At 64.1% G+C, this 55595-nt stretch carries 51 protein-coding genes and 1 pseudogene; 29 read left to right on the top strand and 23 right to left on the bottom strand.

All coding sequences use genetic code 11. From position 1 onward, the window contains the following. Positions 1-39 precede the first annotated feature (39 nt). From BMI01S_RS26395 to hutG, 4 genes are read left to right on the top strand one after another with little or no spacing between them, the layout of a single operon-like run. Positions 40-717, top strand: coding sequence for a HutD/Ves family protein (locus BMI01S_RS26395; RefSeq protein WP_081901411.1), 678 nt, complete (start codon positions 40-42; stop codon positions 715-717). Then, a complete protein-coding gene (hutI, locus tag BMI01S_RS26390) occupies positions 714-1946 on the top strand; it encodes an imidazolonepropionase (RefSeq protein WP_028231954.1) in 1233 nt (410 codons plus the stop codon). Before BMI01S_RS26395 ends, hutI begins: the two co-directional genes overlap by 4 nt. Positions 1947-1961: 15 nt before the next feature. Beyond that, positions 1962-3380: a formimidoylglutamate deiminase gene (locus BMI01S_RS26385; RefSeq protein WP_036045948.1), complete on the top strand. Its 1419-nt coding sequence runs from the start codon at positions 1962-1964 to the stop codon at positions 3378-3380. A gap of 44 nt (positions 3381-3424) precedes the next feature. Further along, positions 3425-4234: an N-formylglutamate deformylase gene (gene hutG / locus BMI01S_RS26380; RefSeq protein WP_028231952.1), complete on the top strand. Its 810-nt coding sequence runs from the start codon at positions 3425-3427 to the stop codon at positions 4232-4234. A 188-nt stretch (positions 4235-4422) separates the two neighbouring features. Here the strand turns inward: hutG and BMI01S_RS26375 are convergent, their stop codons facing one another. Then, positions 4423-5535: an AraC family transcriptional regulator gene (locus BMI01S_RS26375; protein ID WP_028231951.1), complete on the bottom strand. Its 1113-nt coding sequence runs from the start codon at positions 5533-5535 to the stop codon at positions 4423-4425. 255 nt (positions 5536-5790) lie between these two features. On the opposite strand from BMI01S_RS26375, the gene BMI01S_RS26370 reads away from it, so the two are divergent. Genes BMI01S_RS26370 through BMI01S_RS26355 form a run of 4 tightly spaced genes read left to right on the top strand, consistent with a single transcriptional unit; the run spans position 5791 to position 10420 of the window. Beyond that, positions 5791-7179 (top strand): APC family permease, encoded by a 1389-nt coding sequence (locus BMI01S_RS26370; protein WP_028231950.1) that lies wholly within the window; start codon positions 5791-5793, stop codon positions 7177-7179. Between the two features lie 49 nt (positions 7180-7228). Next, the gene (locus BMI01S_RS26365) at positions 7229-8629 is read left to right on the top strand and encodes an aspartate aminotransferase family protein (protein ID WP_028231949.1); all 1401 of its coding nucleotides are present in this window, start codon (positions 7229-7231) and stop codon (positions 8627-8629) included. Positions 8630-8660: 31 nt separating this feature from the next. Further along, positions 8661-8876, top strand: coding sequence for a hypothetical protein (locus tag BMI01S_RS26360; protein WP_028231948.1), 216 nt, complete (start codon positions 8661-8663; stop codon positions 8874-8876). Next, a complete protein-coding gene (locus tag BMI01S_RS26355) occupies positions 8873-10420 on the top strand; it encodes a M81 family metallopeptidase (RefSeq protein ID WP_042290994.1) in 1548 nt (515 codons plus the stop codon). Before BMI01S_RS26360 ends, BMI01S_RS26355 begins: the two co-directional genes overlap by 4 nt. Here BMI01S_RS26355 and BMI01S_RS26350 read toward each other — a convergent pair. The 3 genes from BMI01S_RS26350 to BMI01S_RS26340 all read right to left on the bottom strand — a co-directional run bounded on the left by BMI01S_RS26350 (position 10366) and on the right by BMI01S_RS26340 (position 13550). Next, the gene (locus BMI01S_RS26350) at positions 10366-11895 is read right to left on the bottom strand and encodes a phospholipase D family protein (protein ID WP_042290991.1); all 1530 of its coding nucleotides are present in this window, start codon (positions 11893-11895) and stop codon (positions 10366-10368) included. The genes BMI01S_RS26355 and BMI01S_RS26350 overlap by 55 nt on opposite strands. A 219-nt stretch (positions 11896-12114) precedes the next feature. Continuing rightward, on the bottom strand, positions 12115-12435 hold the full coding sequence (locus tag BMI01S_RS43200) for a hypothetical protein (protein WP_042290987.1): 321 nt from the start codon (positions 12433-12435) through the stop codon (positions 12115-12117). Between the two features lie 251 nt (positions 12436-12686). Continuing rightward, on the bottom strand, positions 12687-13550 hold the full coding sequence (locus BMI01S_RS26340) for a LysR substrate-binding domain-containing protein (protein ID WP_028214261.1): 864 nt from the start codon (positions 13548-13550) through the stop codon (positions 12687-12689). 154 nt (positions 13551-13704) lie between these two features. On the opposite strand from BMI01S_RS26340, the gene BMI01S_RS26335 reads away from it, so the two are divergent. The 3 genes from BMI01S_RS26335 to BMI01S_RS26325 all read left to right on the top strand — a co-directional run bounded on the left by BMI01S_RS26335 (position 13705) and on the right by BMI01S_RS26325 (position 17144). Next, entirely contained in the window at positions 13705-15342 is a 1638-nt protein-coding gene (locus tag BMI01S_RS26335) for a gamma-glutamyltransferase family protein (protein ID WP_028231946.1), read from the top strand. 50 nt (positions 15343-15392) lie between these two features. Next, entirely contained in the window at positions 15393-16721 is a 1329-nt protein-coding gene (locus BMI01S_RS26330; protein WP_036045945.1) for an MFS transporter, read from the top strand. Between the two features lie 174 nt (positions 16722-16895). After that, positions 16896-17144 (top strand): hypothetical protein, encoded by a 249-nt coding sequence (locus tag BMI01S_RS26325; RefSeq protein ID WP_028214264.1) that lies wholly within the window; start codon positions 16896-16898, stop codon positions 17142-17144. On the opposite strand, the gene BMI01S_RS26320 is transcribed toward BMI01S_RS26325, so the two are convergent. After that, positions 17145-17942 carry a substrate-binding domain-containing protein gene (locus tag BMI01S_RS26320; protein ID WP_028214265.1) on the bottom strand — a complete coding sequence of 266 codons (798 nt, stop codon included), beginning with the start codon at positions 17940-17942 and terminating at the stop codon, positions 17145-17147. Positions 17943-18004: 62 nt separating this feature from the next. Between BMI01S_RS26320 and BMI01S_RS41075 the strand changes: the two genes are divergently transcribed. Beyond that, complete coding sequence (locus tag BMI01S_RS41075; protein ID WP_154671347.1) at positions 18005-18181, top strand: hypothetical protein; 177 nt, start codon at positions 18005-18007, stop codon at positions 18179-18181. A 53-nt stretch (positions 18182-18234) separates the two neighbouring features. Here the strand turns inward: BMI01S_RS41075 and acnB are convergent, their stop codons facing one another. Then, positions 18235-20820, bottom strand: a complete 2586-nt coding sequence (gene acnB / locus BMI01S_RS26315; protein WP_028231944.1) for a bifunctional aconitate hydratase 2/2-methylisocitrate dehydratase — start codon at positions 20818-20820, stop codon at positions 18235-18237. A 107-nt stretch (positions 20821-20927) separates the two neighbouring features. On the opposite strand from acnB, the gene BMI01S_RS26310 reads away from it, so the two are divergent. Together BMI01S_RS26310 and BMI01S_RS42600 are read left to right on the top strand one after the other, a co-directional pair. Beyond that, positions 20928-21392, top strand: a complete 465-nt coding sequence (locus tag BMI01S_RS26310; RefSeq protein ID WP_081716195.1) for a triose-phosphate isomerase — start codon at positions 20928-20930, stop codon at positions 21390-21392. Positions 21393-21583: 191 nt separating this feature from the next. Then, positions 21584-21793, top strand: a complete 210-nt coding sequence (locus BMI01S_RS42600; protein ID WP_028231943.1) for a hypothetical protein — start codon at positions 21584-21586, stop codon at positions 21791-21793. A gap of 176 nt (positions 21794-21969) precedes the next feature. Here the strand turns inward: BMI01S_RS42600 and BMI01S_RS26300 are convergent, their stop codons facing one another. From BMI01S_RS26300 to BMI01S_RS26280, 6 genes are all read right to left on the bottom strand, one after another. Then, a complete protein-coding gene (locus tag BMI01S_RS26300) occupies positions 21970-22407 on the bottom strand; it encodes a hypothetical protein (protein WP_051381489.1) in 438 nt (145 codons plus the stop codon). A gap of 719 nt (positions 22408-23126) precedes the next feature. Then, positions 23127-23276 (bottom strand): hypothetical protein, encoded by a 150-nt coding sequence (locus BMI01S_RS39375; RefSeq protein WP_238328073.1) that lies wholly within the window; start codon positions 23274-23276, stop codon positions 23127-23129. A 982-nt stretch (positions 23277-24258) separates the two neighbouring features. Continuing rightward, a complete protein-coding gene (locus BMI01S_RS26295; protein ID WP_028214269.1) occupies positions 24259-24630 on the bottom strand; it encodes a BON domain-containing protein in 372 nt (123 codons plus the stop codon). A 480-nt stretch (positions 24631-25110) separates the two neighbouring features. Further along, positions 25111-26388 (bottom strand): SUMF1/EgtB/PvdO family nonheme iron enzyme, encoded by a 1278-nt coding sequence (locus BMI01S_RS26290; RefSeq protein WP_028214270.1) that lies wholly within the window; start codon positions 26386-26388, stop codon positions 25111-25113. Between the two features lie 132 nt (positions 26389-26520). After that, positions 26521-27276 carry a helix-turn-helix domain-containing protein gene (locus tag BMI01S_RS26285; RefSeq protein WP_081723508.1) on the bottom strand — a complete coding sequence of 252 codons (756 nt, stop codon included), beginning with the start codon at positions 27274-27276 and terminating at the stop codon, positions 26521-26523. Between the two features lie 173 nt (positions 27277-27449). Then, entirely contained in the window at positions 27450-27911 is a 462-nt protein-coding gene (locus BMI01S_RS26280; RefSeq protein WP_028214272.1) for a universal stress protein, read from the bottom strand. 322 nt (positions 27912-28233) lie between these two features. On the opposite strand from BMI01S_RS26280, the gene BMI01S_RS26275 reads away from it, so the two are divergent. After that, positions 28234-29796, top strand: coding sequence for an MFS transporter (locus tag BMI01S_RS26275; protein ID WP_042291000.1), 1563 nt, complete (start codon positions 28234-28236; stop codon positions 29794-29796). Between the two features lie 112 nt (positions 29797-29908). On the opposite strand, the gene BMI01S_RS26270 is transcribed toward BMI01S_RS26275, so the two are convergent. Then, positions 29909-30499, bottom strand: coding sequence for an acyl-homoserine-lactone synthase (locus BMI01S_RS26270; protein WP_028214273.1), 591 nt, complete (start codon positions 30497-30499; stop codon positions 29909-29911). A 168-nt stretch (positions 30500-30667) separates the two neighbouring features. Here BMI01S_RS26270 and BMI01S_RS26265 point away from each other — a divergent pair, with 168 nt between their 5' ends. Then, a complete protein-coding gene (locus BMI01S_RS26265) occupies positions 30668-30985 on the top strand; it encodes a helix-turn-helix domain-containing protein (protein WP_036020654.1) in 318 nt (105 codons plus the stop codon). Here BMI01S_RS26265 and BMI01S_RS26260 read toward each other — a convergent pair. Continuing rightward, entirely contained in the window at positions 30969-31673 is a 705-nt protein-coding gene (locus tag BMI01S_RS26260) for a helix-turn-helix transcriptional regulator (protein WP_028214275.1), read from the bottom strand. The two genes, BMI01S_RS26265 and BMI01S_RS26260, sit on opposite strands and share 17 nt — an antisense overlap. Positions 31674-32134: 461 nt before the next feature. Next, on the bottom strand, positions 32135-32596 hold the full coding sequence (locus BMI01S_RS26255; protein WP_081716197.1) for a DUF3005 domain-containing protein: 462 nt from the start codon (positions 32594-32596) through the stop codon (positions 32135-32137). Between the two features lie 306 nt (positions 32597-32902). Here BMI01S_RS26255 and BMI01S_RS26250 point away from each other — a divergent pair, with 306 nt between their 5' ends. Further along, a complete protein-coding gene (locus tag BMI01S_RS26250; RefSeq protein WP_028214277.1) occupies positions 32903-33136 on the top strand; it encodes a hypothetical protein in 234 nt (77 codons plus the stop codon). Between the two features lie 109 nt (positions 33137-33245). Then, positions 33246-34175 (top strand): serine O-acetyltransferase EpsC, encoded by a 930-nt coding sequence (epsC, locus tag BMI01S_RS26245; RefSeq protein WP_028214278.1) that lies wholly within the window; start codon positions 33246-33248, stop codon positions 34173-34175. Between the two features lie 56 nt (positions 34176-34231). Here epsC and folE read toward each other — a convergent pair whose 3' ends face one another. Both folE and BMI01S_RS26235 read right to left on the bottom strand, forming a co-directional pair. Then, a complete protein-coding gene (gene folE / locus BMI01S_RS26240) occupies positions 34232-34888 on the bottom strand; it encodes a GTP cyclohydrolase I FolE (protein ID WP_028214279.1) in 657 nt (218 codons plus the stop codon). Between the two features lie 119 nt (positions 34889-35007). Next, entirely contained in the window at positions 35008-35931 is a 924-nt protein-coding gene (locus BMI01S_RS26235) for a LysR family transcriptional regulator (RefSeq protein WP_028214280.1), read from the bottom strand. Between the two features lie 331 nt (positions 35932-36262). Here BMI01S_RS26235 and BMI01S_RS26230 point away from each other — a divergent pair, with 331 nt between their 5' ends. From BMI01S_RS26230 to pcaC, 5 genes are all read left to right on the top strand, one after another. After that, positions 36263-36970 carry a 3-oxoacid CoA-transferase subunit A gene (locus BMI01S_RS26230; RefSeq protein WP_028231941.1) on the top strand — a complete coding sequence of 236 codons (708 nt, stop codon included), beginning with the start codon at positions 36263-36265 and terminating at the stop codon, positions 36968-36970. A 17-nt stretch (positions 36971-36987) separates the two neighbouring features. Further along, entirely contained in the window at positions 36988-37647 is a 660-nt protein-coding gene (locus tag BMI01S_RS26225) for a 3-oxoacid CoA-transferase subunit B (protein ID WP_028214282.1), read from the top strand. Positions 37648-37792: 145 nt separating this feature from the next. Further along, positions 37793-39160, top strand: a complete 1368-nt coding sequence (locus tag BMI01S_RS26220; RefSeq protein ID WP_028231940.1) for a 3-carboxy-cis,cis-muconate cycloisomerase — start codon at positions 37793-37795, stop codon at positions 39158-39160. A 32-nt stretch (positions 39161-39192) separates the two neighbouring features. Continuing rightward, positions 39193-39981, top strand: a complete 789-nt coding sequence (pcaD, locus tag BMI01S_RS26215) for a 3-oxoadipate enol-lactonase (protein WP_028214284.1) — start codon at positions 39193-39195, stop codon at positions 39979-39981. Continuing rightward, a complete protein-coding gene (pcaC, locus tag BMI01S_RS26210; protein WP_028231939.1) occupies positions 39981-40373 on the top strand; it encodes a 4-carboxymuconolactone decarboxylase in 393 nt (130 codons plus the stop codon). The genes pcaD and pcaC overlap by 1 nt, the downstream gene beginning before the upstream one ends. A 150-nt stretch (positions 40374-40523) precedes the next feature. On the opposite strand, the gene BMI01S_RS26205 is transcribed toward pcaC, so the two are convergent. After that, entirely contained in the window at positions 40524-40772 is a 249-nt protein-coding gene (locus tag BMI01S_RS26205) for a hypothetical protein (RefSeq protein ID WP_028231938.1), read from the bottom strand. A gap of 222 nt (positions 40773-40994) precedes the next feature. After that, positions 40995-42323 carry an omega-aminotransferase AptA gene (locus BMI01S_RS26200; RefSeq protein ID WP_028214287.1) on the bottom strand — a complete coding sequence of 443 codons (1329 nt, stop codon included), beginning with the start codon at positions 42321-42323 and terminating at the stop codon, positions 40995-40997. A gap of 168 nt (positions 42324-42491) precedes the next feature. Here BMI01S_RS26200 and BMI01S_RS26195 point away from each other — a divergent pair, with 168 nt between their 5' ends. Continuing rightward, the gene (locus BMI01S_RS26195; RefSeq protein ID WP_028231937.1) at positions 42492-43907 is read left to right on the top strand and encodes an aminotransferase-like domain-containing protein; all 1416 of its coding nucleotides are present in this window, start codon (positions 42492-42494) and stop codon (positions 43905-43907) included. A gap of 25 nt (positions 43908-43932) precedes the next feature. On the opposite strand, the gene BMI01S_RS26190 is transcribed toward BMI01S_RS26195, so the two are convergent. Both BMI01S_RS26190 and BMI01S_RS26185 read right to left on the bottom strand, forming a co-directional pair. After that, positions 43933-46299: a DNA polymerase II gene (locus tag BMI01S_RS26190; RefSeq protein ID WP_028231936.1), complete on the bottom strand. Its 2367-nt coding sequence runs from the start codon at positions 46297-46299 to the stop codon at positions 43933-43935. A 66-nt stretch (positions 46300-46365) separates the two neighbouring features. Next, positions 46366-46983 (bottom strand): LysE family translocator, encoded by a 618-nt coding sequence (locus tag BMI01S_RS26185; RefSeq protein WP_028231935.1) that lies wholly within the window; start codon positions 46981-46983, stop codon positions 46366-46368. Positions 46984-47301: 318 nt separating this feature from the next. Here BMI01S_RS26185 and BMI01S_RS26180 point away from each other — a divergent pair, with 318 nt between their 5' ends. Continuing rightward, on the top strand, positions 47302-48132 hold the full coding sequence (locus BMI01S_RS26180) for a MerR family transcriptional regulator (protein WP_028231934.1): 831 nt from the start codon (positions 47302-47304) through the stop codon (positions 48130-48132). Between the two features lie 135 nt (positions 48133-48267). Here the strand turns inward: BMI01S_RS26180 and BMI01S_RS26175 are convergent, their stop codons facing one another. Both BMI01S_RS26175 and BMI01S_RS41070 read right to left on the bottom strand, forming a co-directional pair. Then, positions 48268-49632 (bottom strand): NAD(P)/FAD-dependent oxidoreductase, encoded by a 1365-nt coding sequence (locus tag BMI01S_RS26175; RefSeq protein WP_081723507.1) that lies wholly within the window; start codon positions 49630-49632, stop codon positions 48268-48270. A gap of 395 nt (positions 49633-50027) precedes the next feature. Next, positions 50028-50345, bottom strand: coding sequence for a hypothetical protein (locus tag BMI01S_RS41070; RefSeq protein ID WP_154671346.1), 318 nt, complete (start codon positions 50343-50345; stop codon positions 50028-50030). Between the two features lie 277 nt (positions 50346-50622). Here BMI01S_RS41070 and BMI01S_RS26170 point away from each other — a divergent pair, with 277 nt between their 5' ends. The 4 genes and pseudogenes from BMI01S_RS26170 to BMI01S_RS26155 form a co-directional block, all read left to right on the top strand. Further along, a complete protein-coding gene (locus BMI01S_RS26170; protein WP_244145367.1) occupies positions 50623-52596 on the top strand; it encodes an esterase/lipase family protein in 1974 nt (657 codons plus the stop codon). Between the two features lie 261 nt (positions 52597-52857). Further along, entirely contained in the window at positions 52858-53436 is a 579-nt protein-coding gene (locus BMI01S_RS26165) for an outer membrane lipoprotein (protein ID WP_306303737.1), read from the top strand. A 164-nt stretch (positions 53437-53600) separates the two neighbouring features. After that, a pseudogene (locus BMI01S_RS26160) lies at positions 53601-54872 on the top strand (basic amino acid/polyamine antiporter); the annotation flags it as partial. Positions 54873-54893: 21 nt separating this feature from the next. Further along, positions 54894-55595, top strand: a 702-nt coding sequence (locus BMI01S_RS26155; RefSeq protein ID WP_042290984.1) for an arginine deiminase family protein, incomplete at its 3' end; no start/stop codon positions are given.

Below are 55595 nucleotides of genomic sequence, written 5' to 3'. Positions count from 1 at the left end.
ACTCAAGCTGCCGATGCTCGGCCGATGAGCGGCGCAAACATGGTAAAGCCGCTGGTGCAGGCGGCGAGCCTCACGCTGTTGCGTGGCGCGGCGCTCGTGGCGTCGCCGTGGAAAAACGGCGGCGGCGTCACGCGCGAAATCGCGGCGGCGCCCATGGTCTCGCAGGCCGCCGCATCGCTGGACACGTTCGCGTGGCGCGTGAGCGTGGCCGACGTCGCGCAGGCGGGGCCGTTCTCGCGCTTCGAAGGCGTCGATCGCACGCTGGTGCTGCTGGAAGGCGCGGGCATGCTGCTCGACGAAGCGGGCAGCACGCACGCACTCACGCAGCCGCTTGACGTCGCGCGTTTTGCCGGCGAGGCGGCGATCGATGCGCGCCTCGTCAATGGCGCCACGCGCGATTTCAACCTGATGGTGCGACGCGGCGCGGCGCGCGGCACGCTGGAAGTGTGGCGCGAAAACGCGCGGTACAACCTGCGCGCACAAACGGTGCTGCTGTACTGCGCGCAAGGCGAACAAGACGTGCGCATAGATGGCGATCGGGAGGTGCAGCTCGAGGCTGGCGACACGCTGCGCATCGATACGCCCGACGCGCAGCGTCCCCTGCAAATCGAAACGTGCGGCGCGGGCGCGTTGCTCGCCGTGGCGCTGGACATGCTGGACGCGCCGCCGCAAGACATTACGGACACGGTATCGCGCGATGCCGTGCGCACTTCATGAAACGCACGCTCTGGCAGAACCTCAAGCTTTGTCCTCATGGCGATCCGGGTCATACCGTCGAAAATGCGGCGCTCGCCGTGGAAGACGGCAAGATCGCATGGCTCGGCGCAGCGCAAGACCTGCCCGCGCACTTCACCGAATGGCCGCGCGAGGATCTGGGCGGCGCCTGGGTCACGCCCGGCCTCGTGGACTGCCACACACACCTGGTCTACGGCGGTCAGCGCGCCGACGAATTCGCGCAGCGTCTTGCAGGCGTGAGCTACGAAGAAATTGCGCGGCAGGGCGGCGGCATCGTCTCGACGGTGCGCGCCACGCGCGCCGCCGACGAAGCGTCGCTCTATGCGCAGTCGGCGCCACGGCTCGAGGCGTTGCTCGCGGAAGGCGTGACGGCGGTCGAGATCAAGTCGGGCTACGGCCTCGATCTGGCCAGCGAGCGCAAGATGCTGCGTGTCGCGCGCGAACTGGGCGAGCGCTATCCGGTCACGGTGCGCACCACGTTCCTCGGCGCGCATGCGTTGCCGCCCGAGTTCGTGGGCCGCGCCGACGACTATATCGACGAAGTGTGCGAACGCATGCTGCCCGCGCTGGCCGACGAAGGACTCGTCGATGCCGTCGATGTGTTCTGCGAACGAATCGGCTTCTCGCTCGCGCAGAGCGAGCGCGTGTTCGAGGCGGCCGCACTGCGCAAGCTCGCGGTCAAGATGCACGCCGAGCAGCTTTCCAACAGCGGCGGCGCGGCGCTCGCGGCGCGTCACGGCGCGTTGTCGGCCGACCATCTGGAATTTCTCGACGAAGCAGGCGTCGCCGCGATGAAGGCCGCTGGCACCGTGGCCGTGCTGCTGCCCGGCGCGTACTACTTCATCCGCGAAACGCAGCTTCCGCCGCTGGAATTGCTGCGGCGCTACGAGGTGCCGATCGCCATTTCGACCGACAGCAACCCGGGCACGTCGCCCGCGACGTCGCTGCTGCTCATGATGAACATGGCGACCACGTTGTTCCGCATGACGGTGCCCGAAGTGCTGCAGGGTGTCACGCGGCATGCCGCGCAGGCATTCGGCGACGCGGAGCGTCATGGCACGCTTGCGGTCGGCCGCCCCGCGGACTTCGCCGTATGGCCGGTGCAATCGCTCGCGGAACTTGCCTACTGGATCGGCCGTCCGCTTTGCGCCCGCGTGGTGCGCGGCGGCGAGACCGTTTTCGAGCGCCGCGCATTCGAGCGGCGCATTTGAGCGCTATTTTCACGCATGAATCACACCATCGAAACGAATCAGGCTTCAGGCGCGCTCTTTGCCGCGCAAGCGTATCTGCCCGACGGCTGGCGGCGCAATGTGCTGCTCGAATGGGATGCGGCGGGCACGCTGCGCAGCGTGAGGCCCGATCTGGCGCAGGCGCCGAGCGGCGTCGCCCATGCGGCAGGCCCGATCTTGCCTGGCATGCCTAATCTTCATTCGCACGCGTTCCAGCGCGCCATGGCCGGCCTCACCGAATATCGCGCGAATCCCACGGATAGCTTCTGGAGCTGGCGCGACCTGATGTATCGCTTCGCGGCGCGCATCACGCCCGACGATCTGGGCGCAACCGCGCGCTGGCTCTACGTCGAAATGCTGAAGGCGGGCTATACGTCGGTTTGTGAATTCCACTACGTGCATCACGCGCAGGACGGCCAGCGTTACGCGAGCCCCGCGGAACTGGCGCAGCGCGTGGTCGATGCGGCGGACGTCACCGGCATCGGCATGACGATGCTGCCCGTGCTCTATCAGTACAGCGGCTTCGGCGCGCGCGCGCCGCGTGACGATCAGCGCCGCTTCATCAACACGCCGGAGCAGTTGCTCGGCATCGTCGAGGCGCTGCGCGCGTGGCGGCCCGAGCATGGCGCGCTGCGCTACGGGGTCGCGCCGCATTCGCTGCGCGCCGTTTCGCACGAATCGTTGCGCGCGCTGCTCGAAGGTCTCGACCGCTCGACGCCGGGCGCGCCGGTGCACATCCACATTGCCGAACAGACGGCGGAAGTGGAAGCCTGCATCGCGACGGAAGGCGCGCGGCCGGTGCAATGGCTGCTAGACCGCTTCGACGTGAACGCGCGCTGGTGCCTCGTTCATGCCACGCACATCGATGCGCAGGAAACCGCAGCACTGGCGAAGCGTGGTGCGATTGCCGGCCTGTGCCTCACGACCGAGGCCAACCTGGGCGATGGCATTTTCCCGGCACGCGATTATCTCGATGCGGGCGGCGCGTTCGGCGTGGGTTCGGACAGCCATATCGGCGTGGACTGGCGCGCCGAGTTGCGCCTGCTCGAATACGGCCAGCGGCTCGCACGGCGCGAGCGCAACGTGCTGGCCGCGGCGCACCAGGCGCAGGTGGCCGACCGGCTCTTCGACGCGGCGCTCGCTGGCGGCGCAAGCGCGACCGGCCGCGAGGTGGGCGCATTGAAAGCGGGCGCTCGCGCGGACTGGATCGTGCTCGACGCGCAGCATCCGAATCTGGCGGAGCAGAAGCCGCACACGTGGCTTTCTTCCGTGGTGTTCTGCGAACATGGCGAGACGCCGGTCCTCGACGTCTACACGGGCGGGGAAAAAATCGTGGAAGGGCGACGCCATCGCGACGAGGCGCGCCTCTACGCCGACTATCGCGCCGCGCTCGCACGATTGCTGGCCGAAGACTGAGCGGCGAACGCGAGCCCACGCGCCACTTGAGAGACTACATTTCCATGACCGATATCTTTACTCTGGAACGCGGCACAGCGCCGCTCATCATTTCGATTCCCCATCTGGGCACGCATATTCCCGCTGCGATGCACGGCCAGTATACGGACATCGCGTTGACCGTCGCGGACACGGACTGGCATCTCGATCGCCTTTACGCGTTCGCGAAGGCGCTCGGTGCGACCGTGCTTGGCGCGCGTGTCTCGCGTTATGTGATCGACCTCAATCGTCCGCCGAACGACGAGAGTCTCTATCCCGGCCAGACCACCACCTCCCTATGCCCGACCGAGACGTTTCGCGGCGAGCCCGTGTATCGCGAGGGTTGCGCGCCCGACGCGGCGGAGCGCCAGCGTCGCGTGCAGACGTTCTGGCAGCCGTATCACGACACGCTGGCCGCCGAATTGAAGCGCTTGCGCGCGGCGCATGCGAATGTATTGCTGTGGGAAGCGCATTCGATCGCGAGCGTATTGCCGCGTCTGTTCGACGACAAGCTGCCCGACCTGAATATCGGCACGCAGGACGGCCGCACGGCGAACGCGGCGGTGCAGGCGCGCGCCGAATGCACGGCGGCGGCAAGCGGCTATACGTGGGTGGCGAACGGGCGCTTCAAGGGCGGCTATATCACGCGCCACTTCGGCGCGCCGCAGAATGGCGTGCATGCGATTCAGCTCGAGATGTGCCAGTCCGTGTACATGAAGGAAACCGCGCCGTTCGACTATGTGCCCGCGCTCGCGGAGCGAGTGCAGCCGGCGTTGCGTGAGATGGTGGGTGGCGCGCTGGAGGCTATCGAGGCGTTGAACGCGGCAGCGGTGTAAGCAGTCCGGGCTGTTTGTGAGCGCAACGGCTCTGGATCGAACGACCCAGAGCCGTTTTGCGTTGAGAAGCGGTGGACGAAGCCGATCTGCGCGCCACGCGCATCGGCGTCGGGCCAGGCGAGTGACAGGCCCCGATGCGCGGCCCCGCCGAAGACCGCAACCTGCATTGACTTCGCGGAATAGTCATGTCACGCGTCCTTGCTCGTATCCGTATCCGTAGCCGTATCCGCGCGCGGCGCCGTTCCCGTCCAGCGCCGGTACGCATGGCGAAAGCTGCGCGGCTCGCTGTAGCCGAGCCGTTCCGCGATCGCCGCGACCGTCAGCGCGGGGTCGTCGAGCAGCCGGGCCGCTTCGTCGCGACGCACTTCGTCGCGCAGCGACTGAAACGTGATGCCGTCCTTGTCGAGCCGGCGGCGCAACGTGCGCTCCGTCATGTGCAGCGCGTTTGCGAGCGACGTCATCGACTTCAGGTGCGACAGGTCGCGTCCCATCATCTCCTTCGCACGATCGGCGAAGCGCGTGCCGACCGATGCGGCCCACTGCCGCTCGAGTGCTTCGCACTGGCCGTGCAGCGCGTTGAAGCTGACTTCGTTCGCGAGGCGTGGCGTCTCCGAGCCATTCACCGAGGTGAACACGAGAGCGTTTTCGCCGGCATTGAACACGACCTTGCAGCCGAAGTGACGCGCGTAGTCCGCGCCGTGCTCCGGCGTGCTTCGCGCGAGGTGCAGCCGCTCGGGTGAGACCGGTTTGCCGACGAGGTCGGACACGATCAGGCGCAGGCTGGACAGGCACATATCGACCTGAAAGACCTCGAGATCGGGCTCGCCGTTGTAGCTGCCGATCGTCACGCTCATGCCGTGCGCGCACGCCTGAATGCGCACGTCGAAATACAGCCCCATGAACAGCGGAAACTGGCTCATGCACTGTACTGCCTGCATGACCGAGCTGCTGATCAGCATCGCGTACCCGGCGAGCCCGAGGGTCGAAACATGGAGTCGCGCGCCGATCGAGAGGCCGATCGACGGCACGCCGCTGCATAGCAGCAAGTTGCGGAAGCAGCGCTGCTCCTGCGCGCGATTCACGTGCAGGTTCGGCGACGCGACTTCGTCCGCGCCGAACCCCGTGCCTTCCAGCACGGTCGCGCTGTCGATTTGCCGCTCACGGCACTCGTCGAGCGCGACCGCGATCGCGTGGACGGTCGCGGGAATGTCCTGCTGGCGCGCGGTCGGACGCGCGCGGCCGGGCGCAGAACGCTGCTTGCATTCTGCGCGGCTCTGATTGCGATCGGACCTGCTGTCCATGGGGCGGATCGGGGCCTGGCGGGAACAGGCCGTAAAAATTAACCGGAATGGCCGCGAAACGCCAGTGGGGTATGCCGCGACCGGGCTGCCCCGCCCGTGCGCGCAAACGCGTCCGGAAATATCCCTCGATTACGTCCGCTTTTCTCATTCACCCGCGATTTTTTGGCGCAACACACTCGTGCTCGAGTCCGGGGACGCCAGCGTTGCCGGCCGAACGAGGGTTGAAGTCATGGACACCATCCATGTGAGGACAGCATGAGAGACGACAGGCCAGGTCGATGCGCGCCCGGTGCCGCGACGCACGCATTCACGCAGCGCGCGAAGTGCCCCGGCGGCGCATCGGGGCCCGCCCAGGTGCTGGGACTCTCGACGCTGGTGATCTTCGGGCTGGCTTACATGCTGCCGCTGACGGTGTTCACTACCTACGGAATCGTCACCCGCGAGACGCACGGCCATCTGACGGCCGCATACGCGGTCACGCTGGTCGCGATGCTGTTCACGGCGTGCAGCTACGGCCACATGGCGCGGCTGATGCCAGGCGCGGGCTCCGCCTACACGTACGCGAGCCGCAACTTCGGTGCGTCGGCCGGCTTCATGGTTGGCTGGGCGCTCCTGATGGACTACCTGTTCATCCCGATGATCGGTTACCTCGTCATCGGGATCTACATGAAACAGCTGTTTCCGCTGGTGCCCTCGAGCGTGTGGATCGTGGCGAGCATCGCACTCGTCACCGGGCTGAACATCGTCGGCATCCGGCTAGTCAATCGCGTGAACCTGATGCTGATCGCCAGCCAGCTGGTGTTCATCGCGATCTTTTTCAGCGCGTCTGCGCGGTTCGCGGCCGGGCGCGGCAGCGCGATTTCGATCGTGTTGCCGGCGTCGGGCGACGCGGGCGCGATCTTCGCAGGCTCCGCGATCCTGTGCCTGTCCTTTCTCGGCTTCGACGCGGTGTCCACACTGTCGGAGGAAACGCGCGAGCCGCGCCGCACGGTGCCACGCGCGATGCTGCTCTGCACGCTGCTGAGCGGCCTGCTATTCATGCTGATCGCGTATGCGGGGCAGGTCGTGTTTCCGGACTGGCACGCGTTCAGGGATCTCGATTCGGCCAGCCTCGAACTGATGCAGCGGATCGGCGGCGGCATGCTGTCGGCGCTGTTCGTCGCGGTCTACGTTGCCGGCTGCTTCGCGAGCGCGATGGCCGGGCAGGCGAGCGTGACGCGCGTGCTGTTCGCGATGGGCCGCGACCAGGTGCTGCCGGCATGCGTATTCGGCCATCTGCATGCGCGGCTGCGCACGCCGGTGCGCGCGACACTCGCGGTCGGCGTCGTGTCGCTGTCCGCGCTGCTCATCACGCTCGATCTCGCGTCGACGATGATCAGCTTCGGCGCACTGGTCGCGTTCGCCGTCGTGAACCTGTGCGTGATGCGTAGCTATCTCGTGCGGTCGGAGCATCGCCGCTTCGCGGGCTGGATCACGTTCGGCCTGATGCCGGCGATCGGCTTCGCGCTGAACGTGTGGCTCTGGTCGGGGCTGTCGCGCCAGACGTTCTATGTCGGCAGCGGCTGGCTCGCGCTCGGCCTCTGCCAGCTCGTGTGGCTGACGCGCGGCTTCACGCGGCCGGCCCCGAAGCTGACGATGAATTGAATGACCGGTCGCGCAAGGCAGGTATTGAACCCTCAAGGAGGACTGGGACATGAGCGATGTAAGCGTCAATCTCGATACTGCGGATCTGCAGGCGCTCGGCAAACGCCACCTGCTGATGCACTTCACGCACGCCGACGCATACGGCGACAACGCGCTGACCGTGTTCGACCGTGGCGAGGGCTGCTGGCTCGTCGACCGCAACGGCAGGCGCTATTTCGACGGGCTGGCCGGGCTCTATTGCGTGCAGGTCGGCTACAGCCGCGGCGCCGAGATCGGCGACGCGATCCGCGAGCAGATGGTGCGGCTGCCGTTCGCGACCAACTGGGGCTACGGCCACGAACCCGCGATCCGGCTCGCGCACAAGCTGGCCGCGCTCGCGCCGGACGGCCTGAAGCGCGTGTTCTTCACGTCGAGCGGCTCGGAGTCGAACGAATCGGCGATCAAGCTGGTGCGCCAGTATCACCAGGCGCGTGGCGAGCCGCAGCGGCGCAAGTTCATCGCGCGTCGCGTCGCGTATCACGGTACGTCTTTCGGCGCGCTTGCGCTGAATGGGATGACCGACTTCCGCAAGCACTTCGAGCCGCTGATGGCGGGCGTGCGGCACGTCAGCAACACGAAGCGCTACCGCCGCCCAGCCGGCGAGACGCAAGCGCAGTTCACGGAATACCTGCTCGACGAGATCGAATCGCTGATCGTGCAGGAAGGTCCCGACACCGTCGCGGCGATCGTCGTCGAACCGCTGCAGAACGCTGGCGGCAGCCTGACGCCGCCGCCCGGCTACGCGGCGGGGCTGCGCGTGCTCTGCGACCGGTACGGCGTGCTGCTGGTCGCGGACGAGGTGATCTGCGGGTTCGGCCGGCTCGGCGAACATTTCGGGTCGCGGCGCTACGGGCTGCAGCCGGACATCCTGACGTTCGCGAAGGGCGTCGCGTCGGGCTACGTGCCGCTCGGAGGCATGATCGCGACCGACGCGGTCGTCGATACGGTGCTCGAGGGGCCGCAGCGGATGTTCCTGCACGGCGCGACGTACGGCGGGCATCCGGTCGCGTGCACGGCCGCGCTCGCGAACCTGGCGATCATGGAGCGGGAAGGCGTGCTCGAGAACGTGCGCGAGAACCAGGCGTTCTTCCGCCGCACGCTCGACGCGCTGCTCGAGCTGCCGTGTGTCGGCGACGTGCGCGGCGACGGCTATCATTACTCGCTCGAACTCGTGACCGACAAGGCCGCGCGCGCCTGGGCGACTGGCATCAGCGCGCAGACGTTCGTGTCGACGCTGCTCGCGCCGGCGATTTTCGATGCGGGGCTGCTATGCCGGGCCGCCGTCGATCACGAGGGCACGCCGATCGTGCAGTTCTCGCCGCCGCTCGTGATGTCGCGCGAAGAGATCGCGTGGTTCGCCGCGCAGATCCGCCACATCCTCATCGACACGTTTGCGCGGGCGACGCGTTGAGCGCCGCCGGCGTAACGAAAGGGAGCATTCGATGCGAACGTCACACCAACCCTATATTGACGGACCGTGGTTCGATCCCGCCGATGCGCGGTCGATCGACGTGATCGATCGGGCCATGGGCCGGCCGTATGCGCCGCTCAGGATCGGCAGCCCAGCCGACGTCGACCGCGCGGTCCGCGCGAAGTTCGCCCCCGAGTATCTGGAGACGAAGGGCACGACGCGTTACACGCAAAGCGACGCGCAATGAAGTTCCTGATCGCCCGGATGAACCACGAGACGAACACCTTCTCGCCGGTGCGAACGCCGCTGTCGGCGTTCGGCTGGAACGGCCCCGACTGGGGCTACGACGCGTATCGCGCGAACCGCGGGATGCGTACCGCAATGGCCGCGTTCCTCGATGCGGCCCGGCGTGCGGGCGCCGAGGTCGCGACGCCGGTGTCGGCGGCTGCGAACCCCAGCGGCCCGGTCGCGGCCGACGCGTATGCGGCGATCTGCGACGCGATCGTTGCGGCCGCACCGGGCTGCGACGCGGTGATGCTCGACCTGCACGGCGCAATGGTCGCCGAGCAAAGCGCGGACGGCGAGGGTGACCTGCTCGCACGCGTGCGCGCGGCGCTGCCCGATGCGCCGATCGCGGTTGCGCTCGACCTGCACGCGAACGTCACGCAGAAGATGATCGACCACGCGGACGTGATCGTCAGCTTCAAGACCTATCCGCACGTCGACATGTATGAAACCGGCGAGCACGCGGCGCGCCTGCTGCTCGACCGGCTCCACGGCCGTGTGCGGCCCGTGCTCGCATGGCGGCAGCCGCCGCTGATGACGTCGACGCTGCGCAGCGCGACCGCCGAAGGCGCGATGCGGCGCGCAGTGGAAGCCGCGCGGGCGGCCGAGGCCGAGGTCGATGGCGTGCTCGCGGTGTCGGTGCTGCCGGGCTTCTCGCTGGCGGACATTCCCGCGCCGTGCATCAGTGTGGTCGCGGTCGGCGACGGCAACCGCGCGGCGGCCGATGCCGTTGCTGAGCGCATCGCACGGCAGATCTGGGACGCGCGCGACGAATTCGTGTATCGCAGCGCGCCGCTCGCGGAATCGGTCGCGCGGGCGGCGGCGCTTGCGCGTGGCGCGCAGCGGCCCGTGCTGATGCTCGATCACGGCGACAACTGCATGTCGGGCGGCCCGTGCGATACGATGGACCTGCTCGAGGCGGCGCTCGCGCACGGGCTCGACGGCATCGTCAGCGGGCCGCTGTGCGATCCCGAGGCGGTGGCGCAACTGATCGGCGCCGGTGTCGGCGCGGCCGTCACCGTGCTGGTCGGCAACAGGTTTCCGTCGCACGGCGGGGCGCAGCGCGCGCGCTTCCGCGCAACCGGCGTCGTGCGGGCGATCACCGACGGCGAATACGTGATCACGGGGCCGACCTATACAGGGCAGCGTTCGCACATGGGCCGCAGTGTGGTGCTCGACCTCGGCCCGGCGACGCTCGTCGTCACCGAGCGTACGCAGGAGCCGTGGGATCTTGGCGTGTTCGAGAGCGTCGGCATCGATCCGCGCCGCGCGCGATTCCTGCTGCTGAAATCGCGGATGTACTGCCGGCCGGTGTTCGTGCCGATCGCAGCCGCGCTCGTCGAATGCGACAGCCGCGGCGTCACGAGTTCCGACTACGGGCTGTTCCGATACGAGCGGCTCGCGCGGCCCGTGTATCCACTCGATGCGGTCGACCGCTGGAACGGCGCGCGCTACAACAGCCACTCGATCGGCAGGATGGAAAAGAACCAGACGCCCAGACGCTGATTCCATTTCGTGTTGGGCTCGGTGCCGTAGCGTACGACCGTACCGTCGGCGAGGCGGGTCCAGTAGAGTTTGCCGTTCGTGTCGAGGTGCGCCTGGTAGGCAAGCTCCGGCACGCGCGTCCAGAACGCCTGCTCAATCTGACCCGCGAGCGTGGGGCTCTCGATCACGAGCCCAAGCTCGGTATTGAGCTTGGCCGAGCGCGGATCGAAATTCACCGAGCCGACGAAAACGCGCTCCGCATCTACGGCGAAGGTCTTGGCGTGGAGGCTCGACCCCGAACTGCCGAAGGGGCCCTTGCCCGTTTCCGTGCTGGCGCCCGCCGCGCGCCGCAGCTCGAACAGTTCGACGCCGCCTTCTAGCAGCGCCACGCGGCGCCGGGCATAGCCGGAGTGAACGGCGGCGACATCGGTGGCTTCGAGCGAGTTCGTGAGCACGCGCACGGTCACGCCCTCTGCGGCGAGCTGGGTGAAGTACTTCGTGCCCACTTCGCCCGGTACGAAGTACGGCGAAACCAGATCGAGTTCGCGGTGCGGATCGCCCACTATCTCGTGCAACTGGCTGAGAATGAGCGTTTCCTGCGGGGCCGTGCCGAGTGCTTTCGTCGGGTCGTCGCTGACCAGTTGCGTTTTGGCCCATTCGAGCGGCAATGTGCCGTCGAGCAGGCGGCGCACGTCGGTCGTCTTGCGCAGCGCTTCGAGGTAGTCCGCGGCGCCGGGATCGTTGCGCGCCGCCAGCGCGGCGCGATCGAGCGTGGCCAGTGCGTCGGGCGCCACGTACGGGAGGATTTGCGACGCCGGGAATGACGATGCACTGGCCCAGTAACGGTCGAAGTCGTGCGCGACATCGGTGGCGGCGGGGCCGATGGCGAGTACATCGAGGTCGGCGAACACCACGCCGTCCGTCGCGCCGAAATATTCATCGCCGATATTGCGGCCGCCCAGAATGGTCGCCGCGCCGTCAGCCGTGAGCGACTTGTTGTGCATGCGCCGGTTCAGCCGCGAAAACTCGGTGAGGAACCCGATGGATTTGGGCTTGCGTGTGGCAAACGGATTGAAGAGGCGCACCTCGACGTTGGGATGCCCATTGAGCGCGGCGAGCGTGGCATCGAGCGAGGACGGAATGCCGTTGTCGTCGAGCAGCAAGCGCACGCGCACGCCGCGGTCGGCGGCCTCGCGGAGTTCTTCGAGCAACAGGGTGCCGGTGAGATCGTTGCGCCAGATGTAGTACTGGACGTCGAGCGTGCGCTGGGCGCTGCGTACGAGCGCCACGCGCGAGGCGAAGGCTTCGAGCGGATTCGAGAGTGGATCGATGCCGGTGAAGTCGGGATGGGTGGCGAGTTCGGCTGCGACGGCGGTGCCCAGTCGAGTCGATCGGGCCTCGGCCGGCGAAAGCGCCGTGGACGGCGTGCGTTCGCCGAGCGGCGGCAACTGCTGGCAGGCGGCAAGGCCGGTGGCAAGACAGGTGACAAGCGCCATCACACATAGCGGCAATGCCGTGGTCCGCAGATTTCGCAGTCCGTCTGCAACCAGCGCGATGGGCGATCTTTGCATGGCGCGTTCGCTTTCCCGTGTCGATCCCGCTTCGAGGCGCGAAGCGCGAGGCTTCGCGAGTGAGCATGCAACGACGTTAGCTTACGCGATCGGCGTGGTGCGCACCACGCGAGGCGTGCAGCTTCGGGGCGAACGCGCGCTTCCTTATTCCGCTGTATCGAGCGCGGCCTGCGCGCGGGCGCGGGATTCCTGCGCCGACTGATTGCGCTCGGCTCTGGCTTCGCGCGCTTCCTGCTGGAAGGTCTGCCGTGCTTCCGCCGTGCGGGCGCGCTGTTCACGGTTGGCCTCGCGGATTTCCATGCGCTTCTGAACGATCGGGTCGTTATGCGTCACCGTGGCGGCGCTCCGGGTTTCCTTGCTTTCGGCGGCGCTGGTCTGTGCGCTCGTTTGCGCAAATACCTGGCCCATCACGAGGGCGCTGATGACGATGGCGACAGTGGCGATGGTGCGGGTTCTGAGCTTCATGCGGTTCTCTCCAGAAATTAGTTTTGTATAACTAACGAATTCTCATGCTCAGGTAAGAGCGTGAGCGGGCGTATCGAGCGATGAGAGGCGGGTAACCTCGGCAGCTCTTGTTTTCAGGCTTTCATTTTACTTTCGTGCTGATGCAGGTCAACCCGACGCCAGGTCCAACGACCCGGCCTCACGGCCTCGACGCCCCTGTTCATAAGCCGTTGAGGAATTTGCATGACAGATGGTCGCAGCGATCTGTTCTGTCACTGACGCAGCATGTCTGCAATCGTTCGTGTGAGCGCGGTTTGACGGTGCGCCTTCCGGTGAATCATCCCCACTGTGCGGATGAAGGGCCGCCCCGGCAGCGGCACGAGCCGCAAATTCGGATCATTCTTCCATTTTCCGCCTTGCAGGACCGGCAACACGCTCACGCCCACGTCGTTGCGCACCAGTGAGACGATCGTTTCGATCGAATTCAGCTCGAGGTATTCGAGCGGCTCGATGCCGAGTTCGGCGAGCGCCTGGTCGATCACCACGCCGGTCGGCACTCGCCGGTCAAAGCGCAGGAAGCCGCGTTCGCGCAGGATGGACCGAGCATCGTCGCCTGTTGCCGCGCGGCTCGTCACGAGCATGAGCGGCTCTTCATAGAGTGGCGTCCATGCGAGTGATTCGTCCAGCGAACCGTCTGCACTGCCAACTACGACGGCGAGATCGACATCGCCGTCTTGCACCATGCGCGCCAGCTCGTTCGAGCGGGCCGAGGTTAGGCGCACTTCGAGTTCAGGGTGGTCCGTTTTCAGATGCGCGACGGCCAGCGAAAGCGCGCCGATTACTGATACCACTGCGCCGATGATTATCGAGCCGCGCATCGTGTCCCCCGCACGGGCGGGCAGTTCGTCGATCAGCGCGAGAATGTGATCGACCTTGGCGCAGATCTCGCGGCCTTCGCGCGTGAGCGCGACCTGACGCGCCCGGCGATCGAAGATCTGGCGGCCCAGCGCCTCTTCGAGCCCGCGCATCTGCTGGCTCACGGCCGCCTGCGTGAGGGCGGTCTTCTCGGCCGCCGTGGCAAAAGTTCCGCTGCGCGCGACGGCTTGCAAGGTTCGCAGCATGCGTAGAGTGAGCATGTAAATAAAACTTAAGTATCGACAATAAAATCTTAATATTTTTTTGACTTGACCTTCAACATAATCGATAAACCGGCAGGAGCCGTGCGCGCCGCAACTGAATGCCGCCGCGCCCGCGCCGCCATCCTTCATTCATTACCCGATGTGGACGCCCATGACGCGCTTCAACTGGCAAAACCCTTATTCGACGCCGCGCCTGCCGGTGTTCGCCCGCAACGTCGTTTCGACTTCGCATCCGCTCGCGGCACAGGCGGGGCTGCGCATGCTCTGGAAGGGCGGCAATGCCATCGACGCCGCGATCGCCGCCGCGGCCGCCATTACCGTGGTCGAGCCCGTGTCCAACGGTCTCGGCAGCGACTGCTTCGCGCTCGTGTGGGACGGCGCGAAGCTGCACGGCCTGAACGCGTCGGGCTATGCGCCGGCGGCATGGAGCGTCGATTACTTCCGCCGCAAATATGGTGAGGAAGACGGTCTCGCGAAGCAGCCGAAGCGCGGCTGGGATACGGTGACGGTGCCCGGCGTGATCGCCGGCTGGGAGGCGCTGCATGCGAAATTCGGCTCGCTGCCGTTCGCGGACCTCATGGAGCCGGCCATCGAGATCGCGGAGCGCGGCCATGCGGTGGCGACCATCGTCGCGCGCAAGTGGCAGGCGGCGATTCCCGAACTGCACGACCAGCCGGGCTTTGCCGAGACCTTCATGCCGCGCGGCCGCGCCCCGGAGGTGAGCGAGCGCGTGTGCCTGCCCGGCCATGCGGCCACGCTGCGGCGTCTGGCCGAACGCGGCCCGCGCGACTACTACGAAGGAGAAGTTGCCGCGCGCATCGCCACGTTTGCGCGCGAAGGCGGCGCCGCGCTCACGCTGGACGACCTGCGCAACTATCGTCCGGAATGGGTCGAGCCGATCGGCAAGGACTATCGCGGCTACACGGTTCACGAGATTCCGCCGAACGGGCAGGGCATTGCCGCGCTGATCGCGCTCGGTATCCTCGAACAGTTCGACATGGGCTCGCTCGCAGTGGACAGCCTCGAATCGCAGCATCTGCAGATCGAGGCCATGAAACTCGCATTCGCCGATGTCTACCGCTACGTTGCCGATCCGCGCTCGATGGAAGTCACGCCCGAGCAGATGCTCGACGACGCGTACCTCAAGGCGCGCGCGAAGCTGATCGATCCGAAGCGCGCGACGCAGTTCGACTTCGGCATGCCGCGCTCGGGCGGCACGATCTATCTGTCCGCCGTAGACGAGCGCGGCATGATGGTGAGCTTCATCCAGTCGAACTACATGGGCTTTGGTTCGGGGGTGGTCGTGCAGGGCACCGGCATCGCGTTGCAGAACCGCGGCTGCGGCTTCTCGATGGACCCGGTCTCGCCGAACGTCGTTGAAGGCGGCAAGCGCCCCTTCCATACCATCATCCCGGCGTTCCTCACACAGCAGGTGGAAGGCCGCCAGGAAGCGGTGATGAGCTTCGGCGTGATGGGCGGCGACATGCAGCCGCAAGGGCATTTGCAGTCGATCGTGCGCATGCTCGACTATGGTCAGCAGCCGCAGGCCGCGTGCGATGCGCCACGCTGGAAGGTCAACCGCGACTTCACGCTCGACATCGAATCGACCTTCGATGCGCAGACGGCTCGCGCCTTGCAGGGGCTTGGCCACGAGATCAAGGGCATCGACGATCCTTATATGGACTTCGGCTCGGGCCAGTTCATCTGGAAGCTCGATCGCAACGATCCCGAGCGCGGTTATGTGGCCGCGAGCGACACGCGCCGCGACGGTCTCGCAGCGGGCTTCTGAGCGGCCCAAATCGATCAATTAGCAGATCAAAATAAATGGAGGGGATTGACATGGGGATGGGATCATCGGCTTCGAAAGCGCCGCTCAGCCGCGGCATGGTGCGCCGCATCGTGTTCTCCTCGTCGATCGGCAATGCGCTCGAGTGGTTCGACTTTCTCGTGTACGGCTACTTCGCGCCGATCATCGCGAAGCAGTTCTTTCCCGTGCACGACGAATGGCTATCAACGCTGCTTGCCATCGGCACCTTCGGCATTTCCTTCCTGATGCGACCGCTCGGCGCCATCGTGCTTGGCGTCTACGGCGACCGCAAAGGACGCAAGGCGGCGCTCACGCTCGCCATTGCGCTCATGATGGCGGGCACGCTCGCGATGGCGGTCATGCCGCCGTACGCGGCGATCGGCATTGCGGCGCCGCTCCTGATCCTGCTTGCGCGACTCGTGCAGGGCTTCGCCGTAGGCGGCGAATTCGGCAGTGCGACGGCGTTCATGGTCGAGCACAGCCAGGCGAAACGTGGCTACTACGCGAGCTGGCAGTTCGCTAGCCAGGGGGCGGCCGCAATTCTCGCTGCTTCGTTCGGTGGCGTGCTCGCATGGTGGCTGCCGCCCGAACAACTGCAGGCGTGGGGCTGGCGCGTGCCGTTCTTCTTCGGGCTCCTGCTTGGCCCCGTGGGCTGGTACATCCGCTCGCATCTGGACGAAACGCCCGAGTTCGTCGCGAACCAGCAGGAAAGGCGCGAAGCGGATGGGCGCGCAACCCATGAGCCCTCGCTCGCGCGCCAATGGGTGAACGTGCTGCTCGCGGTGGGCATCGTCGCGCAATCGACTGTCGGCGTGTACATCCTTCAGCTTTATATGCCGATGTACGCCGTGAAGCAGCTTCACATGGCGGCGGCGACCTCGTTCGGCGTGGTCGTGCTCAACGGGGGACTGCAGTTCGCGCTCTCGCCGGTGATGGGCGCGCTCTCGGACCGCATCGGGCGCATTCGCATCATGCTGACCACGTCGATCCTGCTTGCCGCGCTCACGTATCCGATGTTCGCACTCTTGCAGCGCCATCCCACGCTGGGCTGGCTGCTCGTGCTCCAGGGCGCGGCCGGGGTGTTCAAGGCGGCGTATTCGGGCCCGATGCCGGCGCTGATGTCGGAGATCTTTCCCGTGCGCGTGCGTTCCGCGGGGCTTTCGATTGCGTACAGCCTTGGCGTGACGCTCTTTGGCGGCTTCGCGCCGACGATTGCCGAGGTGCTGATCCACGTGACGGGCGATACGCTCGCGCCGGCTTATTACGTTTCGCTCGCGGCCGTGATTTCGGGTGTGTCGCTCGCGATCGTGGGATGGCGAACGATGCGGCAGGCTGCGCTGCGCACCACGCTCGCGAGCTGATACTGCGGTTTCGACGGGTATCGCCGCTGGCGCCGTGCCCGCAGAATAGCCCTTTAAATCAGGGCATGAATCGAGCGCGCTGCGCTAAAGCCGCCCCCGAGTGGTGATATAGTCGCACGCTCGCCGCCGTCCACCGGCGCGGGATTTACGATTTGTCAGGTTACGGGAGAGTGTATGGCGATCGATTATCGTGGCTTTCGAGTCACTGTCGATGCGAAAGCAGATGCGACGGACACGCAGTGGTTGTGCCGTGCGGTTCTGGAAGGCACCGATGCGCAGGTCGCAACGGCGAAACTCCCGTGCTTGGAGCTTGCTATTCCCAGGCTCAAGATCGATGTGCTGATGGCGCTGAGCATGGTCGAGCAGAACGCCAAACAGGCCGTCGACGAGTGGTGGTACGCGAGGCAGCCCGAAATGGCCTGATCAGTTCGCGGGCGCGATCGCGAGCGGTTCAAGGCCGGTCCTCGCGATCGCGGGCGCCGCCTCCGGCGACGACAGATATCGAAGCAGCGCTTCAGCGCCAGCCGGATTTCTCGCAGTCGCGGCGATGCCCCCGGAAAACACCGTGTACCTTTGCAGTTCCGCGGGCAAACTGCCGACCACCGTGACCCCCTTCACCGGCAACAGTTCCACGACCTGTTGCAAACCGAGTTCCGCTTCGCCGTTTGCAACGACAGTGGCGACCCGCTCGGCAGGAACCATACGGCTCTTGCTTTTCACGCGCCCTTCGATGCCGAGACGCGCAAACAGTTCTTCGCCGATATAGACGCCATTCGCGCTGTCCGGATAAACGATCGATTTCGCTTCAAGTAGCGTGCGGCGCAATGCGTCGGCCGAGCTGATATCCGGTTTCGGCGCCCCCTCGCGAACCGCCACGCCGATTGGCGAGCGTGCGAGGTCAACCTTGCTGCCCGGCACGACGTTGCCGGCGTTGATCTGATCGTCGAGCGCGTAGCCGACCACGATCAGCACGTCGGCCCACTCCCCACGCGCGAGCCGCACGGGAATCGCATTCAAGGCCGTGCCCGCTGCCGGCCCCCAGATGGTGACGAGGGTATCGCCGGTTTCTTCCTCGTATTGCGGACCCAGTTCGCGATACGCAGGCGCAAACCAGCCCGATATCATGACCTTGACCTCGCCTGCCAATGCCGCGCTGGGGCTCAATATCGCGAGCAGCACGCAAATCGCGAATGAGCCAACCTTGAGCTTGTGGATAGTCATGGCTGCGCCCCATCTTGATCGGCTGAGCCAGCCCGAACATCCATCCGCTTCGGGCGCCAGTCATGACTTTAACCGGCCGCGCGTCATGGCGCGCATTTGCGAATGCGAGCGACGCCAATCCGGTCAATGCGTACCACATTAACGCCGCAGCTGAGTCGCAAAGGATTCCTGAGCGAATCGACGAGCGCACCAAAGAAAAATGGCGCCGCAGGCATTCAGCCTGCGGCGCCATTGCGTGACGCTCCGACGGGACGCTGCAACGCGAATACCGCGCCGCAGCCCGACGACGTGCTTACATCTGCACGGTGTCGGCCACTTCCTTGAAGTCTTCGATCTGGTCGAAGTTCATGTATTGGTAGATCTTGTCGCCGTTGGCGCTGAGCACGCCCATGTCGGCCATGTACTCTTCTTTGGTCGGGATCTTGCCCAGACGCGAGCAGATTGCCGCCAGTTCCGCCGAGCCGAGGTACACGTTCGTGTTCTTGCCCAGACGGTTCGGGAAGTTACGGGTCGAGGTCGACATGACCGTCGCGCCTTCGCGCACCTGTGCCTGGTTGCCCATGCACAGCGAGCAGCCCGGCATTTCGGTGCGTGCACCGGCCGTTCCGAAGACGCCGTAGTGGCCTTCCTCGGTCAGCTGCTTCTGGTCCATCTTGGTCGGCGGAGCGACCCACAGCTTGACCGGAATGTCGCGCTTGCCTTCGAGCAGCTTCGACGCGGCACGGAAGTGACCGATATTGGTCATGCAGGAGCCGATGAACACTTCGTCGATCTTCGCACCGGCCACGTCCGACAGCGTCTTCACGTCGTCGGGGTCGTTCGGGCAGGCCACGATCGGCTCGTGAATGTCGGCCAGATCGATTTCGATGACGGCGGCGTACTCGGCGTCCGCGTCCGGCGAGAGCAGTTGCGGGTCGGCCAGCCACTGTTCCATCGCCTTGATGCGGCGCTGCAGGCTGCGCGGGTCCTGGTAGCCCTGGGCGATCATCCACTTCAGCAGCGTGATGTTGCTGTTGAGGTACTCGATGATCGGTTCCTTGTTCAGGTGGACCGTGCAGCCGGCGGCCGAGCGCTCGGCCGATGCATCGGACAGCTCGAACGCCTGCTCGACCTTCAGGTCGGGCAGGCCTTCGATTTCGAGAATGCGGCCCGAGAAGATGTTCTTCTTGCCTTGCTTGGCAACCGTGAGCATGCCTTGCTTGATGGCATACAGCGGGATTGCGTTGACGAGGTCACGCAGGGTCACGCCCGGCTGCATCTTGCCCTTGAAGCGGACCAGCACCGATTCGGGCATGTCGAGCGGCATCGTGCCGGTGGCGGCCGCGAAGGCGACGAGGCCCGAGCCGGCCGGGAAGCTGATGCCGATCGGGAAGCGCGTGTGCGAGTCGCCGCCGGTGCCGACGGTGTCGGGCAGCAGCATGCGGTTGAGCCACGAGTGGATCACGCCGTCGCCCGGGCGCAGCGCGATGCCGCCACGGTTGCTGATGAAGTTCGGCAGGGTCTGGTGCGTCTTCACGTCCACCGGCTTCGGATAAGCGGCGGTGTGACAGAACGACTGCATGACGAGGTCGGCCGAGAAGCCGAGGCACGCCAGGTCCTTGAGTTCGTCGCGCGTCATCGGGCCCGTGGTGTCCTGCGAGCCGACCGAGGTCATCTTCGGTTCGCAGTACGTGCCCGGGCGGACGCCCTGGCCTTCCGGCAGGCCGCACGCGCGGCCGACCATCTTCTGGGCCAGCGAGAAGCCCTTGCCGCTGTTGGCCGGCTGCTGCGGCAGACGGAACAGGGTCGAGGGAGCGAGGCCCAGCGCTTCACGCGCCTTGGCGGTCAGGCCGCGGCCGATGATCAGCGGAATGCGGCCGCCGGCGCGCACTTCGTCGAACAGCACGTCGGACTTGACCTGGAACTCGGCGATCACTTCGCCGTTCTTCAGAGCCTTGCCTTCGTACGGGCGCAGTTCGACCACGTCGCCCATTTCCATCTTCGACACGTCGAGTTCGATCGGCAGGGCGCCGGCATCTTCCATCGTGTTGTAGAAGATCGGGGCGATCTTGCCGCCGAGGCACACGCCGCCGAAGCGCTTGTTCGGGATGAAGGGGATGTCTTCACCCGTGAACCACAGCACCGAGTTGGTCGCCGACTTGCGCGAGGAGCCGGTGCCGACCACGTCGCCCACGTAGGCGACGAGGTGGCCTTTTTCCTTCAGCGATTCGATGAACTTGACCGGGCCGCGCTTGCCGTCTTCTTCAGGCGTGATGCCCGGACGAGCGTTCTTGAGCATCGCCAGCGCGTGCAGCGGGATGTCGGGGCGGGTCGTGGCGTCCGGAGCCGGCGAGAGGTCGTCGGTGTTGGTTTCGCCCGTCACCTTGAAAACGGTGATGGTCAGGCTTTGCGGGACTTCCGGACGGCTCGTGAACCATTCGGCGTCGGCCCAGCTTTGCAGCACGGCGCGCGCGTTGGCGTTGCCCTTGTCGGCGAGTTCCTTGACGTCGTGGAACGCGTCGAACATCAGGAGGGTCTTCTTCAGCGCGTCGGCCGCGACGGTGCCCACTTCGGCGTCGGACAGCAGCTCGATCAGCGGCTGGATGTTGTAGCCGCCGAGCATCGTGCCGAGCAGCTCGGTGGCGCGCGCGCGAGAGATCAGCGCGCAGGCCGTTTCGCCCTTGGCCACGGCGGCCAGGAAGCCGGCCTTCACGCGGGCGGCTTCGTCCACGCCGGCGGGCACGCGGTTGGTGATCAGGTCGAGCAGGGTCTCTTCTTCGCCCGCGGGCGGATTCGTCAGCAGCTCCACCAGCTCGGCGGTTTGCTGTGCCGTCAGCGGCAGGGGGGGGATGCCGAGCGCGGCGCGCGCGGCTACATGAGCACGAAAGTTTTCAAGCATGGGGGACCTGCTGGTATTCGTTTCAGGGGAAGGCATTTCAGGCGCACCGAGCCCGTGCCGGGCACTGCTCCGACGGCGATTCTAATTGCAATGCCCTGCTGCGTCAAATGTCTTATGTCTTATATAAGAGTTGGCCCGCACGCGTCGAAGCCCGGTATTGGGAGCCGCCTCCGAGTTCCGCCGATGTATTTGCGCTCGAACCCGAGTGCGGCGTTGACGCTATCGATCCACGCGCCGCCCGCATTGCCGGGGTCCGTGGCGCGCTGGCAAGACTCAGCCCGGAGCAGCGCTGCGCGCCGATTCTGCTCGCGTACGAGCCGGTGTGGGCCATTGGCGAACACGGGGTTCCCGCCAGCCCCGAATACGCCGATGCGCGACAAGCGGCGATCAGTCTGGTCGCTCAGGCGATTCTCGGGCGCCGCATACCGTGCCTGTACGGCGACTCGGTCAACCCCGACAACTGCGCTGAACTCACCGCTTGCCCGAACATCGACGGGCTCTTCATCGGTCGTTCGGCGTGGAATGTGAGCGGGTATCTGGAGATATTGAAGCGTGTCGGGTCAGTCCTTTGACCTCGATGCTGGCTTGCCAACTCTTCTTGTCAAGGAGATCGCCATGAAAGTGGCCATTGGAGGCGACAGCGGGAGGCGACAGCGCCGGAGCCGAGTTGGCCCGAGTGCTGGCCGACTATCTGAAAGATCGCTTCGACGTCTTTGAAGTGTCGAGCAACGAATCCAATCCGAACGAGCTTTAGATCATCACGATGGGTTCGCGTGTGATCGGGCCGGAGGTGGTCAAGGCCATTGCGGACGCTTTTCTCGACAACACGTTCGACGAAAATGGGCGAAGCGCAGGCAACGTGGCCGCGATCAACGAAGTGGATTCGAAATCTTGCGCACCAGCCATCGCCGACATGTCGAACATTGTCTCGACGTTATTCGACGAGACGTTGCCTCGCACCGGTACGGCCTGAATTATGTTCGTGGGGGGGCGGATCCCACTTTCGACCAGACTAAACGCGCGACGCGTTCGGCCTGGCGTTCACGCACCTTCCGTCGATGCCGATAAGCAGCTAACACCATCGTGCGATTGAGTCTCGCACCGCTTCCTCTCAAGCGATTAACGTTGCATGACGTGCTTGAAGACGAACTATTTTTCGCAAATGACCGCCGTCATGAGAAGCGGCATGACTTCCCTTACCGTTGCCGGGCTCCCAGTTTCGCGAATGCGCTCGCTAACCGCCTCTTTCGCCGCCATTACGACGACACCATAGACCCGATGGGGCGTTTCACCTGCGCTGATTTTCTGCGTGAACATGTCGTCGTTCGGGGAGAAACCGAAGACAGCCCGCACTTTGAATCCCAGTGCAGTCAGATTCTGATCCGGCCTGAGTCGATACGCGTTGACCGAGTCGGCCGAAACTCTCATGGGTATCGGATCGATCTGCTTTTGTTCGACCAACTGCTCGATGAACGTGTGGGGACCAAGATGGCAATCGAGGCTGGCACCGATCTCCTGCGCGTAAATCACATTCGAGACGAGGGCCGCGCCGAAGGCGACCTGTCGAGGCAAATGAGAGATTTTCACGGGTATCTCCTGTTCGGTGTGCCTTTGATTTCCATGGAGCTCTCCGGCCAGGCGCGCCTTAGGGGTCCTGTATCAATTGTCGTTCCTGTCAACACAGGCTGACTACGCTTTGCCGGCTAGCATTCGCGGCTGACGGCACAGCCAGGTTGGTTCAGGCAGCGTTGCAAAGGCGACCAGGCGGTGCCCGTCTGCACTATCGCCTCAGTGGTCGGGAGACAAGCTCTGGCCCGGTGACTGGCGGTCAAAACATGCGGACTGCTCTTGGGATCTGGAAGGATTCGGGGCGAGTATCGAGCCACCGGAAAATTGAATGATTGAGGGCATGAGGTCTCTGCCGAAGTACCTGTCAATCCAATCTATCTGGCTCCCAGCAGCTTGTCCATCATACGGACGTATGTCGCGCTATCCGTTCCGGAATGTATAGCGAGGCGCCTGGCATGGGATTGCGGCTCGCCCTGTACCCGGTTCGAAAGCGGTTGTGTCCGTTAGCGGCTTGTACCGGCACGCTGTCTTCAACGCAATGGCAAAGCTTCATACGATCGTATACACACGGCGCACTGCGGTGTCCCGCGAAGGTTGATTCGCTCCTGGTGGGGCGGCGCAATTCGCATCAACTGTCCGGATTCCGGCGGCTCGTCCGTGGCAGCCGGGACTTCTCCTGGAACGCGTTGCACAAGTAGCTGGTTGGGAGTGTTGCGGCCGTCCCCAGCCCACGTTGTTCAAGAAACGAATCCGGCACGGCTGACGGAATGGAACGTGCCATAACGGCAGGTTGCAATCGCTTCAGCGTCGGACTGTGAAGTGGCCTGTGCATAGGCAACCGACCATCGGCCGCAGGCATCGCGATAACGGATCGAATAGGTGTGCATGGCAATCTCCTGTGGCACCCGATTAGCGGGGCCTTGGCGGTCGTTGAAGACGGTGGTCGCTGCCGCCGACATCGGATTATCTCGATGCAGGTGGACCAAATCTCTTGCAATAAGGGTAGACGGACGAGAAAAAGAAAACCATTGTACGAACGGTCAATGGGCTCCTCGTCGGGCATAAGGGGCACATACTTTTGGATAACCCGAAGCGTCCAGAAGCTAGTGTTCGAGTCCTGGCGGCAATGTGGCGAAATCCATTGCAGTGAGCTCGGTTGCGATACGTCACTGCTTCACCGCACCGCGCAATAAGGATGAGCGCGGATGCACCTCTCGCGCGTCGTGGTGCCATCTTTCAAGGTTCCAGATAGCCTCTGAGGTGAGCGAGGCTGCGCCGGATCCAGCTTTTCACGGTGCCCTGCGGCACGCCGAGGGCAACAACTCCGCTATCGTTACTCGCATTCGACGGGCTTGCGCCTGCAGAACTCCGAGGCATCGGCGTACAAGTTCTTTACGCCAGTCATTGAAGTGAAGCTCTCATACGTCTACATACCCGGCCACATTTGAACGACCGCAGAAGCGTGGCAGCACGGGCCTGACCGTGTCGCGTATTTGTCCTGGCACGATCACGTTCGGCGCGCAAGCCGAACAATCGGCTTCTCAAGCGATTCTCGATCGCGGCGCCGCTGATCGGTGCGAGCCGCGCGGACCAGCTCGCGCAGACGCTGGCGGCAGAGGCTATGACTCTCGACGGGGATGTGCAGGCGGCGCTGGAGAAGCGCCTGGCACGTATCGGATGGGAAATGCAGCGCGACAGCGGTACGCGGTCTACACACAACGAACGCCGATCCCGATTCGCTGATTTTGGCCAAAGGCATTATCCACGATTACTGTAAATGCGGTCTCCAGGATGCCCCGGAGACCCCCTTCGCTCCGTCCACGCTGGAGTCAGCGCCCGGGTGGGAAAAGGACCGGCAGCGAGCGAAATTTACGACTCGTTCGAGCGGATCGTCAGCGCGTTCCTGACCGACGTTACGCCTTGCACGCTCCTGGCGACTTCGGTAGCGCGATCGATCTGCGACTGCTCGGGCACCGTCCCTTGCAGGACCACGGCGCCGTCGCGAGCACGCACGGTGATCTTAGCCACGTCGATGTGTTTGTCCTTGGCGAGCACGGAGCGCACCTTGCGGCTGAGCGCGCGGTTAGCGGCCTTGGCCTGCTTCGATTCGTGCTGCGAAGCGGCGGCCGGAGCGCTGGCCGCGGGTGCTGCGGATGCCGCGTCGTCCTGTGCATAGACTTGCAAGGACGCAGCGATGAGAGCCGTCGCTGCGGCGAGCTTGAACGTTTGAATAGCCTTCATGCGGTTTCTCCTGTTGTCATAGGTTGTTATCGACCCACGAACGGGTCGGTGCGCTACTCCATCGACTTCGAAACACCATTGCGCGAGGGCGAGGCAGACCCGCCCGGTTTCCTCGGTCTGTTCGTCCGAAGCCGCGCTGACTCTCGACGGGACGCGATTATAAGAACGCGATGGGCGGCGCAGGCAGGAAAAAACGCAGTTGAATGATTAGCTTGCAATCGATCTCATCAATGTGTAAGCGAGCCGTTTGTGGTCGTGAGTTTGTGGCCACGTCTCCATGGATCCCAATTGGGTCTATCAGCACATCGAATGTGCCCGACCTCTTGTTTCCCGGTTGGGCGAGAATTCGAGCGCATGTGCAGCTGCAAGTGCGCAAAAGAGAGTGCGTCGGGCGTCGCATAATTGCGACGCTGATGTTCGATAGATGAGTCTTCCAGGAAGAAAGCGATAGCCAGGTTGTGTCAACTATCGCTTGATTCCTCAATCGCGAACGCAGCGGAAACCCGCATAAACATACTGATAATGCGGCTGGAACCAGTTGCGGAAGGTCGGCCGCACCATGCACTGCGCGGTGCGCGGCGAGCCGCCTTTCATCGTGTAGTGCTGGCCATCGAAGAAGTTCGCCGAATAGCCCTCGTAGAACGGGAACGCCTTGAAACCGGGCAGCGGCCCAAAGAGCGTCGACGTCCACTCCCAGCCGTTGCCGTACAGGCCTTCGACGCCCCACGTGCTGACGCTGTCCGGCGTTGCGTCGACAGCCACCGGATCCCAGCTGCGGAAATCGAAGTTGTCGGTGTAGCCGGGCAGCGCGCCGTGCGCAGCACGCTGCCACTGTGCTTCGCTCGGCAGCTTTGCGCCGCGCCAGCGCGCAAAGGCACTCGCTTCCGCGTGGCTCACGTACGCCGGCCAGGCACGCGGCAGGGGAATGTCTTCGAACATCGTGCGCAGTTGCCAGCCTTCGGGGCCGCGCGACCAGAACACAGGGTGCTCGACCTGTGCACTTTCCTTCCACGCCCAGTCTGCGTCGTTCCAGAGATCGCGCCTGCGGTAACCGCCATCCTCGATGAACGCGAGAAACACGCCGTTCGTGACCATGAACCGGTCGATCTCGAACGCGGGCACGTCCACCTGTTGCTCGCCGAATTCGTTGTCCCAGCCAAATACCCCGCGCTCGGCCGTCATGCCGAGTTCGGTGCGTCCCGCTGGCACCTGCACCATCTCGTGCTCGACGTCGTAGCGATGGTCGGAACGCGGGCGCGCGGCACCCGGCGCGCGTTTTTGCTCGAACGGCAGCTGATGCAGCATGTAAGCCAGCGTTTCGACATGCATGAGCCGATGTTCGATCGCGACGTTCAGCAACTGTCCCGGTGTGTCGTGATTCGAGGCATCGACCGGCAGATCGAGCGCCGAGAGTTGATCGTCGATGCGGCTGCGGGCGTCACGCCCGTAGGCATGGACTGCGGCGAGGGCAGGCCAGTCGGCGGGCGTGTCGGTGGGCAACTGACCATCTACGGGGTCGATGCCGAAAGCGAACAACCGGTCGAGGCGCGCGTCCGAGGAAGGCAGATCGAACAGGCGCTTGTCGAAGAGGTTGCGGTCGAAGGCTTCCAGATGGCCGATGTAGAACACGATGCGATGACGCTCGCGAATCGGCCGCTCATAGAGAAATTCGGGCTTGACAACGTCGAAAAGGGCGTCGCTGGCGGCACGCGCCTCCGTGAGACGGCTAGCAAGCGTACGGGAATGCGGGAGATGCATTTCGGCGATTCTCCTTGCGTGGGCGTAGAGCGAAACTTTATCCCTGCGCACGAGTTGTGCCAACGTCAATAGCGCGTCGCCGAGGCGCGACGCGCGAGCGCCGGGCGGCCGCTGCGCCCGGCACTCCATGCGTTACACGCGCCGCAGACCTTCCAGGTCGATGATTTTGATCAGCTTGCCCTGTGCGTCGATCAGTCCGCGCTTTTGAAATCTCGACAGGGTGCGACTCACCGTTTCGAGCGTCATGCCGAGATAGCTGCCCATGTCCTCGCGGGTCATGCGCAGGTTGAATTCCGCATGCGAGTAGCCGCGCTGGCCGTTGCGTTCTGAAACATCGAGCAGGAAGGCGGCGACGCGTTCGTCGGCGGAAAGCGAGCCGAGCACCATCATCTGCGAAGATTCGCGAATGAGCTGCTCGCTCATGAGGCGGTGCATCCGGTCTTGCAGGGCGCCGGTTTCGCGGCACAGGTGCTTGAGTGCCTGGTACGGAATGATGCAGACCGAGCTGTCTTCGAGCGCGATCGCGCTGCAGGTATGGAAGCCGGTGCTGATGCCGTCGAAGCCGAGCGGGTCGCCGGCCAGCCGCAGGCCGGTGACCTGCTGGCGGCCGTCACGATGGGCCATCACCGTTTTGAGCGAGCCGGAACGCGCGACGTAGAGATTGTCGAACGGGTCGCCGGCACGGTATACCGTCTCGCCGCGCCGCACGCTGCGCGCGGAGCAGATCACCGCCTCCAGTCTCGGCAGATCGTCGAGGGTGAGCCCCTGGGGCATGCACAGGTGCCGCATCGCGCAAACCGAACAGCGGGTGGCGGTGCGCGGAGGCACGGGGAGCGTGTGATTGCTGCGGTGCAGGGTGCTGTGGGAAACGGCGGTAGGGGTAAGCATCGACAACGCTCCTTTGATCACTGTCCGGGCATTGTCTACCGGGGTCATATCTCAAATTCGCGGCAAACTGACGCGCTTTTGAGACGAGTCGTATTGAGCCTTGTCAGAAGTCGCTTGCGCGGGGACTGACGGAGCGCAAGCGACTTTCAATAACAAGCGTGAAATCGACCCGGTTACGCTTGGGCATTTCCGGCGGCTGACGGGATGAGCAGGACGGGCAGGGTGGACTGCCGCACGCACCGTTCGGCAACGCTGCCCAGAATGAGGCGCTGGAAGCCTCGGCGGCCGTGCGTGCCCATGACGATCAGATCGGCGCCCGCTGTTTTCGCGGCGTTGAGCACGAGCGTCGGGACGTCGTCGAGCGAGGAAGCTTCGCCCGTGACCATGGCCCCGTCGACACCTTGCTCGCTCATTGCCTTGTCCATTTCTTCGGCGAGCTCCTCGCCCTGGGCGATCATCTGATTGCGCAGGATCGACGGGTCGTAGCCCGGTGCATCGAAATACATGGGCGTGTTCTCGATCACGTAATACGGCTGCAGGGCCGCGCCCATCGCCTTCGCCAACGCAAGCGCGGCTTCGAAGGCGCGGCGCGAGGTCGCGCTGCCGTCGACGGCGACAAGGATGCGTTTGTACATAAGACCTCCTCTTGGGGTGGAATCGAGAATCGCGCAGCCTCTGGTTATGTGGTGCCGGGGCGTACGCGGCTCGTGACTGGCGAGAAGCTTAATGGATCGCGCGTGAACATGCAGCCACACTGTATGAAAGATGGAAGGAGTGCGACGGAAGATCAAGTACGCTGCGTCGGAATATCGTCGCTGTCGTGCTTCGCATGCGATTTCTGGTTCGGTTGCACGCGCACCGTCATACCGCTATCGTTGCCTCTTTTTGGCTCCGCGCAGTTTCCCTCCCGTGAAACCTTCCTCCGCCAACCTGCCGTTTCGCGATGCGTTGCTGGCCATGCTCGGCATCGGCCTCGTCAACATGCTGGTCGCGCTCGATCAAACCGTCGTCAGCACCGCTTTGCCGTCGATCGTCGCCGAACTGCACGGCTTCCGGTTTTACGCGTGGATCGCCAGCGCCTACCTGCTGGCCTCGGTCGTCACCGTGCCCGTGTTCGGCAGGCTCGGCGACTACTTCGGCCGCAAGCGCTTCGTGATCGCAGCGGTCATCGTCTTCACGGTGGCTTCGGTGCTCTGCGGGCTCGCGACCGACATGCGTTTTCTCGCGGCGGCCCGCGCGCTGCAGGGCGTGGGGGGCGGCATGATGGTGGGAACGGCATTCGCCTCGATTCCCGATCTCTTCCCCGACCCGCGCGCACGCGTGCGCTGGCAGGTCGTGATGGCCGCGGCCTATGGCATCGGGACGGCCGCCGGCCCGTCGCTGGGCGGCTGGCTCAGCGAGCATTTCGGCTGGCGCTCGACGTTTCTCGTCAATTTGCCGGTCGGCGGCCTTGCGCTGTATTTCATCTGGGCGCATCTGCCGCGCTACCAGCCAGCGCGCACCGGTGAGGTGCGCATCGACTGGACGGGCGCCATGCTCGTGGCGCTTGTACTAGGCGGCTTCCAGACGCTCATCGAGGCGGTGCCGAAGGACGGTCTCACGGCCGGCAACGCCATGCTCGGCATGGCCGTGCTCGCCGCCGCGGCAGCGCTGCTAGCCTGCGAGCGCCGCGCGACGCATCCGATCCTCCCGCTCGACCTCTTTCGCGATCCGCAACTCGTCACGCTGTTCACGCTCTCGACGCTTTCCGGCTTCGTGATGTTCTCGCTGATCTTCTTCGCGCCGCTCCTGCTGCAGGGCGGCTTCGGACTGTCACCCCAGGAGGCGGGCCTGCTCGCCACGCCGATCGCCGCGTGCATCGCGCTAGGCAGCCTCATCAACACACGCATCGTGATCCGGCTGCGCAAGCCCACGACGATTCTCACGGTCGGCTTCTGCCTGCTGGCCGGGGCTTGCGCGAGCCTCGCCTTCGCTTCCCGCCATACGGCGCACCTGTGGCTCGAGCTGGAGATGTCAGCGGTGGGTATCGGACTCGGCTTCATCCTGAACAACCTGAATATCTTCGGGCAGGAGATCGCCGGTCGCGAGCGCTTTGGCATTACGACCGCCTTGCTGCAATCCACGCGCATGGTCGGCGGCATGCTCGGCACCAGCATCGTGGCGACCATCGTCAACCATCGCTTCGCAGCAGGCGTGGGCGACGCGCTCGCGGCGCTCGGCGCGCCTTTGCAGCAGCGCTTGCAGCCGCAACTCGCTGATCCGCGCGTGCTGATCGATCCCACGCTGCGCGATGGCCTCGTCGCCCAGCTCAGGACGGGCGGGCTCGACGGTGCCTCGCTGATCGATGCGGTGCGCCACATCCTCGTGGACGCGATTCACCTGGGGATCGGACTGACGGGGCTAGCCGCGCTCGCGGCGGCGCTGTGCGTGGCGCGGATTTCCCACATCCGCTTTACGCGCAGCACCTCGGCGGCGAGAAGGAGCGGCGAACCGATGGCCGATGCGGTCAAGGTCGACTGATGGGCTCCGCTCGCCCACGAGCGCGAGCGAGAATTTGTCAGACAAGAAGCCCTCCTGCCGCAGCTGGGCGCAAGCGGCCGGCAGCGCACCGTTGCTGCTCTCCCGATAGCCCTCAGGCGGCGTGCGCCAACGCCCCGAACAGCGCGTGGTGCGTCTGCTCGCTCATCGCGATTTCCAGTGCGACGGCATTTTCCACGCCGATGCGCATGGGGGCGCCAAGCCGCGTCAGTTCAATGCCCGTCCGTCGCAGCAGGCGCTCCATAGGCGTCGTGGTCACCGTCACATAGCTGTTGATGCCCGTACGGTCGGCGAACGAAACGACCGCGCGCATGGCGCTCAGGGTCACGTCGGCAAAACCGAACGCCTGTTCGTTGTCCGACTCGATGGCAAAGCGGCTCAATTCCCAGATGCCACGGCCCGCGGGCGCGGTGTTGCCTTGCAGCAATTGCGGGAAGGTGTCGCGCAACATGTTCGGGCCTTCGGTGGGCATCAGCCGCCAGCAGCCGCGCACCTTGCCCAGGGTGTCCTGAATCAGCATGTAATGGGGCCCGAGCGCGTCATAACCATCGATTTCCATGCCCGCGATGGTGGGAATATCCCACCCCATGCGGTCGCGGAATACCCGAGCGCGTAGCCGGTACATCTCGTTGATGTCCTCGTTGTCGAAGTCCTGTCTGGGTCCGATCCGTATCGCAGCTTGCATGACAACTCTCCCGATTTGTGTGGAAGCGCGGCAGTACGGTTCGAAAGCTATGCGTTATGAATATAAAAAAACACCTATCTAGATAGGTAGGTGCGGAGATAGGGCCACTTAAGGAGAATCACTTCGGCGGTAGTCACTCATCAGGCATATCTGACAGCGAGAGTCATCATGGAACTTATGGAAAATCAATGGCACTCGGGTGCGAGTACCATTTCGTCTTCCGGAGATCTGTCTTCGGTCGTCGACCGCGTCCTGATCATTGCGTATCGGAAGAAGAAGAAGGAGAGCCAGCGCCGCTTCTGGGCGCGCTTTGGCGTCACGCAGTCGCGCGGCAGCCGGTTCGAGTCGGGCGCGGAGATTCCGCCGCCGGTGTCGATCCTGCTCGGGCTGTATTTCAACAAGACGATTTCGGACGGCGATCTCGGCCGCGCCGAGCGCGTGCTGCGCCGTCCCGATGCACCGATGGTGCTTAGCCCGGGTCAATAAGACCCATTTGAGTCGCGATCACGGCTGCCGCACGTCGTGAGTTCACGCCGAACTTGCCGCGAATATTCTTCATGTGGAAGTTCACGACGGCTTCGGAGCAATTCAGGATGTGAGAAATTTCCCAAGTGGACTTGCCCAGCGCAGTCCACTTGAGGCATTCCTTTTCCCGTGGCGTGAGCTTGGGGATCAACGACTGGACATGGTCGTTCAGATGCCGCTGGCTCGTGTCGAGCACGAGATCGCGCAGCAGAACGAGGTTCGGCAGCGCGCGGTTCACGTCGTCCCAGAACCCATCCGTCGGGTTCGCGTCATTGACGAAGCAGAGCATGCCGATTTCCTGCCGTGGGCCGTGAATCGGCAGGGTGATGCCTGCGCGCAGCCCATACGAGCGGGCTTCCTCATACATCGATTGCTGCTGCTCGGTCGCGAAGAGATCGGGCGACCAGATCAGTGGTGACGAGCGCGTCGTGCAATGCGAAACGGTAGGGTCGAAGTAGGCCATGCCGTGGTCGTTGTACGTCTGCCGCCACGCGGCCGAATAGTTCGTGCGGATGAACGCGTCCTCGAGCCTCATGCCCGGGCGCGGCAGGATAGCCAGCATGACCTGGCTGAATCCCCACGAACTGGCGAGCTTCGCCACCGCGTCGAACCACGCTGCCTCTTCGGGCGCGTCGAGCACAGGTGACATCTGCTCTATGAAATGTAGAGGCACGTTCAACACTCTCCATCAGCGCAGGGCGAGATCGCGGGCCAGGGCCGGTGACCGACGCTCCTCGCTTCTTATGATGTAACAATTTATCACTAATTCCTCGGATGATCGTCCCCCGTCTGCAATCCGGTCGGATTGTGGGGTCATTCTTGTCAGATTTCAGTGACACAGGGGAGAGGCACAAGCGCTCCCGCCCGCCGAGGAGGCAGTCATCGAATGGGAATAAAGCCGTGCCTCGTTTGAAAATCGGAAATAAACTGCATGCTGCCTGGATAATGGACTCGATTATGTGAATTGAGATTTTATCCGCGCTTTTTATTTCGATTTTCAACTGCACAGGACCGAATACGCTTGATTACGTCAGGGCCGCGCCTTGTGGCGGGTCGTCGGCCGGGGCTTTGTGAAGCCGGACCGCCGCCGCGCGAGCGGCGGTCAGCGGTTCAGGCCTTGCGATGCAATTCGATGAGGCGGGTCGGCCGCAGATGGTTGAGCGCGATGTGAATGCGCCCCGGGGTGCGCCGCACGTTGGGCTCACGCGGGTCGGAGAGCTCAGCGTCGACGTCGTAGAAGGACAATTCGGGCTCGCTCATGCCCTTGTCGATGGCCTCGTAGCCGGATTGCAGCGCGAACGGAAGCCGGTGCCCGTCCTTGCGGCTGTCGAAACCCGCGAGGCCGTCTTCTGCCTCCGGGACGCTGTTGACGAGCGTGGCGTTGGACGTCGTGACCTCGTCGGGGCCGATGTGGCCCTCGCCGGCGAGGCGCGCGGCCTCGCGGTTCTTGCCGTCGGTGTCGACCGAACTATCGTGCGTGCGATCGTTGTGGAGTTCGGCGCTGCGCGGGCGCGATTGCGACGCGCTCACATCGCCCACCCGGGTTTCTGGCTTGGCGTCGGGACGATTCATGATGCTCACTCCTTGGAAGTTCTCGGTGCAGATGCTCGACAGACGATTCAGCAAGCACTGTTCCGCTGCAGGGCAGCGACCCTTGAATCGGGGTGAAAAGCAAGCCGGTTCGCCAGGAGAACGCCTCCAGCGAATCTGAATTTTTTCGTTGAATGGGTCTTTTTCCGAGGAGTATGATCCTCTTTCAACGAGTAGGCGCGCTTTCGATTAATGGGCCGGGAGAGGGCTCATGCTGTGGCTTTGCCGCACGATCCTGAACGCACGCGCCACAAAAAATGGACGAGGCAGTCAGGGCGGGTGACACACATGCACTTCGACGCTGCATTTACGCATCGCGGCTATTTGCTGAATTGCGCTCCGGCGCGTGCGGGCGACGGCTCGTATCAACCGTATGTGGTGATTTCGCGATCCAGCGACGGCGAACTCGTTGCCAATCGTTTTTTTCCTGCCGACCTCCGGTTTGCCGACGAAGCGGCCGCCATCGCCCATGCGCGCGACTGGGCCGTTCGGTGGATCGATGCGAGCACGGTCACGCTTTGACCCGCTTGCGGCGCTGGCCGCCGCGGGCGCTTCGGCGCGCTCCCGTAAAACGCGGTAATCTCTGGGGTCGATACATCCCCCGCGGACCGTGCGTCTGCTGCGCATCACCATGTCCAATGCTGCTTCCCCCGACTGGGGTCTCGAACAGATCGTCGCCGATCTGCGTGCGTCGCGTGAAGAGCGTCATCGCACGCGCCATCCGCTCGGCATCCGCGAATTGCCTTCGCGCGATGCGGTGATCAACATCGTCGCCGGCCTGCGCGCCGCGCTCTTTCCCACGCATTACGGCGCCCCCGACCTGACCGACGAGAGCATCGACTACTACGTCGGCCATACGCTCGACAGCACTCTGCGCCTGCTCGCCGAACAGATTCGGCGAGCGTTGCGTTTCCTGCCGGAGAGCGCGCAGGCGAGCGACGACGCGTTGCGCGCGCGCGCATTCGAAGTGGCGCGCGAGTTCGGGCGGCAATTGCCCGGCATTCGGGCGCTGCTCGTGAGCGACATCCAGGCCGCGTTTACGGGCGATCCCGCCGCACAGCACATCACCGAGATATTGCTTTGCTACCCGGGCGTGTGGGCTATGACGCACCACCGGCTCGCGCACGCGCTGCACCGCCTCGGCGTCCCGTTGCTCGCGCGCTTCATCAACGAAATTGCGCATTCGGCTACGGGTATCGACATCCATCCTGGCGCGCAGATCGGCTCGAGCTTCTTCATCGATCACGGTACCGGCGTCGTGATCGGCGAGACGGCGATCATCGGCGAGCGCGTGCGTGTGTATCAGGCCGTGACGCTCGGTGCGAAGAGCTTCGCGGCCGATCTCGACGGCACGCTCGTGAAGGGCAACGCGCGCCATCCCATCGTCGAGGACGACGTCGTGATCTACGCGGGCGCGACGATTCTCGGACGTGTGACGATCGGGCGCGGCTCGGTGATCGGCGGGAACGTGTGGCTCACGCATAGCGTGCCGCCGGGCAGCAGCGTGCGCCAGGGCAAGATCCGCGAGATCGAGCGCGGCGACGAAGGCCCGATGAAGTAGAGCGGGGAACGATGACGAACGGGACTGCAGTCCCGTTCGTTGCCTGCGGTTTCGGCTCAGGTATTGGCGACGCTCATCGCGGCCGGATTGCCGACGATGGAGAGAAACTCGCGGCGTGTGGAGGGATCAGTGCGGAAGGTGCCCAGCATGCGCGACGTGACCATCTCCACGCCGGCCTTGTGCACGCCGCGCGTGGACATGCACTGATGTGCCGCTTCGAGTATCACGCCCACGCCCTTCGGTTGCAGGACGTCATTGAGCGTGTCGGCGATCTGTGCGGTCATCTTCTCCTGGATCTGCAGGCGCTTCGCGAAGGCGTCGACGAGGCGCGCGAGCTTCGAGATGCCCACGACGCGATGCTCGGGCAGATACGCCACGTGAGCGCGCCCAATGATGGGCACCATGTGATGCTCGCAGTAGCTCTCGAAGCGGATATCCTTCAGCACGATCATTTCGTCGTAACCGTCCACCTCCGAGAAGGTACGCGAAAGGATGTCACGCGGATCGACCGCATAGCCCGCAAAGAATTCCTCATAGGCGCGAGTGACGCGCGCCGGTGTATCAATGAGCCCTTCGCGGGAGGGATCGTCTCCGGCCCAGCGCAACAGCACACGCACTGCGTCCTCGGCTTCAGCGCGTGACGGCCGCGCAAGCGTTGCGCTCGTTGTGCTCTTGCTTTGCTTCGCTTTACCGGCTTTTTTTTCTTCGCTCATGCATGGGCTCCTGTCATGTGGAGGGACGCCGCTTTGGCGTGCACCACGAGCGCACATTGTTTCATGTTTTGCAGGGCTTCGTGCGAGCCGGATGCGCGAGACGCGCGCGATCGTCCGGGTTACCTGGGCCACTCGTCCATGGCGTCGTTGAACAGTTCCGCGACCACGCCGCGCAACCATTCGCCGCGCGGCGCGTTGTGAAATTTGCGATGCCAGTGCTGCTTGAGGTCGAAGCGCGGCAGCGGCAGCGGCGGTTCCACTAGCGTCACCGATGCATGTTCGGACACATAGGCGAAGCCGATTGCATGCGGCACGGTCGCAATGAGATCGGAGCGCGTGAGAATGAACGGCAGGCTCATGAAGTGAGGCGTTTCGAGCACGGCGCGGCGGCGCATGCGCCTCTTCTCCAGATACTGTTCCAGCACTTCCTGGCTGCGCCCTTCGGCGCGTACGACGGCGTGGCCCGTGGCAAGAAACTGCTCGATCGTCATGCCTTTGCCGGCGAGCGGATGCCCACTGCGCATCATGCAGATGAAGCGGTGTGTGAAGAGACGCTGCTGGAAGAAGTTGTTGCCGCCCAAATCGGGAAAATAGCCGACCGCGAGATCGATGTCGCCCGATTCGAGACCGCGCTCCACCTGGCTTGGCGGCAGGGAGACCGAGCGCAGGTTCGCTTTGGGCGCTCGCTCGCCGAATACCTGCAAGAGGCGCGGCAGGAAGACGATCTCGCCCACGTCGGAAAGCGCGATGGAAAACGTATGCGTGCTCGTGGCGGGATCGAAGTCTTGCGCCTGCAGCATACCTTTCTCGATGCGCACCAACGCGTCGCGCGCGGCGGGAATCAGCCCGAGCGCGCGCGGCGTGGGCTCCATGCCACGCGAGGTGCGCACGAAAAGCGGGTCGCCGAAGTATTCGCGCAGCTTGCCGAGCGCCGTGCTCACGCGCGGCTGGCTCACGCCGAGGCGCTCGGCGGCGCGGCTCACATTGCGTGCCTCGTCCATGGCCACGAGAAAGGGGATGAGGTTGAGATCGAGGTCTTGCATGAAGCAGCGGGTGGCGAGAGCGCACTATGTCGAAATCGGATAAAGGCTAGCCGATGAATCGGCGTTCCGGATATTCGGGTATGCCCACGGGCGAGCGTCGTCGGCTTTCTCCCCTGGCAGAGCGGCAGAAAAGTGCATCTGCGCGCCTGACATGACGCGCCCCATGCCATGCAATGGACTGCCGGTTTGGGTAGACACGCCTTGACAAGTGCTTGAATCCGCTCCGATAATGCGCTGGACGTTCGCTAAACGAATCAGTGTTCGCATATAGAACTTTTCGCGATCGAGTGACGTGGACTTTCCGCGATGCGGATCGCTTTCAGGAACAGGCATGATCAACAAGATTTTCGACTCGCTTCAAGCCGCCGTTGCCGACGTCCATGACGGCGCCACGGTGATGATCGGCGGCTTCGGCACGGCCGGCATGCCCGCCGAACTGATCGACGCGCTCATCGAGCAGGGCGCGCGCGATCTCACGATCGTCAATAACAACGCGGGCAACGGCGACATGGGCCTTGCCGCGTTGCTCAAGGCGAAACGTGTGCGCAAGATCATCTGCTCGTTCCCGCGTCAAACCGATTCGTATGTGTTCGACGAGCTCTATCGCGCCGGCGAAATCGAGCTCGAACTCGTGCCGCAGGGCAATCTGGCCGAGCGCATCCGCGCCGCGGGCGCCGGGATCGGCGGCTTCTTCACGCCCACGGGCTACGGCACCAGGCTGGCCGAAGGCAAGGAAACGCGCCTGATCGATGGCCGGCACTACGTGCTCGAAGCACCGCTGCACGCCGACTTCGCACTTATCAAGGCGTATAAGGGCGATCGCTGGGGCAACCTCGTGTACCGCAAGACGGCGCGCAACTTCGGCCCCATCATGGCGAGCGCGGCGAAGGTCGCGATTGCTCAGGTTTCCGAGGTCGTCGAACTGGGCCAGCTCGATCCGGAAAACATCGTGACCCCCGGCATTTTCGTGCAGCGTGTCGTGGAAGTGCCGCAAGCGGCGCATCGAGCGCATGGGCAGCAAGGCGGCCAGGCTGCCTGAAGGAACGGAGAGAGGCAATGAAACGACTGAATCGCGACGAAATGGCCAAGCGCGTGGCCGCGGACATTCCCGAAGGCGCGTATGTGAATCTCGGCATCGGCGTGCCCACGCTGGTCGCCAATCACCTCGACCCGAGCAAGGAAATTTTCCTGCACAGCGAGAACGGTCTGCTAGGCATGGGCCCGGCGCCCGCGCCCGGCGAGGAAGACGATGAACTCATCAACGCGGGCAAGCAGCACGTCACGCTGCTCACCGGCGGCGCCTACTTCCACCATGCCGATTCGTTCGCGATGATGCGCGGCGGCCACCTCGACTACTGCGTGCTCGGCGCGTTCCAGGTGTCGGTGAAGGGCGACCTCGCGAACTGGCACACCGGCGCGCCCGATGCGATTCCGGCCGTGGGCGGCGCAATGGACCTCGCGCTCGGCGCGAAGCAGGTGTTCGTGATGATGGAACTGCTCACGAAGCAGGGCGAAAGCAAGCTCGTGAGCGAGTGCTCGTACCCGGTCACGGGCGTGGCTTGCGTGGGCCGCATCTATACGGACCTGGCCGCGTTCGACGTCACGCCCGAAGGGCTGGCCGTGCGCGAGATCTATTCGGACATCGATTTCGACGCCCTCCAGAAGCTCGCCGGCGTGCCGCTGATCGACGCGACGCAAAACCGCCGCGCGGCGTAAACTGTCTGCTTGCATCGATCGACGTGCGCATCTTTTGCACGCAGTGGCGCGGCAACCGGGGGTATTCGCCGCCGGTTGCCGCGCCCGCTTCGTTCCTTCGATCCGTGATCCCTTCTGAACGCCGTTCTTCTTCGCGCCACATTCCATGATTGAACGCCTCACGAGCCTGATCTGCGGGACCGAGCCGATGAATGCGGTCTGGTCTGCGGACGCCACGCTGCAACGCATGCTCGATGTCGAGGCGGCGCTCGCGCGCGCCTGCGCCGCGCATGGCGTGATTCCGCAGTCGGCCGTGGCCGCGATCGTCGAGGCTTGCGCGGCGGATCAGCTTGACGCGCCCGCGCTCGCACGCGACGCCGCATTGGGCGGCAATCTGGCGATCCCGCTCGTCAAGCAGCTCACGGCACGCGTGAAGGCTGCCGACCCGGAAGCCGCCAAGTACGTTCACTGGGGCGCCACGAGCCAGGACATCATCGATACGGCCACGGTGCTGCAGTTGCGCGATGCGCTCGTCCTTATCGAACGCAGCATCGATTCGCTCAGTGCGGCGCTGGCAGACCTCGCGCGCAAGCATCGCTCGACACCCGCGGTGGGGCGCACGTGGCTGCAACAGGCGTTGCCCATCACGCTCGGCCTGAAGTTCGCGCAGTGGCTCGACGCCATGCTGCGCCATCGCGAACGGCTCGCGGCGCTGCGCGAGCGCGCGCTCGTGCTGCAGTTCGGCGGCGCGGCCGGCACGCTCGCCAGCCTGCGCGACGCCGCGCCGAAGGTGAGCGCCGCACTCGCGCAGGAGCTTGGTCTCGCGTCGCCCGCGTTGCCGTGGCATACGCAGCGCGACCGCATTGCCGAGGCCGCTTCATTCTTCGGCATGCTCATCGGCACGCTAGGCAAGATCGCACGCGACATTTCGCTGCAGATGCAGACTGAAATCGGCGAGCTGGCCGAGCCGGCGGCAGCAGGCAAGGGCGGTTCCTCGACCATGCCGCACAAGCGCAATCCCGTGGGTTGCGCAGCCGTCCTGACGGCTGCCACGCGCGCGCCGGGCCTCGTCGCGACGGTGTTCGCGGGCATGGTTCAGGAGCATGAGCGCGCGCTCGGCGGCTGGCAAGCCGAGTGGGATGCGCTGCCCGATCTCGCGCGCCTCGCCGGCGGGGCGCTCGCGCAGATCGAACAGATCGCGGCGGGACTCGAAGTTCGGCCCGAGCGGCTGGCGGCGAATCTCGACACCACCCACGGCCTGATTCTCGGTGAGGCGGTGATGCTTGCGCTAGGCGACCGGATCGGCCGCCTCGACGCGCATCATCTCGTCGAGCACGCATCGAAATCAGCGGTACAAAGCGGTCGCACGCTCTACGAAGTCCTTGCGGCCGATCCCGCTGTCACCCGTCATCTGGACGAAGCGCGCCTGAAGGCGCTGCTCGATCCGGCCAACTACGTGGGCGAAGCGCTGGCTTTCGTCGACGCCGTGCTGGCGTCGTACGAGAGGCGCGAAAAATTGCGCGCGTCCCATTGATCATTACAGAAGACACACGAGGAGTAACACGCATGCCTTACGCAGCCGTCAACGACACGCACCTGTTCTACCGCATCGACGGTACGGCGAACCGCACGGCGCCGTGGGTGGTCCTGTCGAATTCGCTCGGTAGCGACGTGTCGATGTGGACGCCGCAGCTCGCCGAATTCACGAAACACTTCCGCGTGCTGCGCTACGACACGCGCGGCCACGGCCACTCGGCGGCGCCGCAGGGCCCGTACACGATCGAGCAACTGACCGGCGACGTGATCGGTCTGCTGGACCAGCTCCACATCGAGCGCGCGCATTTCGTCGGGGTTTCGATGGGGGGGCTGACCGGCGTCGGCCTCGGCGCCCGTTACGCCGACCGCATCGATCGTCTCGTGCTGTGCAATACGGCCGCGAAGATCGGCTCGCCCGAAGTCTGGGTGCCGCGTGCGGCGAAGGCCCGCAGCGAAGGCATGCTCGCGCTCGCCGACGCGGTGCTGCCGCGCTGGTACACGCCTGAATTCGCCGCGAACCATGCGCTCGTCATGTCGCAGGTGCGCGACGTGTTCGTGCATACCGACAACGAGGGCTACGCTTCGAACTGCGACGCGATCAACGCCACCGACCTGCGCGGCGAAGCCGGCTCGATCAAGGCGCGCACGCTCGTAATCTCGGGCACGCACGATGTGGCAGCCACGCCCGCGCAAGGGCGCGAACTGGCCGCGTCGGTGCCGGGCGCGCGCTATGTCGAACTGAACGCCGCGCACATTTCGAATGTCGAGAGGGCGGACGAATACAACAAGATCGTGACCGATTTCCTGCTGGAGGCGTGATGAACGACGAGGAGCGCTACGAAGCAGGCATGCAGGTGCGCCGCGCGGTGCTGGGCGACGCGCACGTCGATCGCTCGATCGCCAATCGCACGGAAGTGACCGCGGAATTCCAGAATTTCATCACACGCTATGCATGGGGCGAGATCTGGACGCGCGAAGGTCTGCCGCGCCACACGCGCAGCCTGCTGACGATCGCGATGATGGTCGCGCTCAATCGCAGCGAGGAACTCGCGCTGCATCTGCGCGCGGCGCGCAACAACGGCGTTACGCGCGACGAGATCAAGGAAGTGCTGCTGCAGACCGCGATCTATTGCGGCGTGCCGGCGGCGAACTCGGCGTTTCATCTCGCCGACCGGATTTTCCGCGAGCAGGACGGCGAGCAGCAGTCCTGATTCTGTGATGAACAGGCGCGGGGCCGGCGCCCCGCGTTCAGTCGAACACCGGCGGCGCAACATCGTTCTGCAGTACAGATTAATTATGTGATCACGAACCACGCGATGCGCGGCGCCTGACGTGGCAAGCGCGGTTTGCGCTAGAGATTCCTACTCTTCAGGCTGCACGTCGGCCACGTAGCGGCGCAGGAAGGCGAGCGGCGCGGCTTCCTCGGCGCGGCTCGCGGCATCGCTGGCCGAGCCCGCGTCGCGCTCTTCGCCGAACATCGCCGCGGGTGCGGCGATCGTATCGACCACACGGCCGCCGCGAAAGACGCGGATCTGATGGGTCGCTTCCAGATACTCGGCGATCCAGTGGACGCCCTCGATATGCGTGCCGGTGCGGACTGGCATCTTCATGAGATTCCCTCCTGGCGCAGCGCACGTGGGTTGCGGCGCGCTGCGGCTCAACGTGCAATGGCGTGTGCCGTGGCGGATAACGCAACGATACGCCGATGGCGCGTTCCGTGCTTGAACCGGGAGTCCGGTTGGCTCGAACGGGGTCGAAAAGAAAGGGCGGCCCGAAATCGGGCCGCCCATGCGAGCACATCACATTGAACGAAAAAACGCTCGCTTCGCGTCTTACTGCACCGTGGCGAGCACGTCGCGAACCGTGCCGAAGAGGCGTGCGATTTCCTCCTCGCTCACGATCAGCGGCGGCGAGAACGCAAGAATGTCCCCCGTGAAGCGGATCAGCACGCCCGCCTCGAAGCATTTGACGAAGACTTCGTAAGCGCGCGCGCCCGGCGCACCGTCGCGCGACTCGAGTTCGACGCCGGCGACGAGGCCGAGATTGCGAACGTCCTTCACGTGCTTCTCACCGCGCAGCGCGTGCACGGCAGCCTCGAACTTCGGTGCGAGCGCGTGGGCACGCTCGAACAGGCCCTCGCGGCGATACAGATCCTGCGTCGCGATCGCGGCGGCGGCGGCCAGCGGGTGCGCCGAATAGGTATAGCCGTGGAACAGTTCGATGGCGCCCGGCGCGCCGCTGTTCACGATGGTGTCGTGAACCGTGCGGCTCGCGGCCACGCCGCCCATCGGCACGGCGGCGTTGTTGATCGCCTTGGCCATTGTGAGGATGTCGGGCGTCACGCCGAAATACTCGCTGGCCGTGGCCTTGCCGAGGCGCCCAAAGCCCGTGATGACCTCGTCGAAGATCAGCAGGATGCCGTGCTTCGTGCAGATGTCGCGCAAACGCTGGAGGTAGCCTTGCGGCGGAACCAGCACGCCGGTCGAGCCCGCCACGGGTTCGACGATCACGGCGGCGATGGTCGAGGCGTCGTGCAGCGCGACGATGCGTTCGAGGTCGTCCGCGAGATGCGCGCCCCAGGCCGGCTGGCCCTTCGAGAACGCGTTGTGTTCGAGGTTGTGCGTGTGCGGCAGATGATCGACGGCGGGCAACAACTGGCCCGAAAACGCCTTGCGGTTCGCTGAGATGCCGCCCACCGAGATGCCGCCGAAGCCCACACCGTGATAGCCGCGCTCACGGCCGATCAGCTTCGTGCGCTGGCCTTCGCCGCGCGCGCGATGGTAGGCCAGCGCGATTTTCAGCGCCGTATCGACGGACTCGGATCCGGAATTCGTGAAGAACACGCGGTCGAGGCCGGCCGGCATGATTTCCGCAATCTTGCTGGCCGCTTCGAACGCGAGCGGGTGACCCATCTGGAACGTCGGGGCGAAATCGAGCGTCGCCGCTTGCTGGGCGATCGCGGCGACGATTTCCTCGCGTGCGTGCCCCGCGTTCACGCACCACAGGCCCGCGCTGCCGTCCAGCACTTCGCGGCCGTCGCTCGTGCGGTAATACATACCTCTCGCCGATTCGAGCAGGCGCGGCGCGGCCTTGAACTGGCGGTTCGCGGTAAATGGCATCCAGAACGACGAGAGATCGTCGATGACGGGGCGCGAAGTCATGCGTGTTTCTCCTCAGTTGGGTTTGCACAACTGTAGCGCCGGGACTTGAGCCGCGGCATAGACAGTCTCTATACTGATCTGAAAACTGTGCTGGACAATTCTCGTCAACTGTATTGGTCGGCTTCCGAATCGTTCGGGTTTTCCCTCGCATCACGTCCTTGCTTTCCCATGATCGAACTCGCACTGGAGCGTGGCCGCGGCGCCTCCACCACGCTCGTCGAGCAGCTCGTACAGGCCTTCACGCGCGCCATCGAAGCGCAAACGCTGCGCGCCGGCGCGCTGCTGCCTTCGGTGCGGCAACTCGCGCAAACGCATTCGCTTTCCACCTATACGGTGACGGAGGCGTACAACCGGCTGGTTTCGATGGGCGTCGTGGTGGCGCGGCGCGGCTCGGGCTACCGCGTGGCGGCGCGCCACGAGAGCAGCGGGGAGTCGGAGCGGGCGCGCGTGACGGGCTGGCAGCCGCCCACGCTCACGGCCACGTGGCTGCTCTCCGACGTCTTCGCCGATCATTCGGTGCCGATCAAGGCCGGCTGCGGCTGGGTGCCGGGCGAATGGATCAACGAAAGCGGCCTCCATCACACCCTGCGCGCGCTTAGCCGCGTGCCCGCCGTGCGCCTTGGCGACTACGGGCACCCGTACGGCTACGCGCCGCTGCGCGAGCGCATTGCGGCGCAGCTCGACCGCCAGGGGCTTCCTGTCGAGGTGTCGAACGTCCTGCTCACCCATGGCGCGACGCAGGGGCTCGATCTCGTCGTGCGCACGCTGCTGCGCGCGGGCGACACGGTGCTGGTGGAGGACCCCGGCTACTGCAATCTGCTGCAGATCCTCAAGCTCGCGGGACTCACCGTGCACGGCGTGCCGCGCACGCCGGCCGGGCTCGACATCGAGGCGCTGGAGCGCCAGGTGGCCGCGCATCAGCCCAAGGCGATCTTCGTGAACACGACGCTGCAGAACCCCACGGGCGCGACCTTCACGATGGCCAACGCCTTCCGCCTGTTGCAGATCGCCGAGCGCCAGCGCATGTGGGTCGTCGAGGACGACGTGAGCCGCGAGCTCGCGCCGCCCGGCGCGCCGCTCCTCGCGGCGATGGAAGGTCTGCAGCGCGTGCTTTACGTGGGCGGCTTTTCGAAGACGGTCACGCCATCTCTACGCTGCGGCTACGTGGTGGCCGAGCGCGACGTGCTGCGCGAACTGGCGCGCGCAAAAATGGCGGTGGGGCTGACGTCGTCGGAGACCATCGAGCGCGTCGTCGACAAGGTGCTGCTCGAAGGCCGTCACGCGCGCCATGTCGAGCTCGTGAACGAACGCCTGAAGGCCGCGCATGCGTGCGTCGAGGAGCGGCTCGACGCGCTCGGGCTGGAGGTGTTCCACCGGCCGCGCGCGGGGCTCTTCGTGTGGGCGCGCCTGGCCGTCGAGCCCGAACGCGCGGGGGCGATTGCGACAGCGGCGCTGCGTGACGGCATCTGGCTCGCGCCGGGCTCGTATTTCCGGCCCGACGACGAACCGAGCGCGTGGTTCCGCTTCAACGCGCCGTATTCGACCGACGATGCGCTGTGGCGCTTCATCGAGCGCGTGCGCTGAGGGCGGCGACGGCGCGCGTTCAACGTCAGAACAAGCTCTGCTGCCCCGACATCACCGTTTCGAAATCCTCGCGCAGGAAAGGGAGAATCGCATCCGCGACGGGCTGTAGCTGGCGGCTCACGTAAAACGCGTAGTCGAGCGGCGAACTGAGCGTTTCGAGCGGCTCGGGCCCGGCCGTCGTCATCACGTAGCTGATCCAGCCGCCGTTCTGATACTGGAGCGGACGGCCTTTCGCGCGATTGAACTCGTCGGCGACGCGCGCGGCTCGCACGTGCGGCGGCACATTGCGCTGGTACTCGGCGAGCGGCCGGCGCAGGCGCTTGCGATAGACGAGCTGGCTGTCCAGTTCGCCATCGAGCGTGCGCCGCACATAGTCGCGGATGTACTCCACATGAGGCTCGCGCTGGAAAATGCGCCGGTACAGTTCGCGCTGGAACTCCTGCGCGAGCGGCGTCCAGTCGGTGCGCACGGTTTCGAGCCCCTTGAACACGACTTCCTCGCGGCCGTCCTTCGCGAGCGTGAGGCCGGCGTAGCGCTTCTTGCTGCCTTCTTCCGCCCCGCGCACGGTGGGCATGAGAAAACGCGAGTAATGGCGTTCGAACTGCAATTCCAAAGCGCTTTGGAGACCGAATCGATCTTCGAGTTCGGCCTTCCACCAGGCATTCACGTATTCGACGAGCTGCTTGCCCGTTCGCGCGGCGTCGGCCTCGCTGTGCGCGTGCTTGAGCCAGACGAAGGTCGAATCGGTGTCGCCGTAGATCACGTCGTAGCCCTGGGACTCGATGAGCTGCCGAGTCTTGCGCATGATCTCATGCCCGCGCATCGTGATCGACGAAGCGAGGCGCGGGTCGAAGAAGCGGCATCCAGTCGACCCGAGCACGCCGTAGAACGCATTCATGATGATCTTCAGCGCCTGCGAAAGCGGGGCATTGTGCTGCCGCTTCGCGCTCTCGCGGCCCTCCCACACCTGACGCACGATTTCGGGCAGGCAGTGTTTGCTGCGCGAAAAGCGGGCGCCGAGAAAGCCCGGCACGGAGGCTTCGTCGCTGGGTTCGCTCAGGCCTTCGATCAGACCGACCGGATCGATCAGGAACGTGCGGATGATCGAGGGGTAGAGGCTCTTGTAATCGAGCACGAGCACGGAGTCGTAGATGCCGGGGCGCGAGTCCATCACGAAGCCACCGGGGCTGTTCTCGCCCACCACGTCGCCGAGATTCGGCGCGACATAGCCGAGCCGATGCATCTTCGGCAGATAGAGATGCGTGAAGGCGGCCACCGATCCGCCCATGCGATCGGCCGGCAGTCCCGTCACCGACGCGCGTTCGAGCAGGAAGGAGATCAGTTCGGTCTTCTCGAAGATGCGCGTGACCAGTTCGCAGTCCTTGAGGTTGTAGCGCGCGAGCGCGGGCTTGTCCTCGTCGAAGCGGCGCTGGATCTCGTCCATGCGCTGATACGGATTATCGATCGACTTGCCTTCACCGAGCAGCGCCTGCGCGACATACTCGAGGCTGAACGACGGAAAGCTCCAGGTGGCCGAGCGCAACGCCTCGATGCCGTCGATGATGAGGCGGCCCGCGGCGCCCGCGAAGAAATGGTTCTCCTGCGTGCCGTGCTCGCGCCACTCCATGATCTCGCCGCCGCGTCCGAGGCGCAGGGGCACGCCGGTTTGCCGGGCATGCGCGTGCAACACCCGCAAATCGAACTGCACGAGATTCCAGCCGATGATCGCGTCGGGGTCGTGCTGCGCCATCCACGCGTTGAGGCGCTCGAGCATCTGCGCGCGGCTATCGCAGTACTCGAAGTCGAAGTCGAGCGGGCTCGCGTTGCCGTTTGCGGGCCCAAGCATGAAGACCTGGCGCTGAGCGCAGCCTTCCAGCGCAATCGAATACAGTTCGCCTTGTGCGCTCGTTTCGATATCGAGCGATACGAGCTTGAGTCGCGGGCGATAGCCGTTGGCGGGTTTCATCTCGCCGTCGAACAGCGCGCCGCCCGCGCCCGCCTCGCCGCGAAACAGCACGGGCGCCGTGATGAAGCGTTCCATCATGTAGCGCTCCGGCGGCTGGATATCGGCTTCGTAGACGTCGATGCCCGCCTTGGCGAGGCGCTTTGCATGCCCCGTCAACTTGCGATATTGCGGGGAGTAGAGGCCGAGCACGGGGCGGCGCTGGAAGTCCTGCAGCGCAAGCGGGCGAAGCTCGGCGCGCGCATCGCGTTCCAGCACGCTGCGCGTAGCCGCCTGCTGCGCGACCGGCACGAAAGCGACGGACGGCTGCGGACGCAGACGCACGCGGCGCGGCCCTGTTTCGGTCGCGAGCCAGAAATTCACTTCCGTGCTGTCGCCCGTATCGCGCCAATGGCGGGTGAGAATAAAGCCCGCTTCAAACTCAGACAAAGTGTGACTCCACCGCCCATTTTCCCGTTGCAATTGTAACGTCCGGGCGGGGACAGGGAGGATGGTCTATCGCCGGAGCACGTGCGCGAACATGGGATACAGCGAAACGAGCAGCGAGAGCGCCATGGCGACATTGAAGACACGCAGCCTGCGCGGATTCGAGAGAAAGCGTCGCATCCCGGTGCCGAACGCGGCCCACATACAGATGCAGGGCAGTCCGATCACATAGAACAGTAACGCCATCACCATCGTATTGGTGCCGAAGTCTGCAGACAGGCGGATGGTAGTGGCGGCCGTGAGCACCATCATCCATGCCTTGGGATTGACCCACTGGAAGGCGATGGCTTCATGAAAGCGCATGGGCCGGTGCTCGCCGCCCTTGACCTTGAGGTCGCCCGACGTGCCGATCTTCCAGGCGAGATACAGCAGATACGCGATGCTCGCGGTTTCCAGCACGACATAGAGCACGGGAACGTGCCGGAATACTTCGCCGAGCCCAAAGCCGACCGAGAGCATGAGCAAGACCACGCCGGCGCTAATGCCCAGAATGTGCGGCACGGTGCGGCGAAAGCCGAAGTTGACGCCGGAGGCGAGCAGCATGGTGTTATTCGGGCCGGGCGTGATGGTCGTGACCACGACGAAAAGCATGCCGGCGGGCAGCGCGCTGAACAGTTCGGGCAACATGGGGCGAGGAGGGTTCGGAAAGGGATTGCAGATTGGAAGACAGTCTATCCACAACTTTCTATACAGTACCGGTACAGTTCATGGGACGGTGGGCGGTACGGATAGGGCATGAGGCCCGCGTATCGTATGGCCTTCATGCGTGTGCGAAGCCAGGGCGAATCGCGCGAATGCGAAACAGCGATGCCGTGTTCGCCTGAAACGCGCGTCCCTTCGGACATTCGACGAACCGGTAAAATAATGGACCGCTGCTGGTCCGCCATGGGCGCAAGCAGGCGCTTTTCCTGCCTGAATTCGCCCATCACACGCCGAGGAACACGCATGACCCTGCATCGCATTACCGACGTTGCCCGACTGACGGGAACGAACGTATCCACACTGAGGCTGTGGGAGCAACACGGGCTGGTGTCGCCGAAGCGCTCACCGGTGGGCCAGCGTGTTTTCGATCAGGCGGATATCGAGAAAATTCGCGCGATACAGCACATGCGAAAAGTCGAGGGGCTGAATATGTCAGCTATTCGCAAGGCGCTCGCGGAGAAAGGATTCAATACTGCCGCCATTGCGCAGCAAAGCGAAGCTCAGAACGCGGACAGCGTGAACGACAACGGGCTGACCGGATTGGGCAGCCGTTTCCGGCTGGCCCGAAACAAAGCCGGAATGTCGTTGCGCGGGGCGGCTGAGGCTTCTGGCCTTCCGGTTTCCTTTATCTCGACTTTCGAACGTACGTCACAGGGTGCCACGGTGGCGAGCATGCAGGCGCTCGCGTTGTGCTATGGCACGACGGTCACGGACCTCTCGCGGCCGTCCAGCCGCGGGCCGCATCGTGACGTCGTGCGCCGGGGGAGTGAAAGGAGCGTTGCGGGCTTTGGAAAAAACATCCGCATCCTGCAATTGGCCGAGTCGCTCGATCTGCTCGACTGCCAGAAGTGGGTGCTTCAACCGGGCGCTGAGAGCAGCGGCTTTTACTCGCATGAAGGCGAGGAATTCATTCACGTCCTGTCTGGAACGTTTCAGATTTCGGTGGACGACGTGCAGCACATCCTCGGCCCGGGCGACAGCATCGCCTTCGCGAGTCAGCGCCCTCACAGCTGGAAAGCCATCGGCGACGAGCCAACGGTTCTCGTCTGGGTCAATACGCCGAAGAGCTTCTGATTGAAAGCTGGCGCGCGCAGCATCGCAACCGACGCGCGCCTGAGGCATCGGAGCGGCACGGCGACCGCCGGACCGCGGCGATAAACCGGTGCTTTCCTCACCGTGAACAATCACCGGCTTTATGCCAGGTCATCCTCAAGATTTATCTTCTAGTCCGGATGGAGCGAATTTCGCCAGCATCATGTCGATTGCCCTGGGCCGGGCGCCGACCGCTTCGCGGGACTCCTTTCTGCGCACCGCGCCTCGCACCAATGAACCACCGAGATACTTGACCGGCTCCGGCGGAAACGGTTTCGCCTGACGTGCAACCAGCGCGCAGCCGCTCCATTCGTCTTTGCGCTGGAGCGCGAGACTTGCCAGAATTCTTCCGCCGATCCGGCTGGGACCGACACCATTGCCGCTCCAGCCAACGCCATAGTGAATATGGCTGGTGCCCGACAACGTGCCGAATACAGGGAGGCTGTCGTAAGTCCGGTCGATCGGTCCCGACCACGCATGCGTGATGCGCACGTTGGAGAGCATCGGGTAACTACGCCTGAAGTCATGCTCCGCCATGGCACAGCCTTGCCTGTGGTAACTGAACGTCGCGTCGATGACGCCGCCTCTGGCCAGCGCGCCGGTGCCCTTTCCAAAGGCAATACGCCCATCTCGCGTCGTCCGGTAATAGTCGACCATCAACTGCGAATCGGTAATGGCCTCGCCGCCCGTCCAGCCAATCGCCTTCAACCGTTCTGGAATGGATTCGGTGACCACGATCGAGCTATTCACGGGCACGATCAAACGCTCGATCTCCGGAACGGCGGCCGCCCATGCGTTCGTTGCCAACACCACAGCTGGGGCACGGACTTCACCCTCTGCAGTCCGAATGACCGAAGGGATGTCGTGACCTATCTCCAGGACCGGCGTGTTCTCGTAGATCCGGATGCCGCGCTCCATCGCCACTCTGCGCATGCCGCGAACCAGCGCGGCAGGTTGCACAGTGGCATTGCTGCGCTCGAACACGGCCGCGCGGTGAATTGCCGATCCGGTTCTGCGGGCCACTTCGGCAGGCGCTACGGCCTCGAACGGGCGCATGCCCAGCCTCGCGCAGGTCTCGACGGTCGCTGCCCACGAGTCACGCTGTGCTTCCGATGTCGAGGTCCACAGCCAGCCGGCACGCCGGAAATGCGCATCGATGGCGTGCAGCTCGCAGAATGCCCTGAGTTCCTCGATCGCGTGTTCCGAGGCGTTCGCAAGAAAGCGTGCGCTTTCGACATCCATGAAGGCCAGCAGCGACGCGATCTTTGGCCACCACGACATGACGAAGCCGCCGTTGCGTCCGGATGCGCCGCCCCCGCAAACGTCGCGCTCGAGCACGACCACTTTCTTTTCGGGGCTGAGTTCGCTGAGGGTGAGGGCGGTCCACAGCCCCACGTATCCCCCGCCAACGATGACGACGTCGGCCGTTTCACGAGTGGTCAGCGACGCACAAGGCCGCAACTGCGGCTCGGTTTCCTGCATCCAGAAACTTCGCTGGAGCGGCCTCGACTCTCGTGGCGAAGAAGTCAAAATGTTCATGTGTAAAAAATGCTATATGTTTTCTGTAGATTCGCAAGGTAAGGGAATCTGTCCAGCGGTGTAATCAGGGTTTTCCCACCCGCGCACGCACATCGTGCCAACGAGACTCGGTCAGATTGGGTCGGGGCCATGCCGCTCCTGCCGACTTGTCCAGATTCCAGCGCTTCGGGGCCTCAACGCCACGCTGGCTGCATAATTTACTTTAGCTATCCTGATTGAATCGCGTAGGTTATCGGCGCATCGAAAAGTGCTGCCGTTGAATCCGTTTCATTGCCATGTCGCAATGCGGCCAGGCAGGCATTCCACAATGCAGCATCGAAGGCGAGAGCCAGGAAATATCACTTCAACGCATCGGCGACGCGAAACAGCAGAGCGTTCCGTCCAAGTCCTTGCTGGCGGGGGCGGGCGGCGAGCAACGTCAGCGCTGCTATCGATAAACAATGGTATGTTGGCCCCGTTCCATCCTCGATGCGCGCGCAATGGGGCTGGGACAGGACATTACGCGGCGCGACAAAATCAACCGGCCATTGAAGGCACCGGAGGTCGCGCTCGCAACGATCACCGGCAGTCGGCAATTCATCCATCAGCGTCTCTGATTCGTCTGAAGGAGCGTCGCCGAGTTCGGGAATCGGCAAGCCTTTTGACAATCCGGCCATGATGACGGTCTACATCGAAATGATTGACCGCGAGAACGACTGCACGGTATTGCAAGGACGTCCGCTTGATCGGGCGTGTGAAAGTCCGTCCACTGGCCGCGGGCTGCCAACGTTTTCCGACCTTGCGTGCGTCGTCGCAATGTCGTGCGCATGCTTGAACCGCGCGCGTTATTCAATAGTCCCGAATCGCCCGTGTGAATGCGGCAAATCCGCCCGTCAGCATTCCTGGGCTCAACTCGTCGTAGCATGCATCCTGTCTTTGCGGAACCCGCGTAGCTTGATCCTTACGTTTCTATTCCCGGGTCTGCTGTCCGGCTGTGCGATGGTGACCGTCAGTTCGCAAGGGCCGCAGCAATACATCGCCATGCGGCGCGGCGACGTGCTTTCGACCGGCCGCCTGAGCGCCGCCACACGAGACGTGGTGCGCGTTGCGGCGCTCAACGAGAGCGCCTGCCAGAGAGAGCCTCAACCGTGCATTGACGCAATCGCCTCCGTCAACGGAATCGACATCGATCGGCGACTCGCCAGTTTGGCCGAGCTATCCCTGCAGATGGCCATTGCGCAGACGCCAACGAACGGCGCCACCTGGAACGATACACAATTTGATTTGTGGCTCAAAACCGCGCGCTACTCGTACGCATTTTTATTTCTCGGTCAGCGCACGGCCGGCGAACGAGCCTTCGAGGATCGACAGACGCAGGTCCGTGACTACTATAACTACGCAGTCCAGGAACTGGCCGGCGCGCTGTTCCTGCGCGGGGCGCTCGATTCGGAGTCCGGCGGTGGCGGTCACGGTACCCAGTTCATAGCCGGCTGGAGCATTCATCTCGACCTGCACCGGGTCAGGCTGCCGGAAGGCGTGCGCGAACCACGCGAAGTGATTCCCGCCTCCAGGTTGTCGTTTGCGGGGCTGCGCAGCATTTACCGCCGCGATGGGCTCGGCGCGGAACTCGTCGCGGTCATGAGCGAGCCTTCGCAGGACGGCGCTGCCGGTTCCGATGTCGATGCGACCGCTGGCCCAGACCTTTCGCAGCCAGCCACCGCGCGTCCAGCGCAAGACACCCGCCCGTTCAGCGAAATGCCCTCGCCGAATGTCACCGCGCTGGTCTGGTTTAGTCAGGGGACGCTCGACGAGGTCCTCCGCTCGCGCGATGTCACCTTGTCCGTCTACGACCCCTATCGTGAGGAGCGTGTCGAGCATCACGGCCAGACTGTGCCGCTGGCCGCGAATTTCAGTGCAGGCTACGGGATCTGGCTGGCGCGCTCGGGCTTCGCCGGCCAGTCGCTGCGCACGCTCTTCGGGCGCTCGCGCGGCATTGATCGTCCTCGCATCTATTTGATGCAGCCTTTCGATCCCGATCGGCGAATCGTGCTGATGCTGCACGGTCTTGCGAGTAGCCCGGAAGCATGGGTCAATGTTGCGAACGATATTCAGGGCGATTTATTGCTGCGGGAGCATTTTCAGGTGTGGCAGGTTTACTACCCGACCAACGTCCCCATCCTGGTCAACCTTGCGCGGATTCGAAGAGCCATTCAAGCAACGCTCGTACACTTCGATCCTGACGGCACGATGCCGGCTTCGCGCGGCATGGTGTTGATAGGCCATAGCATGGGCGGCGTTCTTGCGAGGCTGCTGGTCTCGAGTTCCGGCGACGAGCTATGGGCGGCCTTCAAGGATACCTATGTACCCCAGGGCACCGACGTCGATCGCGCGGATGAGCGGCTCAATCGCTTGCTGCGCTTCGAGCCGATGCCGCAGGTGGAGCGAACGATTTTCATCGCCGCGCCACACCGGGGCACGCCATTCGCGAGCAATCGCCTGTCCCGATGGGTTGCAAATCTCGTGCGGTTGCCACTCGCACTGCTGACAGAAATCGAGGACGTGATGCAAACTGCGACAAGTCTGGATCCCCAGGGTAAGACGTTTCATGTACCGAACAGTATCGAGCAATTGCGTGAAACCGATCCAATGATCCGTGTGACTGCGCAGCTACCGGCCAGCCCTCAGGTGTGCTTTCACTCGATCATCGCAAGGCGGCGGGAGAACGGGCCGCTGGAGGATTCCGATGATGGCGTGGTCCCTTATCGCAGTGCGCATTTCGCGGGGGCCCTTTCGGAAAAGGTGATCGTCGCCGGACACAGCGTCCAGCAGACGCCGGAGGCGATTCTCGAAATCCGCCGGATCTTGCACGAGGATATCGAAACGATCGATGCGCGTGGCGAGGCTTGCGGGGAAGCGGGAGACAGGTGACATGGGGCGGTCGCGCGATCGTAGTCGTTTGCGAGGCATTCCGCGTTTGTGTTTCATTGCACACCTACGATGCGGATAAAAGCGAAGATGCGTAGAATTTGATAACTGTCAGGGATGAATTAACAATTCATGAACCAGGGTAATACTGGTTTGAAAATGACCTGTTGAACGCATAAATTCGATTGAAGACACAGAAAAATATTGCTGTAAATGTTATGACGTTAATCAGGTGTCCAAATAATAGGATCGTCCGTCCACGTCGTGGCCAACGACGCTTCACGGATTGGCGAACTGGAATTAAAGGATGCAGGCAGACGCCGGGAGAAGCGGTCAGCTGACGGGCACTGGGTAGGGAGTGAATATCACAAGGGGATTGTCATGCGACATTTCGCTGGCATTTTGATTGGCTCGCTGTTCGCCTCGATTGCGCTCACTGGCTGCGATACGCCAACTTCGGCCAACAGCTTTACGCCGGCCCAGGCGCAGCAGGCGCAGGTGGTCGAGACTGGCGTGATCGAAACCGTTCGGCCTGTCACGATCCAACCCGGCCCGACCGGTGTAGGGGCGGTCTCGGGTGCCGCACTGGGCGGCATAGCGGCAGGCAGCACCATCGGGCGCGGTAACGGCGCCGTTGCCGCGGGCGTTGGCGGTGCGGTGCTGGGCGGACTGGCCGGCAATGCCGTCGAGGCGCGTGTGACGCGGCGAGCGGGCGTTGAAATCGGCGTTCGTCTGGATTCGGGGCAGTTGATTTCCGTGACGCAAGATGCCGATCAGCAACTTTTCCCTGGTGACGCTGTTCGCGTGCTGTTCGGTCACAACGCCGTTCGCGTGACCCGATGAAGCGCAAGTGATTTCCGCAGCGCGGTGATTATCGTCAGGATAACGATTCGTGTTTCACGACGCAGGTGGGGTTGCTCGTTAGAACGAAGTCCCAGATAAAGCGAGGAAAGCGATGGCCGATACCGTGCAGAAGATGAGTCGCATGCAACTGACGGCGATGCATAGGCATGTACACGCTCGCACGCGTGTTTCAGGCGCTCGCGGAGCGAAAACCCGACCTCGACGCCGGCGTTTTCGTCTATGCCAAGGAGGGCTTCGGCGATTACCCGGGCTTCCTCTCCGCATTCGGCTACTGGATCAGCAGTTGCATCGGCAACGTGTCGTACTGGGTGCTGATCAAGTCCACGCTCGGTGCGTTCTTTCCGGTCTTCGGTGATGGCAACACGGTGACGGCGATCGTCGTGGCGTCGATCGGCATCTGGCTGTTTCACTTCCTCATTCTGCGTGGCGTCAAGCAGGCGGCGTTCATCAATACCGTCGTGACGTTCGCCAAGGTCGTTCCGATTCTGGTGTTCATCGTCATCCTGCTCTTCGTGTTCAAGTACGGCACGTTCCGCCTGAATATCGAGTCCGCGGCCCATGAGGGCGGCATTCTCCAGCAAGTGCGCGCGACAATGCTTGTCACCGTGTTCGTGTTCATCGGCATTGAAGGCGCGAGCGTGTATTCGCGCTATGCGAAGGAGCGCACGGACGTTGGGCGTGCAACGATCTTTGGTTTCGTCGCGGTGACGGCGCTCATGGTACTCGTCTCGATGCTGCCGTTTGCCGTGCTGCCGCGTGCTGACGTGGCAGGCATGCGGCAGCCATCCATGGCGGCCGTGCTCGAAAGCGTGGTCGGTCCGTGGGGTGGAGTATTCGTAAGCATCGGATTGATCGTTTCGGTGCTCGGCGCTTACCTGGCCTGGTCGCTGATCTGCGCGGAAGTCATGTTCGCCGCGGCAAAAAACAAGGACATGCCGGCGATATTCGCGCGCGAAAACGCCAACGACGTGCCAGCCAATGCGCTCTGGATCACCAACATCGTGGTACAGATTCTGGTCGCGAGCACGTACTTCTCGCGCGATGCATTCACCTTGATGCTCAATCTCACGAGCTCCATGTCGCTGATTCCCTATCTGTTCGTCGCAGCCTACGGATGGATGGTGTCGAACCGGGGCGAGAGCTACGAGGTGCGGCCCGAAGAGCGCAGACGCGACCTCGCGTTCGCCTCGGTCGCGGTGATCTACACCTTGTTCATGATCATTGCCGGTGGGGTGAAATTCATCCTGCTGGCGGCAATTCTCTATGCACCGGGCACGGTGCTGTACGTCATGGCACGGCGCGAGCGAAACCTGAAAGTCTTCGAAGGTATGAGCGACTGGGCCATTTTCATCGTGACGGCTGTTGCGGCCATCGTGTGCATCGTTGCCCTTGCAACGGGCCTCATGGCGATCTAACTGGGACGAGCGGAGATCGATATGGCGAAGAAGGGTGGTGGGAACGGCAAGGTGAAGGAAGAAAGCCCCTTCGGGGTTCATTCGGAAGTCGGGCAGCTGCGCAAGGTGATGGTGTGCGCGCCGGGCATGGCGCACTCGCGCCTCACGCCGAGCAATTGCGACGAGTTGCTGTTCGACGACGTGCTATGGGTCGACAACGCGAAGCGCGACCACTTCGACTTCGTCACGAAGATGCGCGACCGCGGCGTCGAGGTGATCGAGATGCATAACCTGCTCGCCGAAACCGTGGCCGTGCCGGAAGGCAAGAAGTGGATCCTCGATAACCAGATCGTGCCGGACCAGGTCGGACTGGGTTTCATCGACGAACTGCGAAGCTATCTGGAAGGCCTCGACGATCGCACGCTCGCCGAGACCTTGCTTGGCGGCCTCTCGATCTACGATTTCCCCGAGGCGCACGGCGGCATGGCGCTCAAGGTCGTGCGGGAAGCGGCGGGTTCCACCGAATATCTGCTGCCGCCGCTGCCCAACACCCTGTACACGCGTGACACCACCTGCTGGATTTACGGCGGCGTGACGCTCAATCCGCTGTACTGGCCTGCACGGCACGAGGAAACGATCCTCGCCGCCGCGATTTACCGGTTTCATCCTGATTTCGCGGGCAAGGTCAACGTCTGGTGGGGCGACCCCACACTGGATCACGGCATGGCCACGCTCGAAGGCGGT

This window comes from Paraburkholderia mimosarum LMG 23256 = NBRC 106338 (assembly GCF_000739815.1).
Lineage (GTDB): Bacteria > Pseudomonadota > Gammaproteobacteria > Burkholderiales > Burkholderiaceae > Paraburkholderia > Paraburkholderia mimosarum.
Note: the sequence above shows the minus strand (reverse complement) of the source record. Positions and strands in the feature narration are given on the sequence as shown.

What these genes read in the sequence shown, in the direction of transcription:
- BMI01S_RS26395 (WP_081901411.1), top strand. Translation starts at nt 40, where the DNA reads ATGGTAAAGCCGCTGGTGCAGGCGGCGAGCCTCACGCTGTTGCGTGGC.
- hutI (WP_028231954.1), top strand. Translation starts at nt 714, where the DNA reads ATGAAACGCACGCTCTGGCAGAACCTCAAGCTTTGTCCTCATGGCGAT.
- BMI01S_RS26385 (WP_036045948.1), top strand. Translation starts at nt 1,962, where the DNA reads ATGAATCACACCATCGAAACGAATCAGGCTTCAGGCGCGCTCTTTGCC.
- hutG (WP_028231952.1), top strand. Translation starts at nt 3,425, where the DNA reads ATGACCGATATCTTTACTCTGGAACGCGGCACAGCGCCGCTCATCATT.
- BMI01S_RS26375 (WP_028231951.1), bottom strand. Translation starts at nt 5,535, where the DNA reads ATGGACAGCAGGTCCGATCGCAATCAGAGCCGCGCAGAATGCAAGCAG.
- BMI01S_RS26370 (WP_028231950.1), top strand. Translation starts at nt 5,791, where the DNA reads ATGAGAGACGACAGGCCAGGTCGATGCGCGCCCGGTGCCGCGACGCAC.
- BMI01S_RS26365 (WP_028231949.1), top strand. Translation starts at nt 7,229, where the DNA reads ATGAGCGATGTAAGCGTCAATCTCGATACTGCGGATCTGCAGGCGCTC.
- BMI01S_RS26360 (WP_028231948.1), top strand. Translation starts at nt 8,661, where the DNA reads ATGCGAACGTCACACCAACCCTATATTGACGGACCGTGGTTCGATCCC.
- BMI01S_RS26355 (WP_042290994.1), top strand. Translation starts at nt 8,873, where the DNA reads ATGAAGTTCCTGATCGCCCGGATGAACCACGAGACGAACACCTTCTCG.
- BMI01S_RS26350 (WP_042290991.1), bottom strand. Translation starts at nt 11,895, where the DNA reads ATGGCGCTTGTCACCTGTCTTGCCACCGGCCTTGCCGCCTGCCAGCAG.
- BMI01S_RS43200 (WP_042290987.1), bottom strand. Translation starts at nt 12,435, where the DNA reads ATGAAGCTCAGAACCCGCACCATCGCCACTGTCGCCATCGTCATCAGC.
- BMI01S_RS26340 (WP_028214261.1), bottom strand. Translation starts at nt 13,550, where the DNA reads ATGCTCACTCTACGCATGCTGCGAACCTTGCAAGCCGTCGCGCGCAGC.
- BMI01S_RS26335 (WP_028231946.1), top strand. Translation starts at nt 13,705, where the DNA reads ATGACGCGCTTCAACTGGCAAAACCCTTATTCGACGCCGCGCCTGCCG.
- BMI01S_RS26330 (WP_036045945.1), top strand. Translation starts at nt 15,393, where the DNA reads ATGGGGATGGGATCATCGGCTTCGAAAGCGCCGCTCAGCCGCGGCATG.
- BMI01S_RS26325 (WP_028214264.1), top strand. Translation starts at nt 16,896, where the DNA reads ATGGCGATCGATTATCGTGGCTTTCGAGTCACTGTCGATGCGAAAGCA.
- BMI01S_RS26320 (WP_028214265.1), bottom strand. Translation starts at nt 17,942, where the DNA reads ATGACTATCCACAAGCTCAAGGTTGGCTCATTCGCGATTTGCGTGCTG.
- BMI01S_RS41075 (WP_154671347.1), top strand. Translation starts at nt 18,005, where the DNA reads ATGACTTTAACCGGCCGCGCGTCATGGCGCGCATTTGCGAATGCGAGC.
- acnB (WP_028231944.1), bottom strand. Translation starts at nt 20,820, where the DNA reads ATGCTTGAAAACTTTCGTGCTCATGTAGCCGCGCGCGCCGCGCTCGGC.
- BMI01S_RS26310 (WP_081716195.1), top strand. Translation starts at nt 20,928, where the DNA reads ATGTCTTATGTCTTATATAAGAGTTGGCCCGCACGCGTCGAAGCCCGG.
- BMI01S_RS42600 (WP_028231943.1), top strand. Translation starts at nt 21,584, where the DNA reads ATGGGTTCGCGTGTGATCGGGCCGGAGGTGGTCAAGGCCATTGCGGAC.
- BMI01S_RS39375 (WP_238328073.1), bottom strand. Translation starts at nt 23,276, where the DNA reads ATGCACACCTATTCGATCCGTTATCGCGATGCCTGCGGCCGATGGTCG.
- BMI01S_RS26295 (WP_028214269.1), bottom strand. Translation starts at nt 24,630, where the DNA reads ATGAAGGCTATTCAAACGTTCAAGCTCGCCGCAGCGACGGCTCTCATC.
- BMI01S_RS26290 (WP_028214270.1), bottom strand. Translation starts at nt 26,388, where the DNA reads ATGCATCTCCCGCATTCCCGTACGCTTGCTAGCCGTCTCACGGAGGCG.
- BMI01S_RS26285 (WP_081723508.1), bottom strand. Translation starts at nt 27,276, where the DNA reads ATGCTTACCCCTACCGCCGTTTCCCACAGCACCCTGCACCGCAGCAAT.
- BMI01S_RS26280 (WP_028214272.1), bottom strand. Translation starts at nt 27,911, where the DNA reads ATGTACAAACGCATCCTTGTCGCCGTCGACGGCAGCGCGACCTCGCGC.
- BMI01S_RS26275 (WP_042291000.1), top strand. Translation starts at nt 28,234, where the DNA reads ATGCTCGGCATCGGCCTCGTCAACATGCTGGTCGCGCTCGATCAAACC.
- BMI01S_RS26270 (WP_028214273.1), bottom strand. Translation starts at nt 30,499, where the DNA reads ATGCAAGCTGCGATACGGATCGGACCCAGACAGGACTTCGACAACGAG.
- BMI01S_RS26265 (WP_036020654.1), top strand. Translation starts at nt 30,668, where the DNA reads ATGGAACTTATGGAAAATCAATGGCACTCGGGTGCGAGTACCATTTCG.
- BMI01S_RS26260 (WP_028214275.1), bottom strand. Translation starts at nt 31,673, where the DNA reads ATGTCACCTGTGCTCGACGCGCCCGAAGAGGCAGCGTGGTTCGACGCG.
- BMI01S_RS26255 (WP_081716197.1), bottom strand. Translation starts at nt 32,596, where the DNA reads ATGAATCGTCCCGACGCCAAGCCAGAAACCCGGGTGGGCGATGTGAGC.
- BMI01S_RS26250 (WP_028214277.1), top strand. Translation starts at nt 32,903, where the DNA reads ATGCACTTCGACGCTGCATTTACGCATCGCGGCTATTTGCTGAATTGC.
- epsC (WP_028214278.1), top strand. Translation starts at nt 33,246, where the DNA reads ATGTCCAATGCTGCTTCCCCCGACTGGGGTCTCGAACAGATCGTCGCC.
- folE (WP_028214279.1), bottom strand. Translation starts at nt 34,888, where the DNA reads ATGAGCGAAGAAAAAAAAGCCGGTAAAGCGAAGCAAAGCAAGAGCACA.
- BMI01S_RS26235 (WP_028214280.1), bottom strand. Translation starts at nt 35,931, where the DNA reads ATGCAAGACCTCGATCTCAACCTCATCCCCTTTCTCGTGGCCATGGAC.
- BMI01S_RS26230 (WP_028231941.1), top strand. Translation starts at nt 36,263, where the DNA reads ATGATCAACAAGATTTTCGACTCGCTTCAAGCCGCCGTTGCCGACGTC.
- BMI01S_RS26225 (WP_028214282.1), top strand. Translation starts at nt 36,988, where the DNA reads ATGAAACGACTGAATCGCGACGAAATGGCCAAGCGCGTGGCCGCGGAC.
- BMI01S_RS26220 (WP_028231940.1), top strand. Translation starts at nt 37,793, where the DNA reads ATGATTGAACGCCTCACGAGCCTGATCTGCGGGACCGAGCCGATGAAT.
- pcaD (WP_028214284.1), top strand. Translation starts at nt 39,193, where the DNA reads ATGCCTTACGCAGCCGTCAACGACACGCACCTGTTCTACCGCATCGAC.
- pcaC (WP_028231939.1), top strand. Translation starts at nt 39,981, where the DNA reads ATGAACGACGAGGAGCGCTACGAAGCAGGCATGCAGGTGCGCCGCGCG.
- BMI01S_RS26205 (WP_028231938.1), bottom strand. Translation starts at nt 40,772, where the DNA reads ATGAAGATGCCAGTCCGCACCGGCACGCATATCGAGGGCGTCCACTGG.
- BMI01S_RS26200 (WP_028214287.1), bottom strand. Translation starts at nt 42,323, where the DNA reads ATGACTTCGCGCCCCGTCATCGACGATCTCTCGTCGTTCTGGATGCCA.
- BMI01S_RS26195 (WP_028231937.1), top strand. Translation starts at nt 42,492, where the DNA reads ATGATCGAACTCGCACTGGAGCGTGGCCGCGGCGCCTCCACCACGCTC.
- BMI01S_RS26185 (WP_028231935.1), bottom strand. Translation starts at nt 46,983, where the DNA reads ATGTTGCCCGAACTGTTCAGCGCGCTGCCCGCCGGCATGCTTTTCGTC.
- BMI01S_RS26180 (WP_028231934.1), top strand. Translation starts at nt 47,302, where the DNA reads ATGACCCTGCATCGCATTACCGACGTTGCCCGACTGACGGGAACGAAC.
- BMI01S_RS26175 (WP_081723507.1), bottom strand. Translation starts at nt 49,632, where the DNA reads ATGCAGGAAACCGAGCCGCAGTTGCGGCCTTGTGCGTCGCTGACCACT.
- BMI01S_RS41070 (WP_154671346.1), bottom strand. Translation starts at nt 50,345, where the DNA reads ATGGCCGGATTGTCAAAAGGCTTGCCGATTCCCGAACTCGGCGACGCT.